This is a genomic window from Streptomyces sp. NPDC006134 (assembly GCF_040628835.1).
Lineage (GTDB): Bacteria > Actinomycetota > Actinomycetes > Streptomycetales > Streptomycetaceae > Streptomyces.
Genome location: NZ_JBEXTV010000006.1, coordinates 57,672 through 113,787, shown reverse-complemented (window position 1 = coordinate 113,787; position 56,116 = coordinate 57,672). Strand labels below are relative to the sequence as shown.

General features: G+C 73.4%; 50 protein-coding genes, 2 tRNA genes and 1 pseudogene (1 of these 53 running past the window's edge). 26 read left to right on the top strand and 27 right to left on the bottom strand.

Annotation, left to right across the window (positions count from 1 at the left end):
* Positions 1–54: 54 nt before the first annotated feature.
* Positions 55–128 (bottom strand) — tRNA-Pro (locus ABZ340_RS05995).
* A gap of 196 nt (positions 129–324) precedes the next feature.
* Between ABZ340_RS05995 and ABZ340_RS05990 the strand changes: the two genes are divergently transcribed.
* Complete coding sequence (locus ABZ340_RS05990) at positions 325–1,284, top strand: bile acid:sodium symporter family protein (RefSeq protein WP_358780523.1); 960 nt, start codon at positions 325–327, stop codon at positions 1,282–1,284.
* 244 nt (positions 1,285–1,528) lie between these two features.
* Here ABZ340_RS05990 and ABZ340_RS05985 read toward each other — a convergent pair.
* Together ABZ340_RS05985 and ABZ340_RS05980 are read right to left on the bottom strand one after the other, a co-directional pair.
* Positions 1,529–1,770: pseudogene (locus tag ABZ340_RS05985) on the bottom strand (PIG-L family deacetylase); the annotation flags it as partial.
* Between the two features lie 110 nt (positions 1,771–1,880).
* Positions 1,881–2,531 carry a GntR family transcriptional regulator gene (locus ABZ340_RS05980; protein WP_358780522.1) on the bottom strand — a complete coding sequence of 217 codons (651 nt, stop codon included), beginning with the start codon at positions 2,529–2,531 and terminating at the stop codon, positions 1,881–1,883.
* 190 nt (positions 2,532–2,721) lie between these two features.
* On the opposite strand from ABZ340_RS05980, the gene ABZ340_RS05975 reads away from it, so the two are divergent.
* The 3 genes from ABZ340_RS05975 to ABZ340_RS05965 all read left to right on the top strand — a co-directional run bounded on the left by ABZ340_RS05975 (position 2,722) and on the right by ABZ340_RS05965 (position 5,189).
* Entirely contained in the window at positions 2,722–3,069 is a 348-nt protein-coding gene (locus tag ABZ340_RS05975; protein WP_358780557.1) for a cupin domain-containing protein, read from the top strand.
* Positions 3,070–3,138: 69 nt separating this feature from the next.
* Entirely contained in the window at positions 3,139–3,699 is a 561-nt protein-coding gene (locus ABZ340_RS05970; protein ID WP_358780521.1) for a GNAT family protein, read from the top strand.
* 332 nt (positions 3,700–4,031) lie between these two features.
* On the top strand, positions 4,032–5,189 hold the full coding sequence (locus ABZ340_RS05965; protein WP_358780520.1) for a Gfo/Idh/MocA family oxidoreductase: 1,158 nt from the start codon (positions 4,032–4,034) through the stop codon (positions 5,187–5,189).
* Positions 5,190–5,253: 64 nt separating this feature from the next.
* Here the strand turns inward: ABZ340_RS05965 and ABZ340_RS05960 are convergent, their stop codons facing one another.
* The 4 genes from ABZ340_RS05960 to ABZ340_RS05945 are packed head-to-tail and all read right to left on the bottom strand — an operon-like array spanning position 5,254 to position 9,279.
* Positions 5,254–6,156: a sugar phosphate isomerase/epimerase gene (locus tag ABZ340_RS05960; protein WP_358780519.1), complete on the bottom strand. Its 903-nt coding sequence runs from the start codon at positions 6,154–6,156 to the stop codon at positions 5,254–5,256.
* A 1-nt stretch (position 6,157) separates the two neighbouring features.
* On the bottom strand, positions 6,158–7,105 hold the full coding sequence (locus tag ABZ340_RS05955; RefSeq protein ID WP_358780518.1) for an ATP-binding cassette domain-containing protein: 948 nt from the start codon (positions 7,103–7,105) through the stop codon (positions 6,158–6,160).
* A 6-nt stretch (positions 7,106–7,111) separates the two neighbouring features.
* Positions 7,112–8,182: an ABC transporter permease gene (locus ABZ340_RS05950; protein ID WP_358780517.1), complete on the bottom strand. Its 1,071-nt coding sequence runs from the start codon at positions 8,180–8,182 to the stop codon at positions 7,112–7,114.
* Positions 8,179–9,279 (bottom strand): substrate-binding domain-containing protein, encoded by a 1,101-nt coding sequence (locus ABZ340_RS05945; protein WP_358780516.1) that lies wholly within the window; start codon positions 9,277–9,279, stop codon positions 8,179–8,181. The genes ABZ340_RS05950 and ABZ340_RS05945 overlap by 4 nt, the downstream gene beginning before the upstream one ends.
* 233 nt (positions 9,280–9,512) lie before the next feature.
* Here ABZ340_RS05945 and ABZ340_RS05940 point away from each other — a divergent pair, with 233 nt between their 5' ends.
* Genes ABZ340_RS05940 through iolD form a run of 3 tightly spaced genes read left to right on the top strand, consistent with a single transcriptional unit; the run spans position 9,513 to position 13,237 of the window.
* Complete coding sequence (locus tag ABZ340_RS05940; protein WP_358780515.1) at positions 9,513–10,418, top strand: deoxyribose-phosphate aldolase; 906 nt, start codon at positions 9,513–9,515, stop codon at positions 10,416–10,418.
* Between the two features lie 48 nt (positions 10,419–10,466).
* Positions 10,467–11,369 (top strand): 5-deoxy-glucuronate isomerase, encoded by a 903-nt coding sequence (gene iolB, locus ABZ340_RS05935; RefSeq protein ID WP_358780514.1) that lies wholly within the window; start codon positions 10,467–10,469, stop codon positions 11,367–11,369.
* Positions 11,366–13,237, top strand: coding sequence for a 3D-(3,5/4)-trihydroxycyclohexane-1,2-dione acylhydrolase (decyclizing) (iolD, locus tag ABZ340_RS05930; RefSeq protein ID WP_358780513.1), 1,872 nt, complete (start codon positions 11,366–11,368; stop codon positions 13,235–13,237). Before iolB ends, iolD begins: the two co-directional genes overlap by 4 nt.
* Before the next feature lie 95 nt (positions 13,238–13,332).
* On the opposite strand, the gene ABZ340_RS05925 is transcribed toward iolD, so the two are convergent.
* The 3 genes from ABZ340_RS05925 to ABZ340_RS05915 all read right to left on the bottom strand — a co-directional run bounded on the left by ABZ340_RS05925 (position 13,333) and on the right by ABZ340_RS05915 (position 15,940).
* Positions 13,333–14,247, bottom strand: a complete 915-nt coding sequence (locus ABZ340_RS05925) for an alpha/beta hydrolase (RefSeq protein ID WP_358780512.1) — start codon at positions 14,245–14,247, stop codon at positions 13,333–13,335.
* Positions 14,248–14,287: 40 nt separating this feature from the next.
* Positions 14,288–15,262 (bottom strand): amidohydrolase family protein, encoded by a 975-nt coding sequence (locus ABZ340_RS05920; RefSeq protein ID WP_358780511.1) that lies wholly within the window; start codon positions 15,260–15,262, stop codon positions 14,288–14,290.
* Positions 15,263–15,385: 123 nt separating this feature from the next.
* Positions 15,386–15,940, bottom strand: coding sequence for a quercetin 2,3-dioxygenase (locus ABZ340_RS05915; protein WP_358780510.1), 555 nt, complete (start codon positions 15,938–15,940; stop codon positions 15,386–15,388).
* A 211-nt stretch (positions 15,941–16,151) separates the two neighbouring features.
* On the opposite strand from ABZ340_RS05915, the gene ABZ340_RS05910 reads away from it, so the two are divergent.
* On the top strand, positions 16,152–16,595 hold the full coding sequence (locus ABZ340_RS05910; RefSeq protein WP_358780509.1) for a MarR family winged helix-turn-helix transcriptional regulator: 444 nt from the start codon (positions 16,152–16,154) through the stop codon (positions 16,593–16,595).
* 110 nt (positions 16,596–16,705) lie between these two features.
* Here the strand turns inward: ABZ340_RS05910 and ABZ340_RS05905 are convergent, their stop codons facing one another.
* On the bottom strand, positions 16,706–17,782 hold the full coding sequence (locus tag ABZ340_RS05905; RefSeq protein WP_358780508.1) for an RraA family protein: 1,077 nt from the start codon (positions 17,780–17,782) through the stop codon (positions 16,706–16,708).
* Positions 17,783–18,298: 516 nt separating this feature from the next.
* Between ABZ340_RS05905 and ABZ340_RS05900 the strand changes: the two genes are divergently transcribed.
* From ABZ340_RS05900 to ABZ340_RS05890, 3 genes are all read left to right on the top strand, one after another.
* Positions 18,299–19,051: an SDR family oxidoreductase gene (locus ABZ340_RS05900; protein ID WP_358780507.1), complete on the top strand. Its 753-nt coding sequence runs from the start codon at positions 18,299–18,301 to the stop codon at positions 19,049–19,051.
* Between the two features lie 99 nt (positions 19,052–19,150).
* Complete coding sequence (locus tag ABZ340_RS05895) at positions 19,151–19,702, top strand: 2,4'-dihydroxyacetophenone dioxygenase family protein (RefSeq protein WP_358780506.1); 552 nt, start codon at positions 19,151–19,153, stop codon at positions 19,700–19,702.
* A gap of 102 nt (positions 19,703–19,804) precedes the next feature.
* Positions 19,805–20,833 carry a LysR family transcriptional regulator gene (locus ABZ340_RS05890; RefSeq protein ID WP_358780505.1) on the top strand — a complete coding sequence of 343 codons (1,029 nt, stop codon included), beginning with the start codon at positions 19,805–19,807 and terminating at the stop codon, positions 20,831–20,833.
* Between the two features lie 78 nt (positions 20,834–20,911).
* On the opposite strand, the gene ABZ340_RS05885 is transcribed toward ABZ340_RS05890, so the two are convergent.
* Entirely contained in the window at positions 20,912–22,351 is a 1,440-nt protein-coding gene (locus ABZ340_RS05885; RefSeq protein ID WP_358780504.1) for a mandelate racemase/muconate lactonizing enzyme family protein, read from the bottom strand.
* 259 nt (positions 22,352–22,610) lie between these two features.
* Positions 22,611–23,570, bottom strand: coding sequence for a LysR family transcriptional regulator (locus ABZ340_RS05880; RefSeq protein ID WP_358780503.1), 960 nt, complete (start codon positions 23,568–23,570; stop codon positions 22,611–22,613).
* A 267-nt stretch (positions 23,571–23,837) separates the two neighbouring features.
* Here ABZ340_RS05880 and ABZ340_RS05875 point away from each other — a divergent pair, with 267 nt between their 5' ends.
* The 3 genes from ABZ340_RS05875 to ABZ340_RS05865 all read left to right on the top strand — a co-directional run bounded on the left by ABZ340_RS05875 (position 23,838) and on the right by ABZ340_RS05865 (position 27,057).
* Positions 23,838–25,178, top strand: a complete 1,341-nt coding sequence (locus ABZ340_RS05875; RefSeq protein ID WP_358780502.1) for an MFS transporter — start codon at positions 23,838–23,840, stop codon at positions 25,176–25,178.
* Between the two features lie 240 nt (positions 25,179–25,418).
* Positions 25,419–26,075, top strand: a complete 657-nt coding sequence (locus ABZ340_RS05870) for an RraA family protein (RefSeq protein WP_358780501.1) — start codon at positions 25,419–25,421, stop codon at positions 26,073–26,075.
* A 4-nt stretch (positions 26,076–26,079) separates the two neighbouring features.
* Positions 26,080–27,057 carry a sugar kinase gene (locus tag ABZ340_RS05865; protein WP_358780500.1) on the top strand — a complete coding sequence of 326 codons (978 nt, stop codon included), beginning with the start codon at positions 26,080–26,082 and terminating at the stop codon, positions 27,055–27,057.
* A 148-nt stretch (positions 27,058–27,205) separates the two neighbouring features.
* Here ABZ340_RS05865 and ABZ340_RS05860 read toward each other — a convergent pair whose 3' ends face one another.
* Positions 27,206–28,255: an SDR family oxidoreductase gene (locus ABZ340_RS05860; protein ID WP_358780499.1), complete on the bottom strand. Its 1,050-nt coding sequence runs from the start codon at positions 28,253–28,255 to the stop codon at positions 27,206–27,208.
* A gap of 276 nt (positions 28,256–28,531) precedes the next feature.
* Between ABZ340_RS05860 and ABZ340_RS05855 the strand changes: the two genes are divergently transcribed.
* Positions 28,532–29,719, top strand: coding sequence for a PP2C family protein-serine/threonine phosphatase (locus tag ABZ340_RS05855; RefSeq protein WP_358780498.1), 1,188 nt, complete (start codon positions 28,532–28,534; stop codon positions 29,717–29,719).
* Between the two features lie 201 nt (positions 29,720–29,920).
* On the top strand, positions 29,921–31,201 hold the full coding sequence (locus tag ABZ340_RS05850) for a vanadium-dependent haloperoxidase (RefSeq protein WP_358780497.1): 1,281 nt from the start codon (positions 29,921–29,923) through the stop codon (positions 31,199–31,201).
* 188 nt (positions 31,202–31,389) lie between these two features.
* Here the strand turns inward: ABZ340_RS05850 and ABZ340_RS05845 are convergent, their stop codons facing one another.
* Both ABZ340_RS05845 and ABZ340_RS05840 read right to left on the bottom strand, forming a co-directional pair.
* Positions 31,390–31,950 (bottom strand): RICIN domain-containing protein, encoded by a 561-nt coding sequence (locus tag ABZ340_RS05845; protein ID WP_358780496.1) that lies wholly within the window; start codon positions 31,948–31,950, stop codon positions 31,390–31,392.
* Between the two features lie 456 nt (positions 31,951–32,406).
* Positions 32,407–32,480: transfer RNA gene (locus ABZ340_RS05840), tRNA-Pro, on the bottom strand.
* A gap of 132 nt (positions 32,481–32,612) precedes the next feature.
* Between ABZ340_RS05840 and ABZ340_RS05835 the strand changes: the two genes are divergently transcribed.
* The 3 genes from ABZ340_RS05835 (at position 32,613) to ABZ340_RS05825 (ending at position 36,161) form a co-directional block, all read left to right on the top strand.
* The gene (locus ABZ340_RS05835; protein ID WP_358780556.1) at positions 32,613–33,143 is read left to right on the top strand and encodes a DUF309 domain-containing protein; all 531 of its coding nucleotides are present in this window, start codon (positions 32,613–32,615) and stop codon (positions 33,141–33,143) included.
* A 69-nt stretch (positions 33,144–33,212) separates the two neighbouring features.
* Positions 33,213–33,986 (top strand): precorrin-6A synthase (deacetylating), encoded by a 774-nt coding sequence (gene cobF / locus ABZ340_RS05830; protein ID WP_358780495.1) that lies wholly within the window; start codon positions 33,213–33,215, stop codon positions 33,984–33,986.
* 99 nt (positions 33,987–34,085) lie between these two features.
* Complete coding sequence (locus tag ABZ340_RS05825; protein WP_358780494.1) at positions 34,086–36,161, top strand: MDR family MFS transporter; 2,076 nt, start codon at positions 34,086–34,088, stop codon at positions 36,159–36,161.
* 227 nt (positions 36,162–36,388) lie between these two features.
* Here ABZ340_RS05825 and ABZ340_RS05820 read toward each other — a convergent pair whose 3' ends face one another.
* The 4 genes from ABZ340_RS05820 to ABZ340_RS05805 all read right to left on the bottom strand — a co-directional run bounded on the left by ABZ340_RS05820 (position 36,389) and on the right by ABZ340_RS05805 (position 41,024).
* Entirely contained in the window at positions 36,389–37,135 is a 747-nt protein-coding gene (locus ABZ340_RS05820; protein WP_358780493.1) for a cobalt-precorrin-6A reductase, read from the bottom strand.
* Positions 37,136–37,200: 65 nt separating this feature from the next.
* A complete protein-coding gene (locus ABZ340_RS05815; RefSeq protein WP_358780492.1) occupies positions 37,201–37,974 on the bottom strand; it encodes a sulfite exporter TauE/SafE family protein in 774 nt (257 codons plus the stop codon).
* 207 nt (positions 37,975–38,181) lie between these two features.
* On the bottom strand, positions 38,182–39,693 hold the full coding sequence (locus ABZ340_RS05810; RefSeq protein ID WP_358780491.1) for a long-chain fatty acid--CoA ligase: 1,512 nt from the start codon (positions 39,691–39,693) through the stop codon (positions 38,182–38,184).
* A gap of 143 nt (positions 39,694–39,836) precedes the next feature.
* Complete coding sequence (locus ABZ340_RS05805) at positions 39,837–41,024, bottom strand: thiolase family protein (RefSeq protein ID WP_358780490.1); 1,188 nt, start codon at positions 41,022–41,024, stop codon at positions 39,837–39,839.
* 189 nt (positions 41,025–41,213) lie between these two features.
* On the opposite strand from ABZ340_RS05805, the gene ABZ340_RS05800 reads away from it, so the two are divergent.
* From ABZ340_RS05800 to ABZ340_RS05770, 7 genes are all read left to right on the top strand, one after another.
* Positions 41,214–42,023 (top strand): lysophospholipase, encoded by an 810-nt coding sequence (locus ABZ340_RS05800; RefSeq protein WP_358780489.1) that lies wholly within the window; start codon positions 41,214–41,216, stop codon positions 42,021–42,023.
* A 256-nt stretch (positions 42,024–42,279) separates the two neighbouring features.
* Positions 42,280–42,558: a WhiB family transcriptional regulator gene (locus tag ABZ340_RS05795; RefSeq protein ID WP_358780488.1), complete on the top strand. Its 279-nt coding sequence runs from the start codon at positions 42,280–42,282 to the stop codon at positions 42,556–42,558.
* A complete protein-coding gene (locus ABZ340_RS05790) occupies positions 42,555–43,037 on the top strand; it encodes a DNA starvation/stationary phase protection protein (RefSeq protein ID WP_358780487.1) in 483 nt (160 codons plus the stop codon). Before ABZ340_RS05795 ends, ABZ340_RS05790 begins: the two co-directional genes overlap by 4 nt.
* Before the next feature lie 68 nt (positions 43,038–43,105).
* Entirely contained in the window at positions 43,106–43,438 is a 333-nt protein-coding gene (locus tag ABZ340_RS05785) for a DUF3140 domain-containing protein (RefSeq protein ID WP_358780486.1), read from the top strand.
* Between the two features lies 1 nt (position 43,439).
* Positions 43,440–44,087, top strand: coding sequence for an endonuclease (locus ABZ340_RS05780; protein ID WP_358780485.1), 648 nt, complete (start codon positions 43,440–43,442; stop codon positions 44,085–44,087).
* 176 nt (positions 44,088–44,263) lie between these two features.
* The gene (locus ABZ340_RS05775) at positions 44,264–45,076 is read left to right on the top strand and encodes an SAM-dependent methyltransferase (RefSeq protein ID WP_358780484.1); all 813 of its coding nucleotides are present in this window, start codon (positions 44,264–44,266) and stop codon (positions 45,074–45,076) included.
* 233 nt (positions 45,077–45,309) lie between these two features.
* Positions 45,310–45,837 (top strand): NUDIX hydrolase family protein, encoded by a 528-nt coding sequence (locus tag ABZ340_RS05770; RefSeq protein WP_358780555.1) that lies wholly within the window; start codon positions 45,310–45,312, stop codon positions 45,835–45,837.
* Between the two features lie 420 nt (positions 45,838–46,257).
* Here ABZ340_RS05770 and ABZ340_RS05765 read toward each other — a convergent pair whose 3' ends face one another.
* From ABZ340_RS05765 to ABZ340_RS05735, 7 genes are all read right to left on the bottom strand, one after another.
* Positions 46,258–47,475 (bottom strand): hypothetical protein, encoded by a 1,218-nt coding sequence (locus ABZ340_RS05765; RefSeq protein ID WP_358780483.1) that lies wholly within the window; start codon positions 47,473–47,475, stop codon positions 46,258–46,260.
* Between the two features lie 14 nt (positions 47,476–47,489).
* Positions 47,490–50,738 (bottom strand): CHAT domain-containing protein, encoded by a 3,249-nt coding sequence (locus ABZ340_RS05760; protein WP_358780482.1) that lies wholly within the window; start codon positions 50,736–50,738, stop codon positions 47,490–47,492.
* 212 nt (positions 50,739–50,950) lie between these two features.
* Complete coding sequence (locus ABZ340_RS05755; RefSeq protein ID WP_358780481.1) at positions 50,951–51,925, bottom strand: BadF/BadG/BcrA/BcrD ATPase family protein; 975 nt, start codon at positions 51,923–51,925, stop codon at positions 50,951–50,953.
* Complete coding sequence (locus ABZ340_RS05750) at positions 51,916–53,181, bottom strand: 6-phospho-beta-glucosidase (RefSeq protein ID WP_358780480.1); 1,266 nt, start codon at positions 53,179–53,181, stop codon at positions 51,916–51,918. The genes ABZ340_RS05755 and ABZ340_RS05750 overlap by 10 nt, the downstream gene beginning before the upstream one ends.
* Before the next feature lie 8 nt (positions 53,182–53,189).
* Complete coding sequence (locus ABZ340_RS05745; RefSeq protein WP_358780479.1) at positions 53,190–54,107, bottom strand: carbohydrate ABC transporter permease; 918 nt, start codon at positions 54,105–54,107, stop codon at positions 53,190–53,192.
* Between the two features lie 5 nt (positions 54,108–54,112).
* Positions 54,113–55,048 (bottom strand): sugar ABC transporter permease, encoded by a 936-nt coding sequence (locus tag ABZ340_RS05740; RefSeq protein WP_358780478.1) that lies wholly within the window; start codon positions 55,046–55,048, stop codon positions 54,113–54,115.
* Positions 55,049–55,059: 11 nt separating this feature from the next.
* Positions 55,060–56,116, bottom strand: partial view of an ABC transporter substrate-binding protein gene (locus tag ABZ340_RS05735; RefSeq protein WP_358780477.1) — the 3' portion only. It continues 281 nt past the right edge of the window; 1,057 of the gene's 1,338 nt are visible here — the last part of the coding sequence; its start codon lies off the right edge, out of view; its stop codon occupies positions 55,060–55,062.

Below are 56,116 nucleotides of genomic sequence, written 5' to 3'. Positions count from 1 at the left end.
AAGGGCCGGTTTCGGATGTCTCCGAAACCGGCCCTGATCTGTGACTCTCACGAGTCGGGACGACAGGATTTGAACCTGCGACCCCTTGACCCCCAGTCAAGTGCGCTACCAAGCTGCGCCACGTCCCGATGTGCCTCACGCGGCGAACCGCGTGATCAACACAGGTCAAGCCTACCTCATGCGGATGACCGGTCGGGACGGCACCGGCCCTCGCACCGGCGGTGCGGGCCGCGGCGGCGTCACCCGTACGGAGTGCGGCCCGTCCGGTGATCGCATCGCGAGACGGTCTTGCGTCATCCCCGTGACCAGGCGTTACCTCGCACGGTGCGAACCGAACAACTCGAACACCATGGCCATGACGCCTCCGGCGATCGCTCCGCGCGGCGTGCCGTCACCCTCTTCCCGGTCCTCGTCCTCGTGGCCGGCGCCCTGGGGCTGCTGCTCCCGGGGACCTTCTCCGGCGGGAGCGAGGCGGTGCCGTACCTGCTGGGTGTCGTGATGTTCTGCATGGGCATCACCATGACCCCGCAGGACTTCCGCGGAGTCGCCCAACGGCCCTGGGCGGTGGCCCTCGGGCTGGTCGCGCACTACGTCATCATGCCGGGCCTGGGCTGGGCCGTCGCCCATCTGCTCCAGCTCCCGCCGCAGCTGGCCGCCGGCGTGATCCTCGTCGGCTGCGCCCCCAGCGGCACCGCCTCCAACGTGGTGACGTACCTGGCGCGCGGTGATGTCGCCCTGTCCGTCTCCGTCGCCACCGTCTCCACCCTTGTCGCCCCGCTGGTGACCCCGCCGCTGACGCTGCTGCTGGCCGGTGAGTACCTCCCGGTCGACGCCGGTTCGATGGTGACCGACATCCTCAAGACGGTGCTGCTGCCGGTGCTGGCGGGCCTCGTGGTCCGGCTCGTCGCGGGCCGGTGGGTGCAGCGGGCGCTGCCGGTGCTGCCGTGGCTGTCCGCGCTGACGATCGCCGTGATCGTGGCCGTGGTGGTGGCGGGCAGCGCCGACGCCATCAAGTCGGCCGCCGCGCTGGTCTTCGTCGCCGTCGTGCTGCACAACGGCCTGGGCCTGGCGCTGGGGTACGGCGCGGGGCGCGTCGCCCGGCTCGGCGAGCCGGCCAGCCGGGCCATGGCATTCGAGGTGGGCATGCAGAACTCCGGGCTCGCGGCCTCGCTGGCCACCGCCCACTTCAGTCCGCTGGCGGCGCTGCCGGCCGCGGTGTTCTCCGTCTGGCACAACGTCTCCGGCGCCCTGACGGCCGCCTGGCTGTCCCGCCGGGGGCGCTGAGGCGCAGGCCGCCCCGCGGACGAAGCCCCGCCGCCCCCTCCGTCTCCACGGGGAGGGCGGCGGGCCGCCTCTGTGGCGGTGAGGTCGCGCCGCCGGCCGCGGCTCGCGGCCGGCCCGGCCCGTCGCCCGCGCTCCTCCGCCGCCCGTCGCCCGCGTTCCTCCGCCACCCGTCGCCCGCGCCCCTCCGGCCCCCGCGTTCCCCACCGGGCGGGGAGGGCCTCCCGTGTCCTCGGCCGCCCGGCGGGGCGGCGGCCTTCTCGGCCTCCTCCCGGCGGATCGCCTTGATCTCCTCCAGCGTCCTCCCCTCGCGCCAGGCCCTGGCGGACTCGCCGCGCTTACCGAAGGTCAGGCACGCGATGGTGACCTTCTCCCCGCGTGCGGCGACCAGGGCGACGGCTCCGCCCGCCCGCCACAGAAGTCCCCCGCGTGCGCGGTGACCACGAGGGTGGACCGTGGGGCCGCGGCAGGCGCGTTGCCGTACGTCATGCTCACATCTCCTTGATGGACAGGTTCGCGCCCGCCTCCTCGCGATCCTCGGCGCACGGCGCACCGGTTCCGGCGCACGGCGCGTCGGCCCCGGCGTACGGCACGCCGGCTCAGCCGCGCAGCGCCTCGATCACGCAGGTGAGGTGGGCGCGGACGGCCGCCTCGGCTGCCTGCGGGTCCCTGGCCCGGATCGCCTCGATCACGGCCAGGTGCTCGTTCAGGGATTGCCGGGGACGCCCCGGGCGCAGCGCCAGCCGGAAGCGGTGGCGCACGAGCTGGGCGTCGAGCCGCTCCAGCAGTTCCACGGCCGTCCGCTGGCCGGAGAACTCCCGGATGCGGGTGTGCAGTTCGTGGTTGAGGTCGGAGTAGGCCAACGGCTCGCCGTCGGCCACCGCCTTGCTCATCGCCACGCCGAGTCCGGTCAGTTCGTCCAGCTGCTCGTCGCTGGCCGCGACGGCCGCCTTGGCCGCGCACAGTCCTTCGAGGGCCATGCGGCACTCGGTGATGGCGACCGCTTCCTCCGCGGTCACCACCCGCACCCGCGAGCCGCGGTTGCGGATCCGCTCGACCAGTCCCTGCGCCTCCAGATCGATCAGCGCGGCCCGGATGCCGGCCCGTGTCACACCGAACTGCTCGGCGAGTTCGTTCTCCACCAGCCGCTGGGCCGGTGCCATCTCGCCGCGCAGGATCGCCTGCCGCAGTCGCGCGAGCGCATGCTGTTTGGCCTGCTCTCCGGTGCCCGGACGGGCTTGTTCCGGCATGCGTGCCCTCCCTGGGTGAGTACCTGTCGCGCGTAAATCCAGCCAAACAAAATTGTCAACAATTTCGTCGACCACATTGCGCCGATGCGCCTTCCCGTACGCACGACGAAGTGTCCGGGCGCCCCGCCGGATTCGGCACAACCTGTCGCCCCCGCGGCGGCACTCCCCCGCCTAGGGTCGGGGCATGGACCTGGACCACAGCTTCGTTCTCCACATCCCCGACGCCGAGCTCGAACCCGAGCCCCTCGCCCCCGAGCAGATCGTGTCCGGGGCACCCGAGGTGACCGGCAAGGTGGTCTGGGAGTCGCCGGACGGCCGCCGGGTGCGCGGCGTCTGGCAGATCACGCCGGGCGTCGTCACCGACACCGAGGCCGACGAGCTGTTCGTCGTGATCAGCGGATCGGCCACCATCGAGGTCGAGGACGGCCCGACGCTGACGGTCGGCCCCGGCGACATGGCCGTCCTGCGCGAGGGCGACCGTACGACGTGGACGGTGCACGAGACGCTGCGGAAGGCGTACGCGATCGATCTCGGCTGACCCGGCCCGTCACCGTGAGAAGATCCCCCCGCGTTCCGCAGCGGTCCGACAACGTGGAGGGTCATCAACATGTACGCGATATCCCTGGGTGACGACGGCGCGGAACTGCGTCCGCTCGAACCGTGGCGGGCCGGGGAGTTCCTCGCCCACATCGACCGGGGACGGGACTTCATCGGGCGGTACGTCGGCCTGGCGGACGCCGTCACCGACCTGGAGTCGAGCCGCGCGTTCCTGCGGGCGTACGCGGAGAAGGCGGTGGCCGACACCGGGCGGATCCACGGCATCTGGGCGGACGGCGCACTGGTCGGCGGGGTCCTCTTCCGGACGATGGACCTCGCGCAGGGCACGGCCGAGGCGGGCTGCTGGCTGGAGCCGTCGGCGGTGGGCCGGGGACTGGTGACCCGGGCGGCGCGCCTCCTTATCGACTGGGCCGTCGAGGAACGGGGCGTGCACCGCGTGGAGTGGCTGGTCGCGGCGGAGAACGAGGCGAGCATCGCCGTGGCCCGGCGGCTCGGCATGCGCAAGGACGGCGTCCTGCGGGAGGGCTTCCTGTACCGCGGGAAGCGCTACGACATGGAGGTCTGGTCGGTGCTCGCGCCGGAGTGGCGGGCGGCCCGGGACGGGTCCTGACGGCGCGTTCCGCCGCGGCCCCGGTCGTCCGCCGGGTGTCCATGGCCCGGCGGGCCCGGGCCGGCTGCCGCGCCGTTCCCCGCCTCTCGCGAGGGGCGCACGACGCGGGTGGCCGAGGCATCGGCCGGCGTCCGGTGACCGGTCCGGGCCGGGCGGGGCAGGGCCCGGGGACGATCCGTGCCGGGCGGAGCCCGGGGCGCTCCCTGCCGGGCGGGGTCCGGGGGACGGCGGGCCGCGTGTGCGGGCCGTGGTCGTTGACGTGGCGGGAAACCGCGCCCAGGGTGGACCGGACAGACCGTGCCGGTGGACCGATCCGGAGGTGGTGGGTTCTCGTGGACGCGTTCGGTGTCGCCGTCGTCGGATTCGGCTGGATGGGCCGGGTCCACACCCGGGCCTACGCCCGGGTCCGCCACCACTACCCGCTCCTCCCCCTGCGCCCGGAACTGGTGACCGTCGCCGAGGAGGTGCCGGGGCGGGCCGAGGAGGCCGCCGCGCAGTTCGGGTTCGCCTCGGCGACCCGCGACTGGCGCGAGGTGGCCGCCGACCCGCGGGTACGGGCGGTCAGCGTCACCGCGCCGAACTTCCTGCACCGCGAGATCGGCGTGGCGATGGCCGAGGCCGGCAAGCACCTGTGGATCGAGAAACCGGTGGGCCTGGGCGTCGGGGACGCCCGCGCGGTGGCGGACGCGGTCGCGCGGGCCGGCGTCCAGGGCGCGGTCGGCTTCAACTACCGCAACGCGCCCGCGGTGGAGACGGCCCGTGACCTGATCGCCGCCGGGGAGATCGGCACCGTGACGCATGCGCGCATCCGCCTGTTCAGCGACTACGCCGCCCACCCGGAGTCCGCCCTGACGTGGCGTTACCGGCGGGAGCGCGGCGGCAGCGGGGTGCTCGGCGATCTGGCCTCGCACGGCGCCGACCTGGCCCGGTTCCTGCTCGGCGCCATCACGGCCGTGACCGCCGACACGGCGGTCTTCGTGCCCGAGCGGGCACGCCCGGCGGCGGCCACCGCCGGTCACGCCCGGGCCGCGGGCGGCGTGCCCGGCCCGGTCGAGAACGAGGACTACGTCGGCTGCCTGCTCCGCTTCGCCTCCGGCGCGCGCGGCGTGCTGGAGGCCTGCCGGGTCTCGGTCGGCGAGCAGAACACCTACGGCTTCGAGGTGCACGGCACCCGGGGCGCGGTGTTCTGGGACTTCCGCCGCATGAACGAACTGGGTGTCAGCCGGGGGACGGCCTACCAGGACCAGCCGGTCAGCACGGTGTTCGCCGGTCCGGGGGACGGCGAGTTCGCCGCCTTCCAGCCGGGCGCCGCCAACGCCATGGGCTACGACGACCTGAAGGTGATCGAGGCGTACCGCTTCCTGCGCTCCGTCGCGGAGGGCACCCCGTACGGGGCGACCCTGCGGGACGCCGTGCACAGCGCGGCCGTACTGGACGCGATGGCGCGGTCGGCGGAGCACGGCACGTGGGCCGCCGTGGAGCAGCCGTAGGCGTGGTGCCTCCGCCGGGGGTGTCCGGCAGGTGTGCGCGGGCCCGGGCCGCCCGCCCGGGCCGTCAGGCGCCGCAGGAGCGCAGGAACCGGCGGGTGCGCACCGCGATGGGCAGCGGCCGGTCCGGCTCGCAGGGGTACATGTCCTGTTCGACGATGGCGAAGAGGTCCACGCCCAGCCTCTGGGCGGCGGCCAGGACCGGGGCCAGGTCGGGCACCCCGGAGGGCGGTTCGCACATCACCCCGCGCTGCACGGCCGGCCCGAAGGGGATGCCGTTCGCCCGTACCTCGGCGAGGACCTCCGGGTCGACCTGCTTGAGGTGCAGGTAGCCGATGCGTTCGCCGTAGGTCTCGATCAGCTTGACGCTGTCGCCGCCGCAGTAGGCGTAGTGGCCGGTGTCCAGGCAGAGGCCGACCAGGCCGGGGTCGGTGGCGTCGAGGAAGCGGGTGACGTGCTCCTCGGTGTCGAGGTGGGTGTCGGCGTGCGGGTGGACGACGATGTCCAGGCCGTAGGTCTCCCTGACCCGCCGGCCGAGCCGTTCCATGCCCCGGGTGAGGTGGGTCCACTGCTCGCGCGTCAGCTCCGGCGGCTCCAGGATCTCGGCGGTCCTGTCGTCGCGCCAGAAGGACGGGATGACGACGAGGTGCCGCGCGCCCGTCGCCCGGGTGAGCGCGGCGACCTCGGCGACGTGCTCCCAGGTGGCGTCCCAGACGGCCGGGCCGCGGTGCAGGCCGGTGAAGACGGTGCCCGCCGACACCCGCAGGCCGCGCCGGGCCGTCTCGTCGGTGAGCCGGGCCGGGTCGGTGGGGAGGTAGCCGTAGGGGCCGAGTTCGATCCAGGCGTACCCGGCCTCGGCGACCTCGTCGAGGAAGCGCGGCCAGGGCACCTGCCGGGGGTCGTCGGGGAACCAGACGCCCCAGGAGTCGGGGGCGGAGCCGACGCGGATGCGGTCCAGGGCTGCGGGCATGTCAGGGCGTTCCTTCCAGCGGGGCGGCGGGGGGCGCGGGCGGCGGGCCGGTGAAGGGTGCGGACGGCGGACCCGCGGGGGGCGTGGCCGACGGGCCGGCGGAGGGCGTGGCCGGCTCCGGTTCCCGTTCTCGCGGCGGCTCCCCGGTGCCGGCGCCGGTGCCGCCGGTCCGCGCCAGCTCGTGCCGCAGGGCGGCGAGTTCGGCGCCGCCCGCCATGTGGTGGGTCAGGTCGTCGAGGGTGATCTCGCCGCGGGCGGCGGACAGTTCGGGGGTGCCCAGGCGCAGGACGTGGAAGTGGTCGCCGACCAGGAAGGCGTGGTGGGGGTTGTGGGTGACGAGGACGACGCCGAGGCCGCGGTCGCGGGCGGCGGCGATGTACTTGAGCACCACGCCGGACTGTCTGACGCCGAGGGCGGCGGTCGGCTCGTCGAGGACGAGGACGCGGGCGCCGAAGTGGACGGCGCGGGCGATGGCGACGCACTGGCGCTGGCCGCCGGAGAGGGTGCCGAGGGGCTGCTCCAGGTCGTCCAGGGCGATGCCCATGCGGCGCAGTTCCCCGTCGGCGGTCCGCTTCATGCGGGCGATGTCGAGGCGGCGCAGGGGCCAGGGGCCCCGGGTGAGTTCGGAGCCGAGGAAGAAGTTCCGCCACACCGGCATCAGCGGGACGGTCGCCAGGTCCTGGTGGACGGTGGCGATGCCCCGGTCGAGGGCCTCGCGCGGGGAGGCGAAGCGCACCGGCCGGCCGTCGACGAGGAGCTCGCCCTCGGTGTGCCGGTGCAGCCCCGAGATGATCTTGATGAGGGTGGACTTGCCGGCGCCGTTGTCGCCGAGCACGCAGGTCACCCGGCCCGGACGGACGGCGAGGTCGACGCCGTACAGGGCGCGCAGGGCGCCGTAGGACTTGCCGGCGCCGCGCAGTTCGACGACGGGCCGGTCACCCTCGGCCATGTGCGATCACCTCCGGGCCGCCGTACGGCGGACGTACAGGTTGACGAGGACGGCACCCAGCAGCATCGCGCCGAGGAAGGCCTTGAACCAGTCGGGGTTCCATCCGGCGTAGACGATGCCCTGGTTCACCATGCCGAACATGAAGGCGCCGAAGACGGGGCCGACGGCGGAACCCTGTCCGCCGGTCAGCAGGCAGCCGCCGATCACCGCCGCGGCGATGTAGACGAGCTCCTGGCCGACTCCTTCGCCGGACTGCACGGTGCGGAAGGAGAACAGCTGGTGCATGCCGGCGAACCAGGCGCCGAAGCCGACCAGCATGAACAGCGAGATCTTGGTGAAGGTCACGGGGACGCCGGCCGCGCGGGCGCTGTCCCGGTCGCCGCCGACCGCGAAGACCCAGTTGCCGTACTTGGTGCGCAGCAGCACCCAGGTGGCGAGCGCGGCGAAGACCAGCCACCACACCACCGTGATCTTCACCTGGACGCCGCCGATGCCGAAGGAGGACGCGAAGACGGCCCTGGCCTGGCCGAAGCCGTCCATGTCGCCGATGTCGTCGGTCGCGACGTTTCCGGTGACGAGCTTGGTGACGGCGAGGTTGGCGCCCTGCAGGATCAGGAAGGTGCCGAGGGTGACGAGGAAGCTGGGCAGCCCCGTGCGCACCAGCAGCCAGCCGTTGAACGCGCCGACGGAGAGGGAGACGAGCAGGGCGGCGATCACGCCCGTCCAGACGTTGAGGGTGAGCTGGTAGCAGAGCATGCTCGCGGTCAGCGCCGAGGTGACGACGGCGACGCCGGCGGAGAGGTCGAACTCGCCGCCGATCATCAGCAGGGCGACGGGCAGCGCCATGATCCCGATGGTGGACGACTGGTAGAGAACGGTCGCCATCGAGCCGCCCTGGCGGACCGCGGGGGCGGCGATCAGGAAGAAGACGAACACCGCGAGCGCGCCGAGGAACACGCCGGTCTCGGGCCGGGTGAGCAGCCGCAGCGCCAGGGGGCGCCGGGCGGTCCGCCCATCCGCGGACCCGGTGCCGGGTGTCCGCGGCGCGCTCGCCGCCGGTGCGGCCCCGCTCGTCACCGGGTGCCCTTCGCGGCGTGGCGGGCGATCCGCTCGACGTTGGTCTTGTCGACGAAGGCGGGGCCGGTCAGCACCGGCTGCTCGCCGCCGCCGCTGTGGTTGCCGTTGTGTTCGTAGAGCCACAGGCCGTCGACGGCCAGGTAGCCCTGGAGGTAGGGCTGCTGGTCGACGGCGAACTCGACGTCGCCCCGCCGGATGGCGCCGGTCAGCTCCTTGTCGAGGTCGAAGGTGGCGACCTTCGCCCTGCCGCCGGTCTCGGCCGCCGCCCGCACCGCGGCCCTCGCGAAGGGCGCGCCGAGGGTGACGACGTGGTCGACGGCGCCGTCCTGCGTCAGCTTGGCGGTGACGGCCGACTGCACGGACGGCATGTCGGCGCCGTTGACGTAGAGGTTCTCGACCGAGCCGGAGAAGGTCTTCTTCAGGCCGTCGCAGCGCTGGGTGAGGCCGACGTTGCCCTGCTCGTGGATCACGCAGACGGCCTTCTCGGCGCCGACCTCGTCGAGCTTCCTGCCGAACGCCTCGCCCGCCACGGACTCGTCCTGCCCGAAGAACCCCAGCAGGCCCATCCGCTTCCAGTCGCTCAGGCCGGAGTTGAGGCCGACGACGGGGATGCCCGCCCGCCGGGCCTCGGCCACCACGCCGGCGAGGGCGTCCGGCTTGGCGAGGGTGACCGCGATGCCGTCGACCTTCCGGTCGACGGCGTTGCGCACCAGGGTGGCCTGGTTGCCCGCGTTGGGGTCGGCGGAGTAGACCAGCTCGACGTTGCCCTTGGCGGCGGCCGCCTCGGCGCCCTTGCGGACGATGTCCCAGAAGGTGTCCCCGGGCGCCTGGTGGGTGATCAGGGCGACCGTCATGCGCGGGCCGGCCGCCTTGCCGGCGGAGGCGTCCGGCCCGTCCTCCTCGGCCTTCTTGCCGCCGGAGCCGCTGGAGCAGGCGGCGAGGGCCAGGGCCGCCGCGGCGGCGGCCAGGGCGACGGCGGGGGCGGTGCGGCGGGAGCGTGCGGGAGCCGTACGGCGGGAGCGGGCGAGGGCGGGGCGGCGGAAACGGGAGCGGGCGGAGGCGGGGCGGCGGGAGCGGGCGGGAGAAGAGCGGTCCATCTTTCCTGCACCTCACTGTGCGAAGGGAGAAGGGGCCGGGGATCCGCGGTGCGCTGGCTGGGGATACAAGTCCTCGGCACGCCCCCTGTCAAGGCTTTGTCAGGACATCAAAGCGCCTGCAGGTCCGAATGTCAGAACAAAGCATTGACAGGGTCGGCTCTCCGGACCTACACCTGGAGCGTGCGTCGGGGCGATCCCCACCCCTCCCGGACCGGCGTCGAACGGAGCCCGTCGTGAGCATCGGCATCCCCGACCTGACCGCGGTCAGGGCCCGGCACCCGGAGGCGATCGCCGAGGCGGCCGGGCGCCGGGTGCGGCGCCCGCTGCTCGGCGCCGGCGGGCGCCTGATGATCGTGGCCGCCGACCATCCGGCGCGCGGCGCCCTCGGTGTCGGCGACCGCCGCCTGGCCATGGCCAACCGGGCGGACCTGCTGGAACGCCTGTGCACCGCGCTGTCCCGCCCCGGCGTCGACGGGGTGCTGGCCACCGCGGACGTCCTGGAGGACCTGCTGCTGCTCGGCGTCCTGGACGGCAAGGTCGTCATGGGCTCGATGAACCGCGGCGGCCTCGCCGGGGCCGCCTTCGAGCTGGACGACCGCTTCACCGGCCACCGCGCGAAGGACCTCGCCCGGCTCCGTTTCGACGCGGGAAAGCTGCTGCTGCGCATCGACTACGACGACCCCGGCTCGCCGGCCACCCTGGAGTCCGCCGCCCGCGCGGTCGATGCGATGGCCGCCCGCCGGCTGCCGGTGTTCGTCGAGCCGTTCCTGTGCCGCCGGAGCGAGGGCCGCCTCCGCACCGACCTGTCCGCGGAGGCGGTCACCCGCTCCATCGCCATCGCCTCGGGCCTGGGCGGCACCTCCGCCTACACCTGGCTGAAACTGCCCGTCACCCGCGACCCCGACGACATGGCGGAGGTCCTGGAGACCTCCACACTGCCCGCGGTCCTGCTCGGCGGCGACGTCGGCGGCACGGGCGGCTCCGACGGTGCGGGCGACGCCCGAGAGGCCGTCTACGAGCGCTGGCGCAAGGCGCTGCGGCTGCCCACCGTGCGGGGACTGGTCGCCGGCCGGTCGCTGCTCTACCCGGCCCGGGGCACTGTGGAAGAGGCGGTCGACACGGCCGTCGGCCTGCTGTGACCGGCCCCGCGGCGGGCGGTCCGGCCCGCCCGTGACCAGGAGGCACCGATGACCACCAGTCCGTACCACCTTCCCGCCGGCCGGGCCGCCGCCGGCCCGTACGCCGTGGACGTCTCCCCCGAGACGGCCGGCTGGGGCCACAGCGGCCTGCGCGTCCTGCGCCTGCCGCCCGGCGGCACGCACTCCTTCGGCACCGGCGACAGCGAGTGGATCGTCCTGCCGCTGAGCGGCGGCTGCACGGTCACCGCCGACGACGACTTCGGCAGCGGCACCTTCCCCCTCGCCGGCCGCACCGGCGTGTTCGACGCCGTCAGCGACTTCGCGTACGTCCCGCGCGACGCCCGCGCCACCCTCCACTCCCCCGGCGGCGGGCGGTTCGCGCTCGCCGGCGCCCGCTGCACCCGCCGCCTGCCCGCCCGCCACGTCCCGGCCTCGGCCGTCCCCGTGGAGCTGCGCGGCACCGGCGCCTGCTCCCGCCAGGTCAACAACTTCGCCGCGGCGGACGTCTTCGCCTGCGACAAGCTGATCGCGGTGGAGGTGATCACCCCGGGCGGCAACTGGTCGTCGTTCCCGCCGCACAAGCACGACGAGCACCGCCCCGGCGAGGAGTCCGTCCTGGAGGAGATCTACTACTTCGAGTTCGCCGCCCACGACGGCATCCCCGGCCTCGGCTACCAGCGGGTCTCCCCGTCCGGGCGAGGCCGCGGCACGGACGTCCTGGCCGAGGTGCGCGACGGGGACGTCGTGCTGATCCCCGACGGCTGGCACGGGCCGTCGATGGCGGTGCCCGGCCACCACATGTACTACCTCAACGTCATGGCGGGCCCGGACCCCGACCGCGCCTGGCTGATCCGCGACCACCCCGACCACGCCTGGGTCCGCGCCACCTGGCCGGACCGGCCGGTCGACCCCCGCCTGCCCCTCTACACCGCACCCGAGAGGTCCGCATGAGCGCTCCCACCCTCCGCCTGACCACCGCCCAGGCCCTGGTGCGGTTCCTGTCCGCCCAGTACACCGAGCGGGACGGGGTACGGCGCCGCCTGATCGCCGGGGTCTGGGGCATCTTCGGCCACGGCAACGTGGCCGGCATCGGCCAGGCGCTCGTCGAGCACGGCGAGGCCCTGCCGTACCACCAGGGCCGCAACGAGCAGGCCATGGTGCACGCGGCCGTCGGCTACGCCCGCCACCTGGACCGCCTGTCCGCGCAGGCCGTGACGACGTCGATCGGCCCGGGCGCCACCAACCTCGTCACCGGCGCCGCCCTCGCCACCGTCAACCGCCTGCCGGTCCTGCTCCTGCCCGGCGACTCCTTCGCCACCCGCCCCTGCGACCCACTGCTCCAGCAGCTCGAACACCCCCTCGCGGCCGACGTGTCCGTCAACGACACCCTGCGCCCGGTCTCCCGCTTCTTCGACCGGATCACCCGCCCCGAGGCCCTGATCCCCTCCGCGCTGAACGCCATGCGCGTGCTCGCCGACCCCGCCGAGACCGGCGCCGTCACCCTCGCCCTCCCCCAGGACGTGCAGGCGGAGGCGTACGACTGGCCGGCGCAGTTCTTCACCCGGCGCGTCTGGCCGGTGCGGCGGCCCGCGCCCGACCCGGCGGAGCTGGCCGGGGCCGTCCGGACGATCCGGGCCGCCCGGCGCCCCCTGATCGTCGCGGGCGGCGGCGTCCACCACAGCGAGGCCGAGACCGCGCTGAAGGCGCTGGCCGACGCCACCGGCATCCCGGTCGCCTCCACCCAGGCCGGCAAGGGCTCCCTGCGCCACGACCACCCCGCCGACCTCGGCGGCATCGGCCACACGGGCACCGCCGTCGCCGACGACCTGGCCCGCACCGCCGATCTGGTGATCGGCGTCGGCACCCGCTTCACCGACTTCACCACCGCCTCCGGCACCCTCTTCCAGCACCCGGACGTCCGCTTCCTCAACCTCAACATCACCGCCTTCGACGCCCACAAGCTCGCCGCGCGCACCCTGGTCTGCGACGCGCGGGCCGGGCTCGCGGCCCTGGCGGAGGCGCTCGCCGGCCACCGGGTGGACGCGGCGTACGAGGCGGAGTACCGCGCCGGGAAGGAGCGCTGGGAGCGGGTCGTCGAGACGGCCTTCCACGCCGCCGACGACAGCGCCGTACCGACGCAGACGCAGGTGCTCGGCGCGCTGGACGCGGTGGTGGGCGACGAGGACGTGGTGATCAACGCGGCCGGTTCGCTCCCCGGCGACCTGCACAAGCTGTGGCGGGCCCGCTCCCCGCGCCAGTACCACCTGGAGTACGGCTACTCCTGCATGGGCTACGAGATCCCGGCCGCGCTCGGCGTGCAGCAGGCCGCCCCCGGCACGCCCGTGTGGGCGCTGGTCGGCGACGGCACGTACCTGATGATGCCGACGGAGATCGTCACCGCCGTGCAGGAGAACCTGCCGGTGAAGATGGTCCTGGTCCAGAACCACGGCTACGCCTCCATCGGCGGCCTGTCGGAGGCGGTGGGCGCCGAACGCTTCGGCACCGCCTACCACCACCGCGCCCCCGACGGCACCTTCACCGCCACCCCGCTCCCCGTCGACCTGGCCGCCAACGCCGCCAGCCTCGGCATGGAGGTGCTGCGCGCCAAGACCGTGGGCGAGCTGCGCGAGGCGCTGGCCGCGGCCCGCGCCGCCGGCCGCCCGGTCTGCGTGTACGTGGAGACCGACCCGGCGCCGGCCGCTCCCCCGCCCCAGGCGTGGTGGGACGTGCCGGTGGCGGAGGTGTCCGCCCGCGAGAGCGCCGCGGCGGCCCGCGCACGGTACGACGAGCAGGCCGCCGCCCGCCGCCGCCACCTGTGAGGGCCGGGGCGGGCCGGCGCCCCCGGCTTTCGGCCGCGCCGGAGGCCGGGTCCGGCGCGCGGCCCCTCCGGGTCCCGGTGGCGCGCCGCCGTCCGCTACCCCGCGGTGTCCGGTGCCGCGCGGCGCGCCGCCACGGTGCGCGCGAGGTCCTGCGCCACCACGGTGCGCGCGAAGTCCAGGGTCGCGGTGAAGCACCGCTCCACGTCCTCCTCCGCGGCCCCGGTCCACAGGTGGTCGGCTCCGGGGACGGACCGGAAGTCCGCCTCCGCGCCCGCCGCCCGCAGCGCCGCGGCCAGGGCCTCCCCCTGGGCGGCGGGGATGATCGTGTCCTCGGCCCCGTGCAGGATCAGGAAGGGCGGCGCACCGGCGGCCACCCGGGCGACGGGGCTCGCGGCGCGGGCGCGTTCGGGGACGTCGGCGGCGGGGGCGCCGAGGAGCATCGCCTCGGGGGTGTGCGGCGGCGCGGCGGTGAGGTCGGTGGCGCCGTACCAGACGACGCAGCCGCGGACGGCCGGGCCGGCGGTGAGGGCGAGCAGGGCGGCGAGGTGCCCGCCCGCGGACTCGCCCCACACGGCCACGCGGTCCGCGTCCAGGCCGAGTTCGGCGCGGCGGGCGCGCAGCCAGGCCAGCACCTCGGTGAGGTCGTCCAGCTGGGCGGGGAAGACGGCCTCGCCGCTGAGCCGGTAGTCGGGGCAGACGACGGCGAATCCGGCCTCGGCCAGCCGGGCGAAGGGGTGCGGCCGCCAGGTACGGAAGCGCGGGCCCGCGTCGTCGCGCAGGCCGGTGCGCCAGGCGCCGCCGTGGACGAAGACGACCACGGGCAGCGGGCCGCCGGCCGGTTCCTCGGGGAGCCACAGGTCGAGCTCCAGGGGGCGGCTGCCGTCGCGGACGGCGTACGGGACGCCCCGCAGCAGCCGTACGCCGTCGGCAGGACGCGCGGCGGGCGGCAACGGCAGGGCCGCGGGGTCGGGCGGGGCGAGGAACGCGGCGAGGTCGGGGTGCGGGGGCACGGGGAGCTCCTCGGAAGGTCGGCCGGCGGGGCGGCGGCGGTCAGGAGGCGAGGCGGCGGGGCAGCAGGCGGCGGGCGTTGGCCGTCGTCAGGGACTGCCAGGTGGCGCCCTCCACCGGCACGGGGGCGGCGGTGACGGAGGCGATGTGGGCGTCGACGCCGTGCGCCGGGGTCCAGCAGTAGTCGCTGCCGTACAGCAGCCGGCCGGGGTCGACGAGGCCGAGCAGCGCGGGCACCTGGCGGGGGAAGGCGGGGCCGGCCATGTCGTAGTGCAGGCGGCGCAGTTGCTCCACCGCGTCGGGGGCGCCGGCACCCTCCTGCGCCAGGAAGAGCTTCATGAAGCCGTTGATGCGGTCGGCGAGCACGGGCAGGGCTCCGCCGCAGTGCGGGACGATCACCTCCAGGCCCGGGTGGCGTTCGAGGGTGCCCGCCATCAGCAGGTCGGTGACGGTGCGGGCGGTGTCGAAGACGAACTCGACCATCGGGCGCGGCCGTCCGAGGGCGGACCGCTCCCAGCAGACGGGCGAGGTGGGGTGCAGGAAGACGACGGCGCGGCGGCGGCCGAGTTCGGCGAAGACCGGCTCCAGGCGCTCGTCGCCCAGGTACACGCCGTGGGTGTTGGTCTCCAGCACCACGCCGTCCGCGCCGAGTTCGTCGAAGGCGTACGCGATCTCCGTCAGGGCGCCGTCGACGTCGGGCAGCGGGAGGGAGGCGAAGAAGCCGAAGCGGCCGGGGTGGTCGGCAACGGCGCGGGCGGCGTCCTCGTTCACCTCGCGGGCCAGGCGCCGGGCCGCGGCGTCGTCGCCGAAGTGCACGCCGGGCGAGGAGACGGACAGGAACGAGGTGGTGATGCCGTTGCGGTCCATCAGCTCCAGGTGCGCCTTCGCGGACCAGGTGGGCCAGACGGGCACGCCGTCGGGCAGCTCGTGGCCGGCGGCCCGCGCCTGCCGGACGTAGGAGTCGGTGACGAAGTGGGCGTGGACGTCGACGAAGCCGGGCGTCTCGGGCACGGTCATGGGAGATTCCTTCCTCGGGGAGCGTGGTCCGCGTCGGTGTCGGGGGGCGCGCCGGCCGCGCGGCCGGATGCGGCGCGGCCGGCGGGGGCCCCGGCGGGCGGGGCCCCTGCGGGCGGCGCCGGATCAGCCCTGCGTGCGCCACTGGTGGTCGGGCAGGAAGGTCACGTCGTACTGCTGCGGCACGGTGGCGAACTTCTGCGGGTCGGGCACGTACGGCTGCTGCGGCAGGCCGAGTTCCTCGGTGGGCGTGCCGAGGGTCTCGAAGAACCGCTCGAAGGTGCCGCCGGGACCGGCGGCGACGCCGACGACCTGGCTGTGGTGACGCTCGATGCGGTAGGCGTGCGGGCAGTTCTTCGGCACGAATCCGAAGTCGCCGGCGGTGAGCAGCCTCTCCTGCTGCTCGCCCTCCAGGTCCTCCACGAACAGCCGGACGGCGCCCTGCGTGATGAAGAAGACCTCGTAGGTGTCCGGGTGGGAGTGGGCCGGGATGATGTTGCCCTTGGGGCCCTCGACGGTGAAGAAGTTGAAGGTGTTCTCCGTCTGCGGGCCGCCCGCGTAGATCGTGACCAGGTCGGTGAAGAGGTGGGCGCGGTCGCCCAGGCCCTTCTCGATGAAGTACGGCTTGCCCGGTTCGGCGGGGATGTGGGAGTGGGAGCGCCGGGCGAATTCGATGGTCATGGGGAACCTCCGACAGAGCTGCGTCAGGTAACCTGACTTTTGGTGGCTGTCAGGCTACCTGACGATCAGCGGAAGGCAACCCCTCGGCCGGGGCGAAGATGCCGGGGCGAAGATGCCGGGACGAAGATGCCGGGACGAAGGTTCCGGAACGAAGGTCGGCGGACCGCCGGGAGCCCACCCGTATGCTCGTGACCGAGGAATCCGAGGAGCCATGACCGATCCCGCACCGAACCTGCCCCTGCTGCTGGCCGGCGCCAAGCGCTGGTTCGACGACGCGCTCGTGGCGAGCATGCGGGCGGCCGGCGAGCAGCCGCTGACCAGCGCTCAGGGCCAGGTGTTCGCCTTCCTGGACGCGGAGGGCACCACGGTCGCCGAGCTGGCGCGCCGCCTCGGCGTCACCCGGCAGACGGCGCACCAGGCCGTGCACGGCCTGCTCGCCCTGGGCCTGCTGGAGCAGGTCCCGGACCCCGCCTCGGCGCGCAACCGACTGATCCGCATCACGGCGGAGGGCGCCCGGGTGCATCGCCGCGCCCAGGCGACCCTCGCCGTCATCGAGGGCGTCCTCGCCGACCGCATCGGCACGGAGGAGGCCGCCGCGCTGCGCCGCGCGCTGACCCTGCCACGCGGGGAGCCGCCGGTGGTCGACGCGCCCTGAGCGAGACGGCCCGGCCCGAGCGGGACCGGACCGGACGGCCCGGCCCGAGCGTGACCGGACCGGACGGCCCGGCCGAAGCCGGGCCCCCGCAGCCGTCACGGCGCCCGCGCTCAGCCGGCGGCGTCGATGATCTCCTGGACGCGCTCCGCGGGCACCGGCAGATCGTTCTTGTTCTCCTGCAGCCAGCCGCGGAAGTCGTCCTTGATCGCCTGGTCCACCTCGTCCCAGCCCTTGTCGACCTGCCCGGAGGTGTACGTGCCCTCGCGGAGCCGCTGCTTGACGAACAGGTCGCGCAGCAGGGTCACCTCCGCCTCCTCCACGATGTCCTCGACGAGGTGGGCCGGGATGAAGACGATCCCCTCCCGCTTGGCCAGCACGACGTCGCCGGGCAGGACGACCGCCTCGCCGATGCGGATGTGGGTGTTGACGCCGGTCAGCATCATCTGCTGGATGTAGGAGGGGTGCCAGTCACGGACGAAGGCGTTGAACCCCTTGATGTCGTCGAGCTCCTCCAGGTCGCGCAGCGATCCGTCGAAGACGACGCCCGTGTGCGTCCTGGAGTGGATCTCCTCGCCCAGGTTGCCGCCGATGAGCGTGCCGTCCTGGACCTTGCCGAAGCCGTCGGCGACGTAGACGTCGCCGTCGCGGAGCAGGGCGATGGGCCAGGTGTTCATCTGGCCCTCGTGCCCCGCCTTGTGACCGTCCCCGGTCAGCCGTTTCTCCAGGTCCGGGCTGCTCGGCATGTACTGGGCCGTCAGCGCGCGCCCGATGACCGTCCGGTCCGCGTGGATCGTCTTCCACTCCCCCGCGAACTGGTTGTGGTAACCGCGCTCGCGCAGCGCGCCCCAGGCCTGCTCGACCGACATGATCCTCATGCGCTTCAGGAGGCCGTCGGAGACCTTGGGGCGGCCGTCCGGGTAACGCGCGCCCTTCCACTCCGCGGTGAGGTACTCGACCTCCTTCTTCGAGGCGACCACGTTCCGGACATGGCTGCCCTCGGCCGGCACCGCGGGCCCGCCGGACGCGGCCGCCCGCTGCTCGCCGACTGCTTGGTCCGCGGCCCGGGCGACGGCCTCGCGGGGTGCCGCCGGCCGGGTGGCCGCCTCGCCCGGTGTCGCCGACCGGGCGGCGGGGGCCAGGGCGGAGAACGTCAGGCTCCCGGCCAGAAGAACGGATCCGCACGCCACCGAAAGCGCTGCTTTTCTTTTCACCATCGATCCCCTCGATTCCCTCCGCGTTCCTGCCGGTTCCCGGCCGTTCCCGTCCATTCCCACCGTCGAAACCGCGCGGGAATGAGCGCGTACAGCGGGCCGGCGGGTCCGCCCGGATGTCCGCCGTTCTCGCGCCGGTCCGCGGCCGTACCGGGGACGACCGCCTCGTACGCGGCCGACGCGGGCGGGAAACGACGGAAAAGATAGGGCGGGCCGCCCCTCGCGTGAACCGCGTACGGCGAATACCGCGATGCGAACAACGAATGACGGGCGCGCACCCCGGCACACCTCCGGAAATCCCGGAACCTCACCGCCCGCACCGCCACACGAGTGGCGGACGGGGTGAAGAAAAGACCGGAAGGAAAGGCCGGGGCGACAGGTGGGGCGTTTTCGAATGACGGTCATCCTCGTCGCGCATGATCGATGGTCCCTCCCGCCGGCGGCGGTTCAATCGCCTCATCACGTCGAACACCCGCGCAGAGAGGGATGGCTGTGAGCGAGGAGAACGGAGCGGTTCCCGCCGGGAGGAGCGCGGACGCCCCCGCTTCCCGTACGGCGGTGGTGATCGGCGGGACCAGCGGGATCGGCGCGGCCGTCGCGGAGCGGTTCGCCGCGTCCGGGACGGCGGTGATCGCCGCGGGGCTGAAGGCGCCGCGTCCGGAGCGCGGCCCGGTCCCGGGCGTCCGCACGGTCGAACTCGATCTGACCCGCGGCGACGAACTGGAGCGGTTCATCGGGAGCCTGCCGCGGCTCGACGTGCTGGTGAACGCCGCCGGGGCGATCGCCCGCGGCGAGGAGTACGATCCCGCCGTTTTCGCCCGGGTCGTCGAGATCAACCTCACCGGCACGATGCGCGCCTGCGTCGCCGCCCGCGCCCTGCTGCGCGACGCGGGCGGCTGCATCGTCAACGTCGCCTCCATGCTCAGTTTCTTCGGCGGCCCGAGGGTGCCCGCGTACACGTCCAGCAAGGGCGGTGTCTCCCAGCTCACCAAGGCGCTCGCGGTGGCCTGGGCGGCGGAGGGGATCCGCGTCAACGCCGTGGCCCCCGGCTGGATCCGCACGCCGCTGACCGCGGAGCTGTACGACGACCCCGCGACGGCCCGGCCGATCATCGAGCGCACGCCGATGCGGCGCTGGGGCGACCCCGCCGACGTCGCGGGGGCCGTGGCCTTCCTGTGCGGCCCGGACGCCGCGTTCGTCACGGGCGCCGTGCTTCCGGTCGACGGCGGCTATCTGGCCGCGTGACACCGGCGTCTCGGGCGGTCGGCGGCGAAGCCCGGCCATCGAACCGGAAGACCGCAAGACCGCAAGACGAGAAAGAGGAGAGACGATGGAGGAGAAACCATGACGCAGCCCCAGCCCCAGCCCGAGATGCAGGCACAGACCGGGACTCAGGCCCAGACCCACGGTCCCGTGATTCCCCTGTCCTCGGTCGTCCCGGAGGAGATCGCCGTCGCCGCCGTGCCCGACGACGAGCGGGTGTGGGTGCCCCAGGCGCCGAACGTCTGGTTCCGGCCACTGATGTTCAACACGGTGACCGGCCAGTGGTGCAACCTGCTGAAGGTCACCGCCGCCGGCATCGTCTCCCGCCACCGCCACCCCGGAGTCGTCTTCGGCTACGTGATCAAGGGCAAGTGGCACTACCACGAGCACGACTGGGTCGCGGAGACCGGGCACTTCGTCTACGAGCCGCCGGGCGAGATCCACACCCTCGCGGTTCCGGACGACTGCCCCGAGATGATCACCTTCTTCAACATCAGCGGCGCGATGGCCTACGTCGACGACAACGGCGTGCAGACCGGCTACGAGGACACCTTCACCAAGATCGACATGTGCCGCAGGCACTACGAACGGGTGGGCCTCGGGGCCGACTACGTCGACCGGTTCGTGCGCTGACACACGACATACCGGCCGGCACGGGCGACATACCGGCCAGTACGGAAAGCGCTTGCCGATCCACGCTGTAGGCTCCGGAGCCCTGTCGAGGGAAGGGAGCCCATGGACATCCGGAACCTTCATCACTATCGGATCGACTGGATCGTGAGCTTTGTCGCGGTGGCGCACCACGGCGGCTTCTCGGCCGCGGCCAAGGCGCTCTACCGCTCGCAGCCGCGCGTCAGCAGCCATGTCGCCGAACTGGAACGGCTGCTCGGTACGCGGCTGCTCGACCGCTCGGTGCAGCCCGCGGTGCTCACCCCGGAGGGCCGCGGGCTGCTGCCGCACGCCGAGGAGATCCTGCGACGGCTGGGCATGCTCGCCGACCTGGCCGGGGGCACCGTACGCGGGGAGGTCCGCCTCGGCGCCTACCCCAGCGCCGCCTCCTACCTCTATCCCCTCGCCGTCCGCGCCCTGCGGACGGCGCATCCGCATGTGCGGCTCGTGCTGCGCGAGGGCCCCAGCGTGGACCTGGGCGCGGACCTCGTCGAGGGCGCCGTGGACCTGGCCGTCCGCCCCCTGCACCCGCTCGTCAACTCCGACAAGGTCGTCAGCCGGGTGCTGTGGCGGGAACCGCTCGTGGCGGTCTTCCGGGAGAACCATCCGCTGGCCCGCGCCGCATCCGTACGGCTCTCACAGATCGCGGCGCTGCCGGTGGTCAGCATCGGGGAGAGCGGTGAGGGACACGGGCGCCAGTACGAGACCAACCTCGCCTTCGCCACCGCCGGGCTCAATCCGACCATCGTCGCCCAGACCAACCAGCCGCAGACCCTGATCTCCCTGGTGCGCCACGGGATGGGGGCGGGGGTGACCAACAGCCTCGCCATGACGACGGCCAACACCGAGGGGGTGGCGCTGGTACCGATCGCCGACCCGGACTGCGAACGGGTGGTGGCGCTGTGGCATCGCTCCGCCGGGGTCGTCTCACCGGCGGTGACGGCGGTGCACCGGACGATCACCGCGCTGCCGGCGCCCGTCTGGCCGTGGACGGAGCAGGAGCCGCACCCGCACCCGCACTCGCACTCGCACTCGCACTCGCAGCCACAGCCACAGTCACAGTCACAGTCACGCGCGGACGCGCCGGACGGATGAGGCATCCGTCCGGCGCATCCCTCCACCGGGCCGGGACCGGACCGGGACCGGGCCCGCCCCGGTCCCACCCCGCCCTGCTCAGCTCCAGGTCCGGTCCCAGGCCTCCTTCTTGTTCCACTCCGGCGTCGGGGCGAACAGCTTCTCGCCCTTGGCCAGGTGCTTCGCCATCTCCTTCTCGTCCAGTTCGATGCCGAGCCCGGGCGCGTCGGTCAGGTGGTACCAGCCCTTGTCCATCAGCGGCTTGTCGCCCTTGACCAGGTCGTTCCAGAACGGCACGTCGGTGGCGTGGTACTCCAGGCACACGAAGCTCTCGGTGGCGGCCGCGATGTGGGCGCTGGCCATCGCGCCGATCGGCGACCCCGCGTAGTGCAGCGGCATCGGCTTGCCGTGCTCCCGGCCGTAGTCGCCGATGCGCTTGGTCTCCAGGATGCCGCCGGCGGTGGCCGGGTCGGGCTGGATCAGGTCGACCGCGTTCTTGTCGATGAGCGGCTTGAAGGCCTCCAGGCCGTAGATGTCCTCACCGGTCATCGTCGGGACGTTGACCTTCTCGGTGATCTCCTTCCAGTGGTCGGTGTAGAACCACGGCACCAGGTCCTCCAGCCAGGCGAGGTTGTAGCGCTCGAAGCGGTTGGCCAGCCGGACGGCGGTGTTGACGTCGAAGTGGCCGGTGTGGTCCATGCCCAGCGGGATGTCGTAGCCGATGGCGTCCCGGACCGCCTCGACGTACTCGGCCATCTTCTCCAGGCCGACGTCGGACAACTGCACCATGGTGAAGGGGTGTTCGGTCTGGCCGTAGCCACCGGGCGTCCCGTCGTACTGTTCCAGCTTGCCGTCCCAGTAGCTCTTGCCGATGACCGCGCCGGGGACGTCGGCGACGAGCTCCAGGCCCAGGTCCATCTTGAGGAAGGTGAACCCCTGGTCGACCCGCGCCTTCATGCGCTGGGCGTACTCCTTCGGGTCCTTGGACTCCGTGGTGTCGGTGTAGAGGCGGATCTTCGTGCGGTACGCGCCTCCGAGCAGCTGGTAGACGGGCACCCCGTACGCCTTGCCCGCCAGGTCCCACAGGGCCATCTCGACGCCGGACACTCCTCCGCCGCGCCGTCCGTGCCCGCCGAACTGCTTGATGCGGCGGAACAGCATCTCGACGTTGCACGGGTTCTCCCCGAGCAGCCGGCTCTTGAGCTGGAGCGCGTACCGCTTGTCCGCGTCGTCGCGCACCTCGCCGTACCCGGAGATCCCCTGGTTGGTGTCGATGCGCACGATCGGGCTGGTGAACGGGACCCCGTCGAGGACGGCGATCCGCATGTCGGTGATCTTCAACTGGGACGGCTTGGAGGCGCGCCCCACCTTCTGGGACACATAGGCGACCTGCTCCTCGACCGGGGCGAAGGCCATGGCCCCCAGGCTCAGTCCGCCGACGCCCAGCGCCGCCGCCTTCAGCATGTCGCGGCGGCTGCGGGCGGGCTTGCGGTCCTGCGGGGTCTCCGGCCGGGCCGGGTCGTGCGCGGCGTTGGACATGATTCTTCTCCTCCAGGGGACGTGAGCGGAAAAGAGAAAGGGAGAGACAGAGAGGTAAAGGGAGGCAAAGGGAGAGAAAGAAAGAAGGGCGAAGGAAGGATGCGGGGCGCCGGCGGGAAGCCCGGTACGGGGTCGGCACGCGCCGCCGCGGGGTGATCACCATAAGGCCTGCGGCGCGCGTCGACTCGCCTGCTGCGAAAGCGACTTGCTTATAAGCGAATGCGGAACCCGAATAACATTCCGCGGCCTGCCCCCTTCGTCATCCACCCGGCGGCGGGTCCTCGGAGGGGGACAGGGGCTGCGTCCCGTCGGGGGCCGGCGCCGCGACGATCTCCCGCATGAGGGTGCGGGCGGCCGGGGTGAGGGGGCGGGTGGAGTCCCAGTGGACCGCCACCCGGCGCCCGCAGGGCGCGTCGAGCCGGCGGACCCGGACGCCCCGGGTGTCCGCGGTGGACACCGCCAACTGGTTGGTGACGCCCACCCCGAGGTGACTGCGGACCAGGCAGACCAAGGTCTGCGGCTGGTTGGTCGCCTGCACGGCCTCCGGCTCGAAGCCGTGCTCGCGAAACGCCTTGTACGTCTCGAAACCCAGCGCCTCGGGCGCCCCCAGCCGTCCGATGGTGATGAGCGGATACGCCGCCACGGCCGCCATCGGCAGCGGGTCGGGCAGCTCGGCGAGCGGGTGGTCCGGCGGGTGTACCACCGACAGCGACTCCCGCCACAGCGGGCGGTGCAGCACCGACGGCGCGGCCGGCGGCGCCATCGGCCGCAGGCACAGGTCGACTTCACCGCTGGTCAGCGCGGCGTCGAGCTCCAGTGTCGAGCGCTCGACGAGCACCACCTTGATGGCCGGTCTGCTGCGCGCCAGGTGTTCCAGCAGCCCCGGCACGAACGCGGCGCTCGCACTGGGATAGCTGCCGAGCGTCACCACGCCGCGTGCCGATCCGCGCCGGGCGGCCATCGCCTCCTCGGCGCTGCCGAGCTGGCGCAGAATGGTCCGCGCGTGCTCGGCCAGCACCGCGCCGGCCTCCGTGAGTTCGACCGGCCGCTTGCTCCGGTCGAACAGCGGAACGCCCGCTTCGCGTTCCAGCGCGGCCACGTGCATGCTCACCCGTGGCTGCGAGCGGTGCACGGCCTCGGCCGCCGCGCTGAAACTCCCCGTGTCGATGACGCCGAGGAACGACACGAACCATTCGATACGAACTTCCGGTCGCAACATGCCTCTTGCTCTAACTCCCCGTGCCCTTCGCAACAAGGCCCGGCCGGTGACGCGAATGAGGCGGGATCAGTTTTCCGAATAGCCCTATACGGGTTCCGTTCTTAACGCGGCCTCGGGAGAGCTCCTAGGCTCGGGGCAACGCCCGGGCCGCCCGCGGAGTGTCCGTCCCCGCCTTCGCCTGCCCAGCACCGTCTCCGCCCGTCCGGTCCCGCCGCTCTCCCCGTCCGCTCGTGTGCACGGACGACGCACACGCTTTGAGGAGCCCGCATGACCTCATCCGCCAATGTCCCCGGCGCGCCCGCGGGGCGGGTCAGATGGACCATGATCTGGCTCGCCTTCGGCGCCGTCACGATCAACTACCTGGACCGCGCCAACCTCGGCGTGGCCCTGCCGTACATGACCGAGGACCTCGACCTGTCCAAGACCTCCACGGGTCTCCTGATGGGCGCCTTCTTCTGGACGTACGCGGCCTTCCTGCCCGGGGCGGGCTGGCTGGTCGACCGGTTCGGGCCACGCCGGATGATGGCCTTCGCCGTCGCCGCCTGGTCCATCGCGACGATGCTGGTCGGCGCGGCCACCGGCTTCCTGGTCCTCCTGCTGCTCCGGCTGCTGCTCGGTGCCGTGGAGTCACCCGCGTACCCGTCCAGTTCGAAGATCGTCTCCCGCTGGTTCCCCGCGCGGGAACGGGCGATGGCCGCGTCCATCTTCGACAGCGGCGGCCGGGCCGGCACGGCCTTCGCGCTGCCGGTGGTCGCCGCGGTCATCGCGGTGCTCGGCTGGCGCGGCTCGTTCGTCGCGGCGGGTGTGCTCGGCCTGCTCTACAGCGCGGTGTGGCTGAAGTTCTACCGTGACCCCGAGACGCATCCGGGTCTGACCCGGCAGGAGCACGACTACATCCGGGACGGCGGCTCCGCCGTCGAGGGCTCCGGTGCCGAGCCCATGCCCTGGCTGCACCTGTTCCGGTACCGCACCGTCTGGGGCATGCTCCTCGGCTTCTTCTGCCTCTCCTTCGTGCTCTACTTCTTCATCACCTGGTTCCCGTCCTATCTGGTCGACGAGCGCGGCTTCGACCTGCTGAAGCTCGGCTTCCTCGGCATGCTGCCCGCCCTGCTGGCCATCCCCGCCCAGTGGTTCGGCGGCTGGCTCCAGATCCGGCTGGTCACCAACGGCCGCAGCGTGACCTACGCCCGCAAGGTGCCGCTGGTGTCCGGGCTGGTCCTGTCCTCGGTGATCGTGTTCGCCGGGGTGGTGGAGAGCGCGGCGCTCGCCCTCGCGCTGCTCGCCCTCTCCCAGAGCGCGCTGTGCTTCGCCGCCTCCAGCCTGTGGGCGCTGCCCGCCGACATCGCCCCCGCGCCGGGCAACGTCGCCTCACTCGCCGGCATCCAGGGCCTGGCCTCCAACGCGGCCGGCTTCGTCAGCCCGCTCGTCGTGGGCATGCTGCTGGACGGCTTCGGCGGCTCGTACGTCGTCCCGCTCGCGGTCGCCGGCGGCATGGCCCTGCTCGGCGCCCTGATCTACGGCCTGATGATCCGCAGCTTCGCCCCTCTGGGCACCGCGGGCGGCACCACCACCCCGGCCCGGCCCGCGCCGGACACCAGCCCGGCCTGACCGGCCCGCCCGGGACCGGTACGGAACCCGGCCTGCCGACCCATCCGACCTGTCCGACCTATCCGGCCCGTCCGCCCCTGCCAGCCCGTACCAACCGTCCTGCCCCTCCGGACCATCCGGCTCGCCCGGCCCGTCCGGACCGGCGCACCGGCGGGACCAGGCGGGCCCCGCCCCGGGCCCCGCCGCTCCCACCGCTCCCCCCACCACCCCCTCCCACCGACCACCCCAGGAGGTTCCCGCATGACCACCTACTCCGAGGAAACACTCAAGGCCTACCGGTCCGTCACCACCGCCTCCGTCGCGGACGCCGTCGAGCAGCACGGTGCCCGTGGCTACCTCTCCGGATCGATCGGCCAGATCGCGCCGGGGGCCGGCACCCTGGCCGGACCCGCGGTGACCGTGCGGGAGACTCCGGCGGCGGAGGCCGAACCGCCCGTCCACGCTCTGCAGGCCATCGACGAGTCACCGGCCGGCAGCGTGGTCTGCATCGACGCGGGCGGCGCCGACGTGGCCGTGTGGGGCGGTCTGATGACGGCGGGCGCCGTCGCCCGCGGCATGGCGGGCTGCGTCCTGGACGGCGGGGTCCGCGACGTCACCGAGATCCGCCGGGACTTCCCGGACTTCCCCGTGTACGCCCGCAGCAGCGTCCCCGCGACCACGCTGGGCCGCTACCGCACCGTGTCCCTCAACGAGCCGGTCGTCGTGGGCGAGGTGACCGTACGGCCCGGCGATCTGATCGTGGCCGACCGCGACGGAGTGGTCCGCGTCCCCCGCGAGCTCGTCGACGAGGTGCTGCGCACCGCCCTGGAGATCGAGGAACGGGAGAAGGAGCAGACACGGTACATCCTCGAGTCGGGGTCGCTGCGCGCCGGACTCGCCCGGCACAACAGGATCTGACCCGATGGCGCGCACACCGTCGTCCCCGTGCGTCCTCGCCCTGGGCGAACCGCTGCTCGAATTCAACGCCGCGGCCGAGGGGGAGCTGGAGGACTCCGCCGTCTTCCACCTCGGTTTCGGCGGCGACACCTCCAACATGGTGATCGCCGCCCGCCGCTCGGGCGCGAGCGCCGGCTACCTCACCCGCATCGGCGACGACGCCTTCGGCCGCAGTCTGCTCGCCCTGTGGCGGCGCGAGGGCGTCGACACCACCCACGTCGTCCGGGAGCCGGGCGGCGCCACGGGCCTGTACTTCGTCACCCGGCACGGCGAGGGGAAGCACAGCTTCACCTACCGCCGCGCCGGGTCGCCGGCCTCCCGCCTGTGCCCGGCGGACGTCCCCGAGCACGCCGTGGCCGGCGCCCGGCTGCTGCACCTGAGCGGCATCACCCAGGCGATCGGCACCTCCGCCTGCGACGCCGCCTTCCACGCGGTGGACGTCGCCCGGGCGAACGGCACACTCGTCTCCTACGATCCCAACTACCGCCCGGCGCTGTGGCCGCCGGAACGCGCCCGCGCCGTGATCCTGCACACCGCCGGGCTGGCCGACCTCGTGCTGCCCAACCTGGAGGAGGGCCGCCTGCTCACCGGCCTGGACGATCCGCACGACGTGCTGGAGGCGTTCGCCCGGCGCGGCCCGTCCCTCGTCGCCCTGAAGATGGGAGCCGACGGCGTACTGCTCCGCGAGGGCGGCCGCACCACCCGCGTACCGGCCCACCCCGTGACGCCGGTCGACGCCACGGGCGCGGGCGACACCTTCGACGGAGCCTTCGCCGCCCGCCTGCTGGACGGCGACTCCCCCGTCGAGGCGGCACGTTACGCGGTGATCGCCGCTGCCCTCACCACCACCGGCCCCGGCGCGGTGGGTCCCATACCGCGCCGGGAGGAGGTACGGGCGGCGGCCGGGCGGCCCGGCGGGGAGAGCCCCTCGCCGAAACCGTGAGCAGCGGGCGGCGCGCTCGGACCGGGAGTCCCCGCAGAGGCTCTGCCCGGCTCGGGGACGAGCGGGTGCGGCGGTCGGAGGCCGGACCGTCGAGCACGACCGGCCTCCTCACTCGACGCTTCCCGGCCACTCGACACGCCCCAGCCGCTCAACGTCTCCCGGCCACTCGACACGCTCCAGCCGCTCGACGTGTCCCGGCCGCTCGACGCGCCCCGGTCCGTGCGGCCCGTCGTGCGATGCGCCGGCTGGCCTCCGCCGCGCCCGCCAGCACCGCGGCGGCGGTCAGCCGGCGCATAGCGGTGCGGCGGCGCCCGCCCCATCCCCCGTGGACCGCGCCTTCCCCGGACGCCGGGACGTGCAGGTTGCCGTGCCCGGCCGGGGCGGTTTCCTCGCGGGACAGGTGGGTCTTGTCGACCTGGCGGGCCATCGTCCGCTCCACCAGCCCCGGCGCCACCTTGGACTGCATCACCATGGAACGGCCCATCGGGCCCACCACGACCTCCCGCCGGGGCACCCGCACCAGGTCCACGATGGTCCGGGCGACCCGCTCCGGGCTGTAGACGGGGGGCATCGCCACGGGCTTGCGGCCCGTATAGTTCGCCGCGTGCTCGAACAGCGGTGTGTCGACGGTGGCCGGGAGCACCGTGCACACGTGGATCCGCTCCGCCTCGTCCAGCAGCAGTTCCTGGCGCAGGCTCGCGCTCAGCGCCCGGACGGCGTGCTTCGACATGCCGTAGGCGTGGGTGTAGGGCTGGCTCACCACGCCGACGATCGAGGAGACGTTCACCAGCGTCCCCCGCCCCTGCTCCCGCATGATCCGCAGGGCGGCGCGGCAGCCGTGCACGGAGCCCATGACGTTGACGTCGAGGACCCTGCGGACGTCCTCCAGCGGGGTCTGCTCGAAGGGCCCGAACACGGTCACGGCCGCGGCGTTGACCCAGACGTCGACGCGGCCGAAGCGCCGCACCGCACGCCCCGCGAGCTCGTCGACCGCCGCGGCGTCCGTGACGTCGACCGGCACCACGAGGGCTTCCACGCCACGGTGGCGTTCGCACTCCCGCCGGACCGCCTCCAGCGCCTCTTCCCTCCGCGCCGCCAGCACCAGGGAGCACCCCTTCCGGGCGAAGGCGGCGGCGGTGGCCCGCCCGATGCCGCTGGACGCCCCGGTGATCACGACCACGGAATCACGCACGCGCATGGAAGATCCCTTCTCCGTACCACGTCCGATGAGCCACTCAACCACGGGACGGGCCCCTTCACCGCTCGGCGAGTGCCCGGCACGAAGGCCCGGAAGACCGGGAGGGACCTGCAAGACCGGGGAAGACCCGAGGCAGTCCCCCTTCGCGCACAGGGATCCGGTTCGCGCACGGGGATCCGGAAAACCTGCCCTTTCCTGTGAAAACAATCCCACCGGGGCCGTCAGTGAAGGTGAACGGACCGGGGGAAGAAGAAACGGCAACCGAAGGAGGCTGCCGTGGACGGTGATGTGCTGGGGTTGGGAGACGTCCTCGCCGAGGCGGAGGACGCCTCACCGGTGGAGTCCGTCGACGTCGTGGCCCGGAACCTCCAGAAGCGGTTCGGGGCGTCCTGCGTGTCGTTCCTCTTCGTCGACCTGATCGGTGAGGAACTGGTCCGGCTCACCACGGCCGACGGGGCGCGGAGCGGGAGTACGGCGGCCCCGGTCGCCCTGCGGGGGACCGCGTACGAGAAGGTCCTGCGCACCCAGCGTCCGCACCGGGAGCCGGACGGTGAGGGGGGCCACCGCCTGATCTCGCCGGTCACCAACCGCGGGGACTGCGTCGGCGTGCTGGAGACGACGCTGCCGTACGCCGACGAGAGGGTGCTGAGACAGGTGGGTGAGGCGGCCCACGCGCTGGCGTACATCATCGTCACCGACCGGCGCTTCACCGATCTCTACCACTGGGGCCGGCGCACCACGCCCACCAGCCTGGCCGCCGAGATCCAGCACCAGCTGCTGCCCTCCGCCGCGTGCTGCGAGGCCGCTCAGTTCTGCGCCGCCGGCGGCCTGGTGCCGGCCGACGACATCGGCGGTGACACCTACGACTACGCCCTGGACCGGGACACGCTGCACCTGTCCATCACCGACGCCATGGGGCACGACACCGAGTCCGCGTTGCTGGCCACCCTCCTGCTCGGCGCGCTGCGCGGCGCCCGGCGCGCCGGGTGCGACATCGCGGAGCAGGCCCGCCGGGCGCACCGGGCCCTGCTCGACCACGACCGCGGCATGGCCACCGGCCAGCTGCTGCGCATCAGCCTCGACAACGGCCGCGTCCGGCTGGTCAACGCCGGTCACCCCCGGCCCCTGCGCCTGCGCGACGGCGCCGTGGAGGAGCTGGCGCTCTTCGCCAACCTGCCCTTCGGCGTCGCCTCCCCCCTCCCCTACCGGGTCCAGGAGCTCGACCTGCGCCCCGGCGACCGGCTGCTCCTGCTCACCGACGGCATGCAGGAACGCGGCGCGGCCGGGGTGGACCTGCCCGCGCTGGTCCGCGACACCCGTGGCCTCCATCCGCGGGAGGCCGTCCGGATCCTCGTCAACGCCGTGCGCGACGCCTGCGGAGGCCATCTCGAGGACGACGCCACCGCCCTGTGCCTGGACTGGTACGGCACGCCCCGCCGGAGGACGGCGGACCACGGCCGGTGAGAACCGCCGCCCGAAGAAGAACGCCCGGCGACGGGGCCGCCGGCCGCGCTGCCGCGGCCCCGCGCGGCCTTCGGAGCCCGAGCGGGTGGTGGCGACGCCCGGACGGCGGCTTCGGCCCCGGCGGGGCGGTTGTCCCTTCTCACGTGGGGCCATGTGTTCCGACGGGGTATGCCGAGGGGCCCGGGACAGAAGGAAGAAACGATGCGCATCAAAAGAGTGGTGGGCGTGGGCGGCGCGGTGATCGCCGCGGCGTCACTCCTGGCGGGTGTGGCGGGCGGGCGGTCCGCCGGGGCACAGGCCGCGGCCTCTCGGCCGCAGGCCGGCTCCGCGGTGATCGGGGAGTGGGCGGACCGGGTGTCCGTGACCGTGGACCCGGAGGGGAGGCTGCGGGCTCCGGACGAGGCCGTATGGCACGCGTACGTGTCCCTGGCCATGTACAACGCGGTGGTGGGCATCGAGGGCCGGTACGTCCCGTACCGGTGGCGGGCACGTGGCCCGCGTGATGCGTCCGCCGAGGCGGCTGCCGCCACGGCGGCCCGCCGGGTGCTGCTCTCCGGGTTCCCGCAGGCCGGGCCCGCGCTGGAGAAGGCGTGGAAGGAGTCGTTGGCGAAGGTCCCCGACGGCCCCGCCGAACAGCGGGGAGTGGCGTTCGGGGAGCGGGCGGCGCGGCACGTCATGGCCCTGCGCGCGGACGACGGGCGAGGCGCCTCCGTACCGTTCGCTCCCCTGCCGGGGCCCGGGACGTGGCGGCCGACGCCGCCCGCGTACGAGGGCTTCACGACGGCGTGGTTCGGCCGGCTGCGCCCGTTCCTCCTGGACGAGCCCGGCCGGTTCCGTCCCGGGCCGCCTCCCGGGCGGACCTCGGCCCGGTACGCGCGGGACCTGGCGGAGGTGAAGGCGTACGGCGCCAGGACCGGTTCGCGGCGGAGCGCCTGGCAGACGGAGACCGCGCGGTTCGTGGCGCGCATGGACATCCAGCGGGCGCTGGGCGACCACGCCGCACGGCACGCTTTCGGCATCGCCGACACGGCTCGCCTGTACGCCGCCGCGAACACCGTCATGATGGACGCGACGATCGTCGCCTGGGACGCCAAGCTCCACTACGGCACGTGGCGGCCCGTCACCGCCATCCGCGAGGCGGACACCGACGGCAACCCGGACACCGAGGCGGATCCGTCCTGGGAGCCCCTGCTCCCCACACCCGCCCACCCGGACTACCTGAGCGGCCATGCCACGTGGGCGGGAGCCCTGATGCGAGCCCTCGAGGAACTGTTCGGCACCTCCCGTGTCGACCTCCGCGTCCCCTCGGCGAGCACCGGCACCACCCGGCACTACGAGGACTCCGCCGACTACGTCCGTGACGTCGTCGACGCGCGCGTGTGGTCCGGCATCCACACGAGGACGGCGGACGTCGTCGGCAGCGCCACGGGGAAGCGGGTGGCGGCATGGGCACTGAAGCGGTACTTCCGGCCCTCCCGCTGATCGTCGGCCGGGCTGCCCGTCAGAGCGGACGGTCGCCGGCCGTCCGGGTCGCGGCAGGGGCGGCACCGGCGCGGAGCGGGAGATCCGCCTCACGGCCGCGCCGGCAGCCGCTGGAGCCGAGCGGCGCCGGTCGCCGGGCGCGGGGACGCATACGCCCGGTCACCGGCGCCCGGCTGCCTGAGCGCTCGTCACCAGCTGCTGTCGTTGGGCTCCAGGCGCCACAGCCTGTCGTCGGACGGGTAGGCGGTGTCGAGGTACAAGGAGTCCCAGCTGCCGTCGTTGTAGCGGTTGAGGGCCACGGCGAGCTTGTTGTCCACCTTGGGCTGCCACAGCCACCAGCGGGAGTTGTTGTCGTACTCGGGCCGCAGGACCCAGCGCTGCAGGTCCGATCCGTTGCAGGTGCGGACGACGACGGTGGTGCCCCGGGCGGGGGTGGCGGACGACGGCTGGAGGCACTTGTTGGCGGCCTGGTTCTTGAACGTCAGGGTGTAGCTGCCGTTCTCCCACCTGCCGTCGACCTCGTCCCAGACCTCCGTGCGGTACTTCCAGGCCGGGTCCCGCAGGGTGATGGCGGTGGCGCCCTCGGCCGTGGAGTCGTTCAGCAGCGCCAGACGGCCGCCGTCCGACTTGTTGATCAGATCCATGCCGGTCCGGTCCGCGGCGGAGGCGTTGCCGGCGGAGAAGGTGCCGACGAGCGCGGCGGTGGCCGCGGCACATGCGGCAGTACGGGCGAGGCGAAGGGTGAACACAGGTCTCCTTGATCACGGTCTGCGCGGGTACGGGCACGGACAGGACGCCGCCCCGGCCGGCGCGCGGGGTAATCGGTTGCGCACCCAGTGTGGTGATAAGCGGAACGGAAAACCCCGGTGACTGAGGTGATGGCGCAAAACGATGCCCGCGTTCCCCGGAGCGCCGCCCTCGGCCGGCCCCGTGATCACCGCCGCGGAAACGTTGCGGCAGTCAGGAGCGAAGAGACCAGGCCCCCGGGATGGACGGCCAAAAGAGATCCACACCTCCGAGTGACTCAAGGCCGCACCTCGGCACCCGGACCCACGGCCTCGGGTTCGACGGGGCGGACCCCGGAGCGGTGGGCGGCGAGGCCATGGCGCCGGTCGAGGGGGCCGGTTCCCCACCGGCCCCCGGAAACAGCCGAGGGCCGGTTTCGGATTGCTCCGAAACCGGCCCTGACCTGCGACTCTTTCGAGTCGGGACGACAGGATTTGAACCTGCGACCCCTTGACCCCCAGTCAAGTGCGCTACCAAGCTGCGCCACGTCCCGTTGCGCTGTCACACGGTGACCCGCGTGATCGCGCGAACAGAACTTTACCCCACCTCCCCCGCCGGGCCGAAAGGGGGGACCCGCGCCGGACCGGCGGGGGTACCCGCGCGGGACAATCGCCGTATGGGCAGCATGGGCAGCATGGGCGGCACATCCCCGGACCGGCCGACGGGCGCGCGGGACCGTGACAGCGAGGGGCGGGCGCGCAACGCCCGGCCGCGGGACGGGCTCGGGCGGCCCCTGCCGTACGGGGCCGACGGCGTGCCCCGCCAGCCCGAGGGCGTCGTGCGCGCCCCGGAGGACACCGTCGCCGAAGCGCAGCGGCTGCTGGACGCGGGCAGGCCCTTCCACGCGCACGAGGTGTTCGAGGACGCCTGGAAGTCGGGGCCCGAGGAGGAGCGCGAGCTGTGGCGCGGGCTGGCCCAGCTCGCCGTGGGGCTCACGCACGCCGCCCGCGGGAACGCCACGGGCGGGGCCCGGCTGCTGCGGCGCGGCGCCGGGGCCGTGACGGAATGGGCGTCGTCGCCGGCCGCCGGGCGGCAGCGGCCGTACGGGGTGGATCTCGCGGGCGTGGCGGCCTGGGCGCGGGAGCTCGCGGACGAGGTGGAGCGGAACGGCGGGGCCGTGGACGCGGGCGCGCGGGCGCCGCGGCTGCGGGCCTGACCGCGGCCGTCCGGTGCCCGCGCCGGACGCGGTGCACGCGCTGTCGGTGGCGTACGGCAGACTCGGGGCGTGCGGAAGATTCATGTCATCGGTATCGGCGCGGGCGACCCCGACCAGCTCACCCTCCAGGCGGTCGGGGCGCTGCGGAGCACGGACGTGTTCTTCGTCCTGGACAAGGGCGAGGCCAAGGCGGACCTCGTACGGCTCCGCCGGGACATGCTCCGTGCGCACGTACCGGAGGGGACGTACCGCGTCGTCGAGGCGCGTGACCCGGAGCGGGACCGGACGGCGGGCGGCGCCGCGTACTCCCCCGCCGTCGGGGACTGGCGCAGCGCCCGCGCCGACATCTACGAGCGGCTGATCGCCGAGGAGCTGGGCGAGGACGGCACCGGCGCCTTCCTGGTGTGGGGGGACCCCGCGCTGTACGACAGCACGCTCGGCATCCTCCAGGAGGTGCTGGAGCGGGGCGCGGTGGCGTTCGAGTACGACGTGGTGCCCGGCATCAGCAGCGTCTCGGCGCTCGTCGCCCGGCACCGGACGGGGCTCAACCGGGTGGCCCGGCCCGTGCAGATCACCACCGGCCGGCGGCTCGCGCAGGGCTTCCCCGAGGGGGTGGACGACGTCGTGGTGATGCTCGACGCCCATCAGGCATTCCGGCAGTACGCCGGTGAGGACATCGACATCTACTGGGGCGCCTACATAGGCACCCCGGACGAGATCCTCGTGTCGGGCCCGATCGCCGAGGCCGCGCCCCGCATCGAGCGGCTGCGGGCCGAGGCCCGCGAGCGCAAGGGGTGGATCATGGACACCTATCTGCTGCGCCGCCGGAGCGGGGAGGAGTAGGAGCGCCGGTCCGCCCGAGTGCCGGTGCCCCTGCGGTGCCGGCACTCGGGCGGACCGGTCCCGCATGCGCGGCCGGTCCGGCGGTGTGATCGTGACGGCGTGACCGTCGCCGAGGAGAAGCAGCCGCTCGCCGCCCGGCCGCCCGTGCTGGACCGGCGCCGCCGCAACGTCGTCTTCGTCACGATCGTGCTGGGCATGCTGCTCGCGGCCCTGGACCAGACGATCGTCGGCACCGCCCTGCCGACGATCGTCTCGGACCTGGGCGGGGCCGCGCACATGTCGTGGGTGGTCACCTCGTACCTGCTCGCGGAGACGGTCGCCACGGTGCTGGTCGGCAAGTTCGGCGACCTGTTCGGCCGCAAGGTGGTCTTCCAGGTCTCGGCGATCGTCTTCGTCGTGGGCTCGTTCCTGTGCGGCCTGGCCACCGACATGACGCTGCTGATCGCCTGGCGGGCGGTGCAGGGAATCGGGGCGGGCGGCCTGATGGTGACCTCGATGGCGCTGATCGCCGACGTCATCCCGCTCCGGGAGCGCGGCAAGTACCAGGGCGCGATCGGCGCGGTGTTCGGGGTGTCCACGGTCGTCGGACCGCTGCTGGGCGGCCTGTTCACCGACCACCTGTCCTGGCGCTGGGCGTTCTACGTCAACGTGCCGATCGCGGTCGTCGTCGTCGCCGCGGCGGCCCGTACCATCCCGGTGGTGAAGCCGGCCTCCCGGCCGGTCGTCGACTACCTGGGCATCGCGCTCGTCACGATCGGCGCCGGCGCGCTGATCCTGGCGACGAGCTGGGGCGGCAACGAGTACGCGTGGGGCTCGTGGGTGATCATCGGCCTGTTCGCGCTGGGTGTGGCCGCGCTGGCGCTGTTCTGCCGGGCCGAGACCCGGGCGGCCGAGCCGATGCTGCCGATGCGGCTGTTCGCCAACCCGGTCTTCACGGTCTGCTCGATCCTCAGCTTCATCGTCGGCTTCGCGATGCTCGGCGCGATGATCTACCTGCCGAGCTACCTGCAGTACGTCGACGGCGACTCGGCGACGATCTCGGGCGTGCGGACGCTGCCGATGGTGGCCGGGCTGCTGATCGCGTCGGTCTTCAGCGGCACCGTGGTGAGCCGGACCGGCAGGTACCGGCTCTTCCCGATCGCCGGCTCCCTGGTGATGGTGCTCGGCCTGTACCTGATGTCCCTGATGGGACCGGCCACCGGGCCCTGGCTGGAGTCGCTGTACATGTTCGTGCTCGGCACCGGCATCGGCCTGTGCATGCAGGTGCTGACGATCGCCGTGCAGAACACCGTCGACTACGCCGACCTCGGCACCGCCACCTCCGGCGTGACCTTCTTCCGCACGCTGGGCAGCTCCTTCGGCACCGCCGTCTTCGGCACCCTCTACGCCAACGCCCTCACCCCCAATCTGCGGGACGGGATCGCCGCCGCCGCGGCGACGGGGGCGGCCGATCCGGCCGCGATCGGGCGGGCGGCGACCAGCCCGGAGGGCGTGCACCGGCTGCCGCCGGACGCGGCGGCCCCGGTCGTCGGCGCGTACGCGAACACCATCCAGACCGTCTTCCTGTGGACCGTGCCGGTCGCGGCCCTCGGCTTCCTCGTCGCCCTGTTCCTCAAACAGGTCCGGCTGCGCGACAGCGCCCGGCTGGGCTCCACGGACCTGGGCGAGGGCTTCGCCTCACCGCACGACGCCAACGCGCAGCGCGTGCTGGAGGCCGCCGTCAGCAAGATCATCGGCAGTACGGACCTGGACACCGCGCGCCGGATCGTCGCGGAGTCCGACACCCGCCTGGACGTCGCCGGTGCCTGGGCCGTGATGCAGGTCGACCTGTTCACCCGGCTCGTCGGGCACGCGAGCCTGGGGCTGATCGCCGCCCGCCGCCGGATGCCCCCGGAGGTGCTGCTGCCGGTCTTCGACCGCATGGTCGACGAGGGCTATCTGACCCGCGACGGCTCCCTGCTGTCGCACACCCCGGCGGGCGCCCGCGAGGCGGAGGTCGTCGGCCGCGCCTGGGCCGGCTGGCTGGAGGACCGCGTGGAGCAGGACATCGGCCGGCCCTCGGACGCACAGCTGCGCGCCGCGGTGGACGCCATCGCCAAACAGCTGCTGGTCGAGGACCTGAGCCACGGCCTGCCGGAGCGGGCGCACCGGCCGCTGGCGGGCGCGGCCCGCTGAGCCGGAGGCGACCGGGTCTCGGCACGGCCGGCTGTGGGTCTGCGGCCTGGCGCGGCTCACCCCGCTCCGGCGGTTGGTCGCGGCGTCACCACGACGTCGCCGCGCGAGCGGCCGCCGCGGCGCGGCACGGGCGGGGGCGACGTACGCGGCGCGGCCGCCGGACCTGATCGGGCAGGCCGGGAATCGCGGCGAGGTGCTGCGCGCCGCCGGCCGTGTGCGTGCCTGCGTCACGGCCCGCCCAGTCCGAGCCGCTCCAGGACCCCCGGCACGTCGGGTACGGCCGTCACGCCCTCCGGCAGCGGGGGGCGGCGGACGATCACGACCGGCAGGCCGAGCTCGCGCGCGGCGGTGAGTTTGGCGGCCGTGGCCTCTCCCCCGCTGTCCTTGGTCACCAGCACGTCGATGCGGTGGCCGCGCAGCAGCGCCGACTCGCCGGCCACCGTGAACGGCCCGCGTGCCGACAGCACGTGGACGTGCGGCGGCATCGGCGGCTCGGGGGGCTCCACGGACCGTACGACGAAGTACAGGTCCGTCAGGTGGGCGAAGGCGGCCAGGCCCAGGCGGCCCGTGGTCAGCAGCACCCGGCGGCCGAGGGCGGGCAGGGCCTGTGCGGCGGCGGCCAAGGACGGGACCGGGTGCCAGCGGTCGCCGGGGCCGGGCCGCCAGCCGGGGCGGCGCAGGACGACGGCGGGGACGCCGGTCGCCGCCGCGGCCCGGGCCGCGTTCGCCGTGACCGACGCGGCGAAGGGATGGGTGGCGTCGACGAGGGCGTCCACGCGCTGCTCGCGCAGCCAGGCGGCCAGGCCGTCCGCGCCGCCGAATCCGCCGACGCGTACGTCTCCCGCGAGGGGGCCCGGCCGGGTCACGCGTCCCGCGAGGGAGGTGGTGACGCGGACGCCGGGGCGGGCCGCCAGGTCGGCGGCGAGGCGACGGGCCTCGGTGGTGCCGCCGAGGATCAGTACGTGGGGGGACATGGCGTCGAGCGTACGGACGGCCGGGCCGGGGCCGGACGCCGGGTGGGGACGGGCTCAGGACGGGTTCAGCGCAGGAGCAGTTGCAGGCCGCCGGCGACCGTCGCGGCGATGACGAGACGCTCGAAGAGACGCTGGTCGATCCGGTTCACGGCCCACTTGCCCAGCAACGCGCCGGGCACGACGAACACCGCGAGCGCGGCGTCGAGGACCAGCGAGTGCCGGTCGATCAGTCCGAGACCGGCGCTGAAGGGCAGCTTGGAGACGTTGACGATCAGGAAGAAGAAGGCCGACGTGCCGAGGAAGCCGAGCTTGCGGAAGCCCGCGGACAGCAGGTACATCGACATCACCGGGCCGCCCGCGTTGGCGACCATGGTGGTGAAGCCGCCGAGGACGCCGTACGAGCGGGCCTTGATCCGGCCCGCCCGGGTGATGACCGCCTCCGGTTCCCGCCGCGCGTCGGCCGCCCGCCGGCGCCACACCGTCACCGCCGCCATCAGCAGCAGGATCGCCCCGATCGAGGTGCGGACCAGCGCGTCGTCCGCCCACACCAGGAACACCGTGCCGGCGACGACGCCCGCCGCGACCGCCGGGAAGAGCCGCCACAGCGTCGGCCAGTGGGCGTGGCGCCGGTAGGTGAGGACGGCCAGGAGGTCGCCGGCGATCAGCACCGGCAGCAGGACTCCGGTGGAGGCGCGGGCCGGCAGCACCGCGGCGAAGATCGCGAGGCTGACCGTGTTGGCCCCGCTCACGGCGGTCTTGGAGAAGCCGACGAGCAGGGCCGCGCAGGCGAGCGCCGCGAACTCCCAGCCGGTGAGGTGCCAGAGTGTCATCGTGTCCATGCGGAGACCGATGCTATGCCCGGCGGGCGGCGCCGGTAAGGACCGTCTCGCCAGGTGGCGGCTGAAGGGCTCCGCCCGGTGACGGCCGGGAGCCTCCGCCGGTGACGGCCGGGAGCCTCCGCCGGTGACGGCCGGGAGCCTCCGCCCGGTGGCACCGGTGGCGGCCCAGGCCCGTCCGTCTCGTCCGGTGACAGCTGTCGGTGACGGCTACCGGGCCCCGTACCGCGCCCGCAGCTCCCGCTTCAGCACCTTCATGCTCGGGCCGAGCGGCAGCGCGTCGGTGAACTCCACCCGGCGCGGGTACTTGTGCCGGCCGAGGTGCTGCCGGGACCACTCGGTGATCTCGGCGGCCTCGGGGGCGGCGTCCGGGGCGGGGACGACGACGGCGCACACCTCCTCGCCGTGCAGGTCGTCGGGCAGGCCGATGACGGCGACCTGCGCGACGCCGGGGTGGCGCATCAGCACCTCCTCGACCTCGCGCGGGTAGATGTTGTAGCCGCCGCGGATGATGATGTCCTTCTTGCGGTCGACGATCCGCAGGAAGCCCTCGTCGTCCTTGGTGCCGAGGTCGCCGGTGCGGAACCAGCCGTCGACGAGCGCCTCGGCGGTGGCCTCGGGGCGGCCCAGGTAGCCGGAGAAGACGTTGTGGCCCCGGACGACGACCTCGCCCAGCTCGCCGGGCGGCAGCAGCTCGACGCGGTCCTCGGCGTCGGCGCGGGCGATCTCCACGTCGACGCCCCACAGCGGGTGGCCGATGGTGCCCGGTTTCGCGCCGAAGACCGGCTGGTTGACGGCGGCGGCCGGGGAGGTCTCCGACAGCCCGTACCCCTCGTAGATCTTCGCCCCGAACGCGGCCTCGAACCGTTCCAGCACGGCCACCGGGAGCGAGGCGCCGCCGGAGATGCACACGCGCAGGTCGGGCAGCGCGTCCGCCTCGGCCGCCGCGGCGGCCAGCGCGACGAACATGGTGGGCACCCCGTGGAAGGTGTTGACCTTCTCCTTCACCATCAGCTCGATCGCGCGCGCCGCGTCGAAGCGCGGCAGCAGCACCAGCGTGGCGCCCGCCCGCCAGGTGGAGTTCAGGGAGACGGTCTGGCCGAAGGCGTGGAACAGCGGCAGGGCGCCGAGAGCGACGTCGTCGGGGCGGATGTCGTTGGCGTCGAAGGCGTTGACGGTCGCGTTCATCACCAGGTTGAAGTGGCTGAGCACGGCGCCCTTGGGCACGCCGGTGGTGCCGCTGGTGTAGAAGACGACGGCCGGGTCGTCGGCGTCGCGGGTGACGTACGACGCCGGCGGCTCGGCGTCCGCCGCGAGCTTGCCGAACTCGTCCCCGAGCAGGACGGTCCGTATCCCCGCCGCGCGGGCGGCGGCCGTGCCGGTCTCCGCCTGCGCCGGGTGGCACAGCAGCAGCGTGGCGCCGCTGTCCGTCAGGACGTGCTCGACCTCCGCCTGCGACAGCAGCAGGTGGACCGGTACGACGACCCCGCCCGCCGCGGCGATCGCGTAGTACGCCTGCGGGAACTCGGCGGTGTTCGGCGCCATCAGCGCGACACGGTCCCCCGGCCGCACGCCCAGGCCGGCCAGGGCCCCGGCCTGGGCCAGGGACCGCTGCCACACCTCGGCGAAGGTCAGGCGCAGGTCACCCTCGACCAGCGCTTCCTTGGCGGGACGGCGCCGGGCGTTCTCGGCGAGGACGGCGGCGACGGAAAGGGTTGCCATGGGGTGTTGCTCCGTTCCTTGCTGCGGCTCTGCAGGGGAGGGGGGTGCGTGGGGTGTGCGACCGAGGCGTGCCTGGTGTACGTGCTGGTGTATGTGCCGGTGTGTGCGCCAGGGCGTGTGACGTGGTGAGCGGCGAGGGGGAGCTAGTGCCTCTCGACGAGCACCGCACTGCCCTGCCCGACGCCGACGCACATCGTGGCCAGCCCGCGGGCCGCTCCCGTGCGGCGCATGCGGTGGAGCAGGGTGGTGAGGATGCGGGCGCCGGAGCAGCCGAGCGGGTGGCCCAGCGCGATGGCGCCCCCGCTGGGGTTGACCAGGCCGGGGTCGATGCCGAGTCCGTCCACGCAGGCCAGGGCCTGGGCGGCGAACGCCTCGTTGAACTCGGCCTCCTCGATGTCGCCGATGTCCCAGCCCGCCCGTGCCAGGGCCTTGCGGGTGGCGGGCACCGGGCCGATGCCCATGACGTCCGGGTGGACGCCGGCCGAGGCGCCGGCGACGTAGCGGCCCAGGGAGGTGAGGCCCAGCTCCTCCAGGGCGTCCTCGCTGACCAGGAGGAGGCCGGCGGCGCCGTCGTTCATCGGGGAGGCGTTGCCCGCCGTGACCGTGCCGCCCTCGCGGAAGACCGGCTTCAGGCGGGCCAGCTGCTCCGCGGAGGTGTCCTCGCGGACGCACTCGTCGCGGTCGACGACCACACCGTCCGGCCGCTTCACGGGCAGGAGTTCGTCGTCGAAGTGGCCGTTCTCGCGGGCGCCGGCGGCCAGGCGGTGGCTGCGCAGCGCGAACGCGTCCTGGCGTTCGCGGGAGATGCCGTACCGGGCGGCGACCTCCTCGGCGGTCTCCCCCATGGACAGCAGGCCGTGCAGGTCCTTCATCGCCGGGTTGACCAGGCGCCAGCCGAGCCGGGTGTCGGCAGTCTCGACACGGTGGGGCAGGGCCTCGTCGGGGCGGGGCAGGACGAAGGGGGCGCGGCTCATGGACTCCGACCCGCCGGCGAGCACGATGTCGGCCTCGCCGGCGGCGATGGTGCGGGCGGCGGCGGTGACGGCCTCCAGGCCGGAGGCGCACAGCCGGTTCACCGTGGCACCGGGCACGGACTCGGGCAGGCCGGCGAGGAGGGCGGCCATGCGGGCGACGTTGCGGTTGTCCTCGCCGGCCTGGTTGGCGGCGCCCCAGTAGACGTCGTCGATGCGGGCGGGGTCGAGCGCGGGCACGTCGGCGACCAGGCCGCGGATCACGGTGGCGGCGAGATCGTCGGGCCGTACGCCCGACAGGGCGCCGCGCAGTTTGCCGATCGGGGTGCGGCGGGCGGCCGCGAAGTGGACGGGACGCACGAGGACTCCTGACCGTCGGCGCTCGGTCGCCGGGCGGCGCGCCGCCGCCGTACCGACCTCGCAAGAGCCTTACTCAGTCTCATCGGCTCAACCAGCTTAATTAGCACTGCTAGTTTTGGACTATAGACCGCCGGACGGCTCCCTGGGAAGATCCCCCGGAAACCTTCACCGGCGCAGTTGGAGGAGCCCATGGCCGAGGCCCGCGAGCACGTCCTGACCGGAACCCGGGGCCGGATCACCGCCCGCGAGTGGCCCCATCCCGCCCCCCGCTACGTGGCGCTGCTGGTCCACGGCTACGGCGAGCACATCGGCCGCTACGAGGAGGTGGCCGGTGTCCTGGCCGGGCACGGGGCGGCCGTGTTCGGCCCCGATCACACCGGTCACGGCAGGTCGGCGGGCGAGCGGGTGCTGATCGAGGACTTCGAGGAGGTCGTCACCGACGTGCACGCCGTCGCGGACCTGGCCCGCACCGCCCACCCGGACCTGCCCCTGGTGCTGATCGGCCACTCCATGGGCGGCCTGATCGCCGCCCGCTACGCCCAGCGCCACCCGGAGCGCCTGACCGCGCTGGTGCTGTCCGGGCCGGTCATCGGCGACTGGGAACTGCCCCGGCGGCTGCTCGCCCTGGACGAGATCCCCGACACCCCGATCAGCCCGGCCGCGCTCTCCCGGGACCCGGCGGTCGGCGCGGCGTACGCGGCCGACCCGCTGGTGTGGCACGGCCCGATGAAGCGGCCGACGCTGGAGTCCTTCGTACGGACGCTGGAGACCGTGGCGAAGGGCGGCGGCGTCGGCCCGCTCCCGCTGCTGTGGCTGCACGGCGACGACGACCGGCTGGTGCCGCTGCCCGGCAGCCGGCCGGGCGTCGAGCGGCTCGCCGACGGGCACCTGACCGAACGGATCTACCCGGGCGCCCGCCACGAGGTGTTCCAGGAGACGAACAAGGCCGAGGTGTTCGCGGACCTCACGCGCTTCCTGGACGGCGTCCTCGTCCGCTGACGGGACCCGCCGACGAGCCCGCCGCCGAAACTGCTGCCGGGGCCCGCCGCCGAGGGACACTGCCGGAGCCCGCCGCCGAGGGACACTGCCGACACCGCTGCCGAAGGCCACTGCCGACACCGCTGCCGGAGCCCGCCGCCGAAGGCCACCACCGCAGCTCACCGCCGAAACCTTCCGGCGAGACCCGCCGGCGGAGACCCGCGCACCCGGCGGACCACGGTGTTTGCCCGCAGGCACCCGGGGCACCCGCGCCAGCATGGAGTGGTTGCGCCGCGCCGCCTGTGCGGATGAGGACCCCGAGCTGTTCTTCCCCGTGAGCACGACCGGACCGGCACTGCGGGACATCGACGCCGCCAAACGGATCTGTGCCCGCTGCCCGGTGACCGCCGAGTGCCTGGAGTTCGCCCTCGGCGGCGGCCGGACGTCCGGCGTGTGGGGAGGCACCTGCGAGGAGGAGCGCGTCGCACTGCTCCGTACCACCGAAGAACACGAAGACACCGTGAGAGACGACGCCGCAAGGAGCACCACCGTATGACTGTCGTGAAGAGCACGATTCCCGAGTCGGCCCGCCAGCCCGTCGGCGAGGCGCTTCAGGGCACGCTCGTGGACCTTCTCGGGCTCTCCCTGATCGCCAAGCAGGTGCACTGGAACGTCGTGGGGCCCCGGTTCCGCTCGATCCACCTGCAACTCGACGAGGTGGTGTCGGCGACCCGGTCGTTCGCCGACACGGTCGCGGAGCGCTCGGCGGCGCTCGGCATCCCGGCCGACGGCCGGCCGGAGACCATCGCGTCGGCGTTCACCCTGCCCGGCCCCAAGGAGGGCTGGGTGCGCGACAGCGACGTCGTCCAGCTGATGGTCGAGGCCCTGGAGGCCGCGATCGGGCGCCTGCGCGAGCGCGTCGAGGCCACCGAGAAGCCCGACCCGGTCACCCAGGACCTCCTCATCGGCATCACCGCCGAACTGGAGAAGCAGCGCTGGATGTTCGACGCCGAGAACTGGCCCAAGGAGGACTGACCGCCCGGCGCCGCTCCCCGGCCCACCGCATCCCGGCCCACGCATACGCACGACCGAAGGGGCATCTCATGGCCGACGCCCTCGAACTCGACACGCTGTGGGAGGACTTCCACCGCGTGGTGAACATGACCTCGGCGGAACTCGCGGCCTGGCTGCGGGTCCGCGACGCCGACGAGCGGGCGGAGCCGCTGCCCGAGGAGGCGGGCACGCCCACCGGGCGGCACGTCCTCGCGATCCTGCAGAAACGGCGCACCGACCTCACCGAGGACGACGTCCGCGTGATGCGGAAGGTCGTGGACACGATCACCGCCGAGACGGACGTGGAGAACGAGCCCGAGGCCGAGGACACCCGGCGCAGGCACCGCCTGATGACCCTCGGGCACGATCCGCTGAAGGGTTAGCGTGCACCGCGACGAGCGCGTCCTGCGCGCACTCGTCGCCGCCCACGGGCGGACGTACGCCGAGGAGGCCGGCATCCGGCTGAAGGACACCCCGCAGCCGCTGTACCGGCTCCTGGTCCTGGCCCATCTGCTCAGTGCCCGCATCCGCGGTTCGGTCGCCGTGGCCACCGCCCGTGCCCTGCACGAGGCGGGGCTGCGCGACCCGCGCCGCATGGCCGGATCCGGCCGGCAGGAGCGGGTGGACGCGCTGGGCCGGGGCGGCTACCGGCGCTACGACGAGCGCACCGCCACCCAGCTCGGCGATGCGGCCGAACTGCTGACCGAGCGGTGGGGCGGAGACCTGCGCCGGCTGCGGAAGGAGGCGGACGGCGAGGTTCCCGCACTGCGCCGGCTGCTCCAGGAGTTCCCCGGCGTCGGGCCGGCCGGGGCGGACATCTTCCTGCGCGAGGCGCAGCGGGTCTGGCCGGAGGCGGCTCCGTATCTGGACCGCAAGGCCCTGCAGGGCGCGGAGCGGCTCGGCCTGCCCCAGGATCCGGCCCGGCTCCTGGAACTCGCCGGGGACACCGAACCCGCCGTACTGGCCGCCGCGCTGGTGCGCGCGGCGGTGGACGAGAAGGTGGCGGAGGACTGCCTCGACCGCGCCGGATGACTGTGCCGGACGGCCGTGCCGGATGACCGTGCCCGACGGCCGTGCCGGATGGCCGCGCGGGCGGCGACCGCGCCGGATGCCGGGCTCATCGCCTCCCCCGATTCCCGGGACACCGCGATCACCGGACGGCACAATGGGCGGCGACGGCGGCACCCGGGCGAAGGAGCTGAGACGACGTGAGCGAGAGCCACCCCCCGGCCGGCGGGACCGCGAGGCCGAACACCGGTGTGGCGCACAACGCGCGCGTGTGGAACTACTGGATCGGCGGCAAGGACCACTACGAGGTCGACCGGCGGGTCGGCGAGCACGTCGCCGGGATGTTCCCGGTGATCCGGGAGGTCGCCCGCGCGGACCGCCTGTTCCTCGGCCGGTCGGTCCACCACCTCGCCGCCGAACGGGGCATACGCCAGTTCCTCGACATCGGCACCGGCCTGCCCACGGCGGACAACACGCACGAGATCGCCCAGCGCGTCGCACCCGAGTCGCGGATCGTGTACGCCGACAACGACCCGATCGTGCTGGCACACGCCCACGCCCTGCTCACCGGTACGCGGGAGGGCGCCACGGACTACGTCGACGCCGACGTGCACGACCCGGACGCCCTCCTCGAACGCGCCGCGCGGACACTGGACTTCGGCCGTCCCGTCGCGGTGATGATGCTCGGCATCCTCAACTTCGTCCTCGACACCGGCAAGGCCCGTGACATCGCGCGCCGGGTCATGGCCGCCGTCCCGTCCGGCAGCTGCCTGGCGCTGACCCATCCCACCTTCGACGCGGAGCTCGGCGGCGAGGGCCAGATACCGGCCATGGAGTTCTGGAACGAGAACGCCACTCCCCCGATCACCGCCCGCAGCCGCGCGGACATCGCCGCATTCTTCGAAGGGCTGGAGCTGCTGGAGCCGGGGCTGGTCTCCTGCTCGCAGTGGCGCGCCGGGCCCGGCTCCCCCGCCCCGGTCCCGCAGTTCGGCGCGGTGGCCGTGAAACCGTGATGCCGTGAAACCGCGATGCCGTGAAGTCGTGAAGCCGTACACCGCCTCCCCGGACGGATTCCGCCGCTCCGACGGACGACTGGCCGCACCTGACCGCGGGCACCACCCCCGCCCTGCTGCCGCACCGCCGCACCGCCGGACGCGCTGCGCATCGCGTGGGACAGGTCACAGTCACCCCGGAGTGCCACCCGGGAAGCAGGACAGACTGAAAGTATGATCAAGCGATGTCTGACATGACCGAAACCACGCCCGGCTGGCTGACGTCCGACGAGCTCGAAGCGGCACGCGCCCGCATGCCGATCCTGTACGTCGAGGCCGTCCCGGTGCGTGTCGACGACAGCGGTGAAGTCACCAGTGTCGGCCTGCTGTTGCGCATCGGGCCCGACGGGACGGTCAGCCGGACGCTGGTCTCCGGCCGGGTGCTGCACCACGAGCGGGTCCGCGACGCCCTCCTGCGCCATCTGGAGAAGGACCTCGGCCCGGTGGCCCTCCCCCGGGTGCCGTCCTCGCTGCAGCCCTTCACGGTCGCGGAGTACTTCCCCACCCAGGGCGTCACGCCGTTCCACGACCCCCGGCAGCACGCGGTGTCCCTCGCCTACGTCGTCCCGGTGACCGGCGACTGCCGTCCCCGGCAGGACGCGCTCGACCTGGTCTGGTTCAGCCCGCAGGAGGCCCTGTCCCCGGCGGTGCAGAGCGAGATGCCGGGCGGCCACGGGGTGCTGCTGAAGCAGGCGCTGGCGCACGTGGGCTGCGTGATCTGAGCCGAAGCCCCCGCTCGTGGGGGGCGCGACGCCGACGGCTCCGAACCCGACTCCGTTGTCGTACCCCGCTGTTACGGTTCCTGGTCATGACAGGAAACGAGGGGATCGCCTGGCTGAGCGAGCGGTGGCCCCAGGACCCCGCCCTCGGGGAACAGGCGGGTCTGGCGTTCGCGGAAGGCATCGCACCGCAGGACCTGGCCGTGGTCTTCGGAGCCCTCCCCTGGGAGCTCCCCGAACCGGTGGGCGCCGAGGCCAAGGCCGTCCACGACCGGGCCCACCCCGGCACCCGGGTCCCCGACGAACCCCGTGTGACCGTCTACGGCAGGGAAGGCGAGTGGTCCTTCCTCGCCGGGAACTTCGACTACCTGCTCCACTTCCGTGAAGGCTTCGCGCTGCCGCGGGGAACCGACCGGGCGGCGGTCACGTCTCGGCACGCTCCGGACGGCCGGCCATGGCCCTGCCGATCTCCGATGCCACCGACGGCAGGTCCCAGTAGGAGGAGTGCGTCCACATCCCGGTGCTCGCCGTGTGCGGCACCGGGATGTCCACGGGAGCACTGCCGTCGTGGAGCCGGAACACCCCCGCGGCGGCGAAGGCCAGCAGGTCGAGCGGTTCCCAGAGGTTCGTCCAGCGGGCCAGGGAGGGAGGCAGCACGACGGGCTCGCTGCCCGAGTAGGGCGGGATCCGACCGCCTCGTGGGTCGCAGGCGTGGAAGAACGCCGCCTGGGAGCCGAAGGTGACCAGGGAGGAGGTCCACAGCGGAGTGGTCGCGGTGGCCATGTCGACCGCGACGACCCCGCCGAGGCTGTGGGCGACCACGCGCACCGGACGGCCGGGGGTGCGCCCGAGGGCGGGGTCCACACGGTCGATGCACGTGCGCACGCGGGCGTGGATCGCCTCCCGGTGGCGCTGGTAGACCAGGACGTCTCCGAGGAACCGCGTGGTGCCGGGCCCGAACTTGGTGCGCAGCGCGTTGTTCAGCCGTCCGGCGGCCGCCTGGATCGCGGCCCCGGCCACGCGGTCCAGCTCGCGCAGCCGGTGGCGCACCATCCTGCGCAGCCGCCCCTCGTCCTCGCCGCCCGCGCGCAGTCCGTCGTACGTCCCGGCCCCGTCGGCCCACAGGTCGGCGGCGTCGAGGAGGGTCTCGGCCAGGGAGCGTCCCGTTTCGAAGAGCAGACGGGGGTCGTCCGTGCGCCGCAGCCACTCGGTCCTGGGCCATTCCTCGGCCAGGTACTCCAGGATCTCGTCCACGTCACCGTGGTGCGGGCCGTTGCGCAGGCCCGCACCGGCCTGCCGCTCTTCGCTCGCCAGCCGCTCACGTACGGTGGTCTCCACCCGGTCCCACCGGTCGGGTGCCTGGGGGTCCGCGGCCAGCAGCGAGGTGAGCACGGGCTCCGGCACGGCGGTGCCCGGTGGTTCGTCCGCGTCCCGCAGTCCGCCGCCCTTGCGGGCGTCCGGCAGCATCCCGGCGCGGGGCGGGAGCGCCGCGGTGACGAAGCGGTCGTCGGCGCCGAGGTCACCCCAGTAGACCGGCACCATGTCGAGACCGGAGGCGTCCTGCAAGGCGGCGACCGTCGCCGCGAAGTCCTGCCGGTCACGGTTGGCCACCCCGTGGATGACGAAGACGGGATCGTCCATGCTCTGCCGCTCCTTCACAAGTCGCTGTCGGTGCTGTCGAAAGCCGCGGGGCGTGCGGTGGCCGCCGGGCTGCCGTAGACGGCGTAGGCGAGCCAGGTCGGGTCGCCGTCCTGGTCGCTGATGGCCTTGCGCGCCGCGAGCGACGCCTGCCCGAGGGGCTGTCCGGCCACGATGAGCTGCCGGTAGAAGGCGTCGGCGAACATCAGTGCCGACTGGGACCGTACCGGCCACAGTGTGCCGACGAACGCCCCGGCACCGGCCTGAAGGAACTGCGGGGCCCACCCCAGGCTCGTGCCGAACCAGTCGATCTCACCCGCGCTGCGGCAGGCGTTGAAGAACACCAGCGGGCTGTACGGGCGCAGGCTGCGCAGCTGGGCGGCCGCGGCGAGGTCGATCGGATCGAAGGCGCCGTCCGCCATCTGCACCCAGGAACCGGCGCTGCCGAACGTGTTGTGGCAGGCGAAGTGCAGCACTCCGGCATAGCCGCCTTCGATCAGTTCCCGCAGGGCGTCGCCCTCGGTGAGCACTCCCGCGTCGACGGCCCCGGCGCCGAGGCTGGCCCGCAGCGCCTCGACCTCGTCATGGGCGTCGGCCGGGGAGCCGGGCGGCACGACGAAGGCCGCACCGGGCAGGGAGAGGCTCCCGACCCGTTCCTGGTCGAACACGCGGCGCACGACCGGGAGCCACTCCGCCAGGAAGCCTCTGTCCTCGCGGCCCTCGTTGAGGGGGTACAGCAGTTCCCAGGGCACGATGTCGTGCTCCCCGAGCACGGTGAACGCGGTGATCCGGTCGGCCTCTTCCCAGAACTGGTGCTGCACCGCCTCCGGGACGGCGGAGGTCCACAGCTGGACGCCGTGCGAGCGCAGGCGGCGCCGGAGCCGGGCGCGGTCCGCGTCGCGGTCGCCGTCGGCCACCGCCCTGGCGGCCCGTTTCAGCTCGCCGAAGATCTGCCGGGCGGCCTCCCGGGGGTCCCCGGAACGGAAACTGAAGACCTCCGGAGGATGACAGTTGGCACTGAGCAGCTGAAAGGTGTAGGTGCCGGTCCGTCTGTCCTTCTCCAGCACCTGCAACGTGACTTCGCCCGGTTCGAACGCCATGCTCGGCAGGAGCGCGGTCCGGGTGCGGCCGTCTCTGGTCGGCCCGCCGTCCTCGACCGAGATCTGGCAGTGCACCTCGCCGAGGAAGGTGCCGCCCCGGAAGGCTCGTGCCGTGACCCGGTGCAGGCCGGTGGCCGCCGTCCGCAGCCCGAAGCGGACGACGTCGGAGTCACGGCCGGGAGGGACCGTGAGCTCCTGCTGCAGATCGCCGAGGGCGACCAGGCCGGGGGCGTGGACGGTGATGTGCAGGCGCGCTCCCTGCGGCGGTACGGTGAACGGGCGCAGCGGTGCACCGGCCCCGTCCGTCCCCCGCGTGACCTGTACGTGGAGGGGGACCTCCCGGCCGGGAGCGGCCTGCTCCGCGAGTTCCGCGACCAGCCGGCGTTCCTCCGGCGGTGCGGCGGCCCCCTGCGGCACGGTGTGGTCGGCCCCCCGCCCCGCCAGGGGCCCGTCTGGCGCGCCGGTGGCAGACCACACACGCGCGCGGCTGCCCGCGTCGTGCACCGGCGCCGGACTCGCCGGCTGAGGCATCGCCTGGCCCGGCGGCGGAGGAAATGCCTGACCCGGCTGCGGGAGCGGCTGACCCGGCTGCACAGACGGCGGCTGACCCGGCTGCACAGACGGCGGCTGACCCGGCTGCACAGACGGCGGCTGACCCGGCTGCGGGAGCAGCGGCTGACCCGGCTGCGGGGACGGCGGCTGACCCGGCCGCGCGAACGGCGGCTGACCCGGCCGCATGAACGGCGCACGGCCCGGCTCGGAGGGAGCCGGGAGCCCGTCGACGCCGAAGTCCAGGCCCAGCTCAAGGCTCAACCGGCCGACGCGCCGCTGCGCCCGCGCGAGCGCGCGCCGGGAAACCGCCTCCACCAGGACTTCCGCGAGCGGGACCGCTTCGCCCGGGACGTACGATTCGACCCGCACCCGCCAGGTGCCCTTGTCCGGGAAGCGCAGGTTCCCCTCAAGGGGGCCGGCCGGGTCGTGCCTCACCAGCACCGATTCCCACCGGACCGCTTCGCTGTGCGGCTCTGTGACACGGACGCGCAGAAAGGCGTCGGCCCGCGCCGACACGGCGGCCACCGGCACGGTCTGGCGGGCCGGCACCCGGCCGGGCAGGCCCAGGCCCACGCCTCCGGCCGCCGGGACGCCCCCCGGTCCGTGCTCCGCGCGCAGGACACGGGTGATCTCGCCCAGTACGGCGGCGTTCGAGAGCAGTTCGTGCCGCCGCCCGGGCAGCAACGTGACCTCGGCCTTCCCGCGGCAGTGTGCCGGCACGGCGGACACCAGCGGGGTGGAGCCGTCACCGGCACGGGTCTCCTCCTGGCGGAAGAAGGCCCTCCCGTACGCCAGGACGACGCTCTCCGCGGTCGGCTGCAGCGTGCCGGCGATGATGTGGAAGCGGTGGGCGGGCCCGGACGCCGAGCCGGGCCGCGCCGCGATCTCGCCGTGGAACCGGTCCGCGTCGGCCACGGCGCCCGCCGGCAGGCCGGGCAGGGCCGCCTCCCCCAGCCTCAGCAGCTTTCCGTCCCCGTGGACGCACGGGTAGACGGGCAGCGTCTGGTGGAGGGACGGCCACGACGCCATCGGCGGGGGCGGGTTCCGGGCGCCCGGGTGTCCCTGCCCCGTTCCGAGCACGAGCGCGAGCGCCTTCGGCGTTCCCAGGTGCGGCGTGCCGACGGTGATCAGGGCGCGCAGGACGTCCCGGCCGCCCAGCACCTCGGCGAAGTACCGTCCGACCAGGCCGCCCTCGGTCTCGCACACCAGCACCACGCGCGCGCCCGGGTGCCCCCGCCCCCTCCACCCGGTCAGCCACCGGTCGACGGCTCGCGCAAGCAGGTGCGCCGAAAGCCGGTGCGAGAGCCTCCAGTCGTACGTGAAGTACCGCACGGCCGTGCCGCACTGCTTCTCCAGCCTCTCGCGGAGCAGCGCGTAGGGCGTTCCCGTGAGAGCGGCCGTCCGGGCCGGTGCCCGCAGCAGCCGTCCGGGCCGGAGTCCGTCGCCGGGGTGCCGGTCGCCCAGCCCCTGGGGCAGGTTCATCCAGTGCGCCGCACGCCCGGTCGACACGGAGAGGGCCGTGCGGCGGTCCATGGCCCAGACCGGGCGTCCGGAGGGGTCCAGGAGCTCGTTGCCGAAGAGCCCCGGCACGAACACGACGAGGTCGTCTCCCATGACCCGACTATCCCACGGGTCACGGCAGTTGAGGGGGCGAAGTGCCCGCACCGGCCGGACGGGCCCGGTCGCTCCGTCCGGGCTCGCCGCGACCGCGCGTCCCCGCCGGTGAAGCGGGCGGGGACGGGGACGGCGGGTGCCGCGCCGGCGGGGCTCCCGCTCAACGCGCGCCGACGGGGCTCCCGCTCAACGCGCGCGGGCGGGGCTCCCGCTCAGTCCGCGTAGTGGCGGCGCACCCGCGCGTGCGCCCGCGGCGGCGCCCCGATCGCGTCCAGGCCCAGCAGTGCCGCTCCCAGCACCGGCCGCTCCGTGACCACGCGGGGCGTCGCCTTCGGGGCCCGTTCCGCCAGCAGCCGGGCGATGCGGTCGTCGAGCTGCGGGTGGCGGGCCGCCAGGACGCTGCCGCCCAGGAGGACCGGGACCTCCTCCTCCAGCAGGTCCAGGCGGCGCAGGGCGACCGTCGCCATCGCCACCACCTCGTCGGCCATCCGGTCGACCAGGGAGCGGGCCACCGGATCGCCGTCCGCCGCGGTGGCGAAGAGGACCGGGGCCAGTTCGTGGCGGCGGGCCATCGGGATCCGGCCCAGGTGCAGCGCCTCGATCAGGGCGTACATGGTGGGCAGGCCGAAGTGGGCGGGGAGGGTGCGCATCAGGGCCGTCGCCTCGCCACGGCCGTCCTCCGCCCGCGCCGCGTACCACAGGGCCTCCTCCGCCAAGCCCCCGCCGCCGCCCCAGTCACCGGAGATCTTGCCGATCGCGGGGAAGCGGGCGGTGCGGCCGTCCGGCAGCATGCCGGCGCAGTTGACGCCCGCGCCGCACACCACGGCCACGCCGCGCGGTTCGGCGTCCTCCAGGAGGCCGGCGCGCAGCACCGCGAAGGTGTCGTTGCGGACGTCCACGGCGGCCGACCACCCGCGGGCGCGCAGTGCCGCCGCCAGTTCCTGTTCCTCCACCGGGAGATCGGCGTTGGCCAGGCAGGCCGAGACATGGTCGGCCGTGGTGACGCCCGCCTGGGCGAACGCGCGGCCGACGGCGTCCGCCAGGACGTCCACCGCGGCCTCGACGCCCACCCGGGGCGGCTGGAACCCGCCGCCGCGGGCCGTGCCGGCGACGGTGCCGTCGGCCGTGACCACCGCGACGTCGGTCTTGCTGTTGCCCGCGTCGATGGCGAGGACGGTCATGCCCACGCGAGGTGCTCCCGGTTGTGCGCGATCAGCTGGTCGGTGAGCTGCTCGGCGTACTCGAACTGGCCCACCAGGGGGTGGGCGAGCAGCGCCTCGAAGACGCGGTCGCGTCCGCCGTGCAGGGCGGCCCGCAGGGCCAGGTCCTCGTAGGCCGTGACGTTCGCGATCAGCCCCGCGTACAGCGGGTCCAGGCGCGGCACCGGCAGCGGGCGCGCGCCCTTGCCGTCGACGGCCGCCTGCACCTCGATCACCGCGTCGTCGGGGAGGAAGGGCAGCGTGCCGTTGTTGTACGTGTTCACCACCTGGTACGGCGATCCCCCGCCGCCCAGCAGCGACGCGGCCAGGTCGACGGCCGCCTCGCTGTAGAAGGCGCCGCCCCGCTTGGCCAGCAGCTCCGGCTTCTCGTCGAGCGCCGGGTCGCCGTACATCTCCAGCAGTTCCCGTTCCATCTCCGCGACCTGGGCGGCGCGGGACGGCTTGGTGCGCAGTTCCCGTACGACCTCGTCGTGCTGGTAGTAGTAGCGCAGGTAGTAGGAGGGGACGACGCCCAGGCGGTCGACGATCGCGCGCGGCATGTGCAGGTCCTCGGCGATGGCGTCGCCGTGTTCGGCGATCAGGCGCGGCAGCACGTCCTCGCCGCCGGGGCCGCCGAGGCGGACGCCCAGCTCCCAGGTGAGGTGGTTGAGGCCGACGTGGTCGAGGTGGACCTGCGCCGGGTCCGCGCCGAGCAGCTTGGCGAACTTGCGCTGGAAGCCGATGGCGACGTTGCACAGGCCGACCGCCTTGTGGCCGGCCTGGAGCAGGGCCCGCGTCACGATGCCCACCGGGTTGGTGAAGTCGATGATCCAGGCGTCGGGGTTGGCGCGGCGCACGCGCTCGGCGATGTCGAGGACGACCGGCACGGTGCGCAAGGCCTTGGCGAGGCCGCCGGCGCCCGTGGTCTCCTGGCCGACGCAGCCGCATTCCAGGGGCCAGGTCTCGTCCTGGTTGCGGGCGGCCTGGCCGCCGACGCGCAGTTGCAGCAGGACCGCGTCGGCGTCGGCGACCCCGGCGTCCACGTCGCTCGTGGTGCGGATGACGCCCGGGTGGCCCTGCTTGGCGAAGATGCGCCGGGCGAGGCCGCCCACCAGTTCCAGCCGGTCGGCGGCCGGGTCGACGAGGACGAGTTCCTCGATCGGCAGGGTGTCCCTCAGCCGGGCGAATCCGTCGATGAGTTCGGGTGTGTAGGTCGAGCCTCCGCCGACCACGGCGAGCTTCATAGCAGTTCTCAGCCCTTTACTCCGGTGAGGGTGACGCCTTCGACGAAGGCCTTCTGTGCGAAGAAGAAGACGATGCAGACCGGTGCCATCACCAGCAGCGTGGCGGCCATCGTCAGGTTCCAGTTGACGCTGTGCGCGGACTTGAAGGATTCCAGGCCGTAGCTCAGCGTCCAGGACGCGGGGTTCTGGGCCGCGTAGATCTGCGGCCCGAAGTAGTCGTTCCAGCAGTAGAAGAACTGGAACAGCGCGATCGCGGCGATGCCCGGCTTGGCCATCGGCACCACGATCTGCAGGAGGGTGCGCAGTTCGCCGCAGCCGTCGACCTTCGCCGACTCGATGTACTCCTTCGGGATCGTCAGCAGGAACTGGCGGAGCAGGAAGATCGAGTACGCGTCGCCGAACGCCATGGGGATGATCAGCGGCCACAGCGTCCCGGAGAGGTGGAACTGCTGGGCCCACACCAGGTACATGGGGATCACGATGACCTGGGGCGGCAGCATCATCGTCGAGATGACGAGGATCATCGCCGTGCGGCGGCCGCGGAAGCGGAACTTGGCGAGCGCGTAGGCGACGGGGATCGCCGAGCAGACGGTGAAGAGGGTGCCCAGGCCCGCGTAGATCAGGGAGTTCTTCCACCAGTCCAGGAAGCCGTCGGTCCGGAAGACGGTCGTGTAGTTCTCCCAGTGCCAGGAGTCCGGCCACAGGTCGCCGCTCATCGCCTGGTCGTCGCTCATCACGGACGTCAGGAAGACGAAGACGAACGGCAGGACGAACAGCAGCGCCACCGCGATGGCGATGCTGTGCACGGCGATCCAGTTCAGGATCCGCTTGCGGCGGGCGCGCCGGCCGGCGGGCCCGCGCTCGTGCGCGGCCTCGGCGGCGACGGCGGGCGCCGGGCCCGGTGAGGTGAGGGTCGTAGAGGTCATGTCGGTCAGTCCTCCGCCGCGAGCAGGCCCGAGCGCTTGCGCATGAGCAGCATGGTCACGGCCATGGCGATGGCGAACAGGACGAGCGAGAGGACGCACGCCGCGCCGGTGTTGAAGTTCTGGAAGCCCATCGAGTAGACGAGCTGGGGGACCGTGAGGGTCGAGTGGTCGGGGTAGCCGGGCTGGATGACCGAGCCGGGGCCGATGGAGACGCCGGAGGCGATCTTCCCGGCGACCAGGGCCTGCGTGTAGTACTGCATGGTCTGCACGACGCCGGTGACGACGGCGAACATCACGATCGGCGTGATGGACGGCCAGGTCACGTACCGGAACCGGGCCCAGGCGCCGGCGCCGTCGAGCTCGGCGGCCTCGTACTGCTCCTTGGGCACGTCGAGGAGTGCGGCCATGAAGACGACCATGAGGTCGCCGATGCCCCACAGCGAGAGCATCACCAGGGACGGCTTGGCCCAGGTGGGGTCGTTGAACCAGTTGGGGCCGGTGATGCCGAGGTGGGAGAGGACCTCGTTGACCGGGCCGGTGGCGGGGTTGAGCAGGAAGACGAAGGCGACCGTGGCGGCCACCGGCGGTGCCAGGTACGGCAGGTAGAAGGCGGTGCGGAAGAAGCCCACGCCCGACTTGATCTTGGTGACGAGCAGTCCGAGCGACAGTCCGAAGACCACACGCAGCGCCACCATCACCACCACCAGCCACAGCGTGTTCCACAGCGCCGGACCGAACAGCGGCATGTCCTGGAACACGTACTTCCAGTTCCGCAGCCCCACGAAGGTGGGCGCCTTGATCTGGTTGTAGTGCATGAACGAGAAGTAGACGGTGGCGATCAGCGGGTAGGCGAAGAAGGCGCCGAACCCGATCAGCCAGGGGGAGAGGAAGCCCAGCGTGCGCAGTCTGCGGCGCGCGGGGGTGGAAAGGGTGAGTGCCATGCGCGCGCTCCTCAGTTCTGCGACTGCAGGGTGTCGGCGTCGATGAGTCGGTCGAGCCGTTGCAGGCCCTTCTCCAGGTCCGGGACCTCGCCCGCCTCCACGCTGTACGAGAAGTCCTGCAACTGCACGATGTACATGCCGCCGTTGGTGGAGGGCGGCAGCACCTGGCTGTACTTGTTCCGCGCGATGCCGAGGAAGGTGCGGAACGCCGGGTCGGCGTCCAGCTTCGGCGACTTCAGGGCCGCGTACGTGGACGGCACGTTGTGGATGGCGTTGGCGAAACCGACGACCTGGTCGGTGTCGGCGGTCAGGAACCGCACCAGTTCCCAGGCGGCGTTCTGGTGCTTGCTGCTGTGCGCGATGCCGACGACGGTTCCGGTGAGGTAGCCGCGTCCGTAGGTCTCGGCCTGGTCGTCGGGGACGGGCAGCGGGGCGACGCCCCAGTCGAACTTCGCCCCGGCGTCCTTCAGCATCAGCCCGCGCCACTCGCCGTCGAGGTGCATCGCCAGCTTGCCGGTGAGGAAGGCGTTCTGGTTCGACATCTCGTCGCCGAAGGAGGTGCGGAACTTCTCCAGGGCGTCGTATCCGCCCTGCGCGTCCATGAGCTTCCTGGTGGTCTCGAAGAAGTCGTACGCGGCCGGCTCCTTGGCGAGCCGCGCATGCCCGTCCTCGTCGAAGTAGGTGGGGCCCCACTGCGCGAACAGCCGGTCGGGGCTGTTCTGGTAGAGGCGGAAGTTGGGCATGAACCCGACGCGCCGGTAGGAGTCGCCGTCCCGGACGGTGAGCTTCTTCGCGGCGGTGACGAACTCGGACATGGTGCGCGGCGGGCGGGAGATGCCCGCCTCCTTGAAAGCGTCCTTGTTGTAGTACATGCCGAACGCGTCCGCGAGCAGCGGCAGCGCGCACTGGTTGCCCTGGTAGCCGGTGTAGTTCAGCAGGGACTCGGGGAAGACCTTCTTCTTGTCCAGGCCGGTCTTGCGCATGAACGGGTCGAGGTCGACCCACATCCCCGAGTCGCAGTACTGGCCGACGTTGTTGGTGGTGAAGGACGAGACGACGTCGGGTGCC

What these genes read in the sequence shown, in the direction of transcription:
- ABZ340_RS05810 (WP_358780491.1), bottom strand. Translation starts at nt 39,693, where the DNA reads ATGGCAACCCTTTCCGTCGCCGCCGTCCTCGCCGAGAACGCCCGGCGC.
- ABZ340_RS05785 (WP_358780486.1), top strand. Translation starts at nt 43,106, where the DNA reads ATGGCCGACGCCCTCGAACTCGACACGCTGTGGGAGGACTTCCACCGC.
- ABZ340_RS05870 (WP_358780501.1), top strand. Translation starts at nt 25,419, where the DNA reads ATGACCACCTACTCCGAGGAAACACTCAAGGCCTACCGGTCCGTCACC.
- ABZ340_RS05815 (WP_358780492.1), bottom strand. Translation starts at nt 37,974, where the DNA reads ATGGACACGATGACACTCTGGCACCTCACCGGCTGGGAGTTCGCGGCG.
- iolD (WP_358780513.1), top strand. Translation starts at nt 11,366, where the DNA reads ATGAGCGCTCCCACCCTCCGCCTGACCACCGCCCAGGCCCTGGTGCGG.
- ABZ340_RS05745 (WP_358780479.1), bottom strand. Translation starts at nt 54,107, where the DNA reads ATGACCTCTACGACCCTCACCTCACCGGGCCCGGCGCCCGCCGTCGCC.
- ABZ340_RS05880 (WP_358780503.1), bottom strand. Translation starts at nt 23,570, where the DNA reads ATGTTGCGACCGGAAGTTCGTATCGAATGGTTCGTGTCGTTCCTCGGC.
- ABZ340_RS05750 (WP_358780480.1), bottom strand. Translation starts at nt 53,181, where the DNA reads ATGAAGCTCGCCGTGGTCGGCGGAGGCTCGACCTACACACCCGAACTC.
- ABZ340_RS05915 (WP_358780510.1), bottom strand. Translation starts at nt 15,940, where the DNA reads ATGACCATCGAATTCGCCCGGCGCTCCCACTCCCACATCCCCGCCGAA.
- ABZ340_RS05860 (WP_358780499.1), bottom strand. Translation starts at nt 28,255, where the DNA reads ATGCGCGTGCGTGATTCCGTGGTCGTGATCACCGGGGCGTCCAGCGGC.
- ABZ340_RS05835 (WP_358780556.1), top strand. Translation starts at nt 32,613, where the DNA reads ATGGGCAGCATGGGCGGCACATCCCCGGACCGGCCGACGGGCGCGCGG.
- ABZ340_RS05770 (WP_358780555.1), top strand. Translation starts at nt 45,310, where the DNA reads ATGACCGAAACCACGCCCGGCTGGCTGACGTCCGACGAGCTCGAAGCG.
- ABZ340_RS05945 (WP_358780516.1), bottom strand. Translation starts at nt 9,279, where the DNA reads ATGGACCGCTCTTCTCCCGCCCGCTCCCGCCGCCCCGCCTCCGCCCGC.
- ABZ340_RS05800 (WP_358780489.1), top strand. Translation starts at nt 41,214, where the DNA reads ATGGCCGAGGCCCGCGAGCACGTCCTGACCGGAACCCGGGGCCGGATC.
- ABZ340_RS05890 (WP_358780505.1), top strand. Translation starts at nt 19,805, where the DNA reads ATGGACATCCGGAACCTTCATCACTATCGGATCGACTGGATCGTGAGC.
- ABZ340_RS05790 (WP_358780487.1), top strand. Translation starts at nt 42,555, where the DNA reads ATGACTGTCGTGAAGAGCACGATTCCCGAGTCGGCCCGCCAGCCCGTC.
- ABZ340_RS05865 (WP_358780500.1), top strand. Translation starts at nt 26,080, where the DNA reads ATGGCGCGCACACCGTCGTCCCCGTGCGTCCTCGCCCTGGGCGAACCG.
- ABZ340_RS05875 (WP_358780502.1), top strand. Translation starts at nt 23,838, where the DNA reads ATGACCTCATCCGCCAATGTCCCCGGCGCGCCCGCGGGGCGGGTCAGA.
- ABZ340_RS05740 (WP_358780478.1), bottom strand. Translation starts at nt 55,048, where the DNA reads ATGGCACTCACCCTTTCCACCCCCGCGCGCCGCAGACTGCGCACGCTG.
- ABZ340_RS05760 (WP_358780482.1), bottom strand. Translation starts at nt 50,738, where the DNA reads ATGGGAGACGACCTCGTCGTGTTCGTGCCGGGGCTCTTCGGCAACGAG.
- ABZ340_RS05955 (WP_358780518.1), bottom strand. Translation starts at nt 7,105, where the DNA reads ATGGCCGAGGGTGACCGGCCCGTCGTCGAACTGCGCGGCGCCGGCAAG.
- ABZ340_RS05980 (WP_358780522.1), bottom strand. Translation starts at nt 2,531, where the DNA reads ATGCCGGAACAAGCCCGTCCGGGCACCGGAGAGCAGGCCAAACAGCAT.
- ABZ340_RS05820 (WP_358780493.1), bottom strand. Translation starts at nt 37,135, where the DNA reads ATGTCCCCCCACGTACTGATCCTCGGCGGCACCACCGAGGCCCGTCGC.
- ABZ340_RS05795 (WP_358780488.1), top strand. Translation starts at nt 42,280, where the DNA reads ATGGAGTGGTTGCGCCGCGCCGCCTGTGCGGATGAGGACCCCGAGCTG.
- ABZ340_RS05920 (WP_358780511.1), bottom strand. Translation starts at nt 15,262, where the DNA reads ATGACCGTGCCCGAGACGCCCGGCTTCGTCGACGTCCACGCCCACTTC.
- ABZ340_RS05885 (WP_358780504.1), bottom strand. Translation starts at nt 22,351, where the DNA reads ATGTCCAACGCCGCGCACGACCCGGCCCGGCCGGAGACCCCGCAGGAC.
- ABZ340_RS05765 (WP_358780483.1), bottom strand. Translation starts at nt 47,475, where the DNA reads ATGGACGATCCCGTCTTCGTCATCCACGGGGTGGCCAACCGTGACCGG.
- ABZ340_RS05910 (WP_358780509.1), top strand. Translation starts at nt 16,152, where the DNA reads ATGACCGATCCCGCACCGAACCTGCCCCTGCTGCTGGCCGGCGCCAAG.
- ABZ340_RS05895 (WP_358780506.1), top strand. Translation starts at nt 19,151, where the DNA reads ATGACGCAGCCCCAGCCCCAGCCCGAGATGCAGGCACAGACCGGGACT.
- ABZ340_RS05960 (WP_358780519.1), bottom strand. Translation starts at nt 6,156, where the DNA reads ATGCCCGCAGCCCTGGACCGCATCCGCGTCGGCTCCGCCCCCGACTCC.
- ABZ340_RS05970 (WP_358780521.1), top strand. Translation starts at nt 3,139, where the DNA reads ATGTACGCGATATCCCTGGGTGACGACGGCGCGGAACTGCGTCCGCTC.
- iolB (WP_358780514.1), top strand. Translation starts at nt 10,467, where the DNA reads ATGACCACCAGTCCGTACCACCTTCCCGCCGGCCGGGCCGCCGCCGGC.
- ABZ340_RS05850 (WP_358780497.1), top strand. Translation starts at nt 29,921, where the DNA reads ATGCGCATCAAAAGAGTGGTGGGCGTGGGCGGCGCGGTGATCGCCGCG.